The organism is Actinophytocola sp. (genome assembly GCF_036555685.1).
In the GTDB taxonomy this organism is placed as follows: domain Bacteria; phylum Actinomycetota; class Actinomycetes; order Mycobacteriales; family Pseudonocardiaceae; genus Actinophytocola.
On the sequence record NZ_DATBKY010000309.1, the window covers coordinates 1 to 48,554 of the forward strand.

General features: G+C 72.7%; 43 protein-coding genes, 1 pseudogene and 1 riboswitch. Of the genes and pseudogenes, 7 read left to right on the forward strand and 37 right to left on the reverse strand.

All coding sequences use genetic code 11. The annotated features are described in order from the left end of the window. Together VH969_RS32595 and VH969_RS32600 are read left to right on the forward strand one after the other, a co-directional pair. Positions 1 to 312: OsmC family peroxiredoxin (locus VH969_RS32595; RefSeq protein WP_331981491.1), on the forward strand; the 312-nt coding region annotated here is incomplete at its 5' end. A 41-nt stretch (positions 313 to 353) separates the two neighbouring features. After that, on the forward strand, positions 354 to 911 hold the full coding sequence (locus VH969_RS32600; RefSeq protein ID WP_331981493.1) for a GNAT family N-acetyltransferase: 558 nt from the start codon (positions 354 to 356) through the stop codon (positions 909 to 911). Here VH969_RS32600 and VH969_RS32605 read toward each other — a convergent pair. The 6 genes from VH969_RS32605 to VH969_RS32630 form a co-directional block, all read right to left on the reverse strand. After that, positions 861 to 1,487 (reverse strand): LysE family translocator, encoded by a 627-nt coding sequence (locus VH969_RS32605; protein ID WP_331981495.1) that lies wholly within the window; start codon positions 1,485 to 1,487, stop codon positions 861 to 863. The genes VH969_RS32600 and VH969_RS32605 overlap by 51 nt on opposite strands. Before the next feature lie 60 nt (positions 1,488 to 1,547). Then, positions 1,548 to 2,633, reverse strand: coding sequence for an ABC transporter ATP-binding protein (locus VH969_RS32610; RefSeq protein ID WP_331981498.1), 1,086 nt, complete (start codon positions 2,631 to 2,633; stop codon positions 1,548 to 1,550). Continuing rightward, positions 2,633 to 3,511: a carbohydrate ABC transporter permease gene (locus VH969_RS32615; RefSeq protein ID WP_331981501.1), complete on the reverse strand. Its 879-nt coding sequence runs from the start codon at positions 3,509 to 3,511 to the stop codon at positions 2,633 to 2,635. Before VH969_RS32615 ends, VH969_RS32610 begins: the two co-directional genes overlap by 1 nt. Then, a complete protein-coding gene (locus VH969_RS32620; RefSeq protein ID WP_331981504.1) occupies positions 3,508 to 4,434 on the reverse strand; it encodes a carbohydrate ABC transporter permease in 927 nt (308 codons plus the stop codon). Before VH969_RS32620 ends, VH969_RS32615 begins: the two co-directional genes overlap by 4 nt. After that, on the reverse strand, positions 4,427 to 5,824 hold the full coding sequence (locus tag VH969_RS32625) for an extracellular solute-binding protein (protein ID WP_331981507.1): 1,398 nt from the start codon (positions 5,822 to 5,824) through the stop codon (positions 4,427 to 4,429). Before VH969_RS32625 ends, VH969_RS32620 begins: the two co-directional genes overlap by 8 nt. Positions 5,825 to 5,927: 103 nt before the next feature. After that, entirely contained in the window at positions 5,928 to 7,163 is a 1,236-nt protein-coding gene (locus VH969_RS32630; RefSeq protein WP_331981510.1) for a CehA/McbA family metallohydrolase, read from the reverse strand. An 80-nt stretch (positions 7,164 to 7,243) separates the two neighbouring features. Between VH969_RS32630 and VH969_RS32635 the strand changes: the two genes are divergently transcribed. After that, positions 7,244 to 8,281, forward strand: a complete 1,038-nt coding sequence (locus tag VH969_RS32635; RefSeq protein ID WP_331981512.1) for an Lrp/AsnC family transcriptional regulator — start codon at positions 7,244 to 7,246, stop codon at positions 8,279 to 8,281. Here the strand turns inward: VH969_RS32635 and VH969_RS32640 are convergent. From VH969_RS32640 to VH969_RS32655, 4 genes are all read right to left on the reverse strand, one after another. Continuing rightward, entirely contained in the window at positions 8,278 to 8,556 is a 279-nt protein-coding gene (locus VH969_RS32640; protein ID WP_331981515.1) for a hypothetical protein, read from the reverse strand. The genes VH969_RS32635 and VH969_RS32640 overlap by 4 nt on opposite strands. A gap of 77 nt (positions 8,557 to 8,633) precedes the next feature. Further along, complete coding sequence (locus VH969_RS32645; RefSeq protein WP_331981518.1) at positions 8,634 to 9,557, reverse strand: RluA family pseudouridine synthase; 924 nt, start codon at positions 9,555 to 9,557, stop codon at positions 8,634 to 8,636. Next, complete coding sequence (gene lspA / locus VH969_RS32650; RefSeq protein ID WP_414638653.1) at positions 9,554 to 10,222, reverse strand: signal peptidase II; 669 nt, start codon at positions 10,220 to 10,222, stop codon at positions 9,554 to 9,556. The genes VH969_RS32645 and lspA overlap by 4 nt, the downstream gene beginning before the upstream one ends. A gap of 30 nt (positions 10,223 to 10,252) precedes the next feature. Continuing rightward, complete coding sequence (locus VH969_RS32655; protein ID WP_331981521.1) at positions 10,253 to 11,584, reverse strand: aminotransferase class V-fold PLP-dependent enzyme; 1,332 nt, start codon at positions 11,582 to 11,584, stop codon at positions 10,253 to 10,255. 32 nt (positions 11,585 to 11,616) lie between these two features. Then, a riboswitch (SAM riboswitch) is annotated at positions 11,617 to 11,732 on the reverse strand. Between the two features lie 69 nt (positions 11,733 to 11,801). Here VH969_RS32655 and sthA point away from each other — a divergent pair. Next, positions 11,802 to 13,202, forward strand: coding sequence for a Si-specific NAD(P)(+) transhydrogenase (gene sthA / locus VH969_RS32660; protein ID WP_331981524.1), 1,401 nt, complete (start codon positions 11,802 to 11,804; stop codon positions 13,200 to 13,202). A gap of 146 nt (positions 13,203 to 13,348) precedes the next feature. Here the strand turns inward: sthA and VH969_RS32665 are convergent, their stop codons facing one another. Beyond that, positions 13,349 to 13,993: a M23 family metallopeptidase gene (locus tag VH969_RS32665; RefSeq protein ID WP_331981527.1), complete on the reverse strand. Its 645-nt coding sequence runs from the start codon at positions 13,991 to 13,993 to the stop codon at positions 13,349 to 13,351. Between the two features lie 187 nt (positions 13,994 to 14,180). Then, positions 14,181 to 15,674: a potassium/proton antiporter gene (locus VH969_RS32670; protein WP_414638654.1), complete on the reverse strand. Its 1,494-nt coding sequence runs from the start codon at positions 15,672 to 15,674 to the stop codon at positions 14,181 to 14,183. A 98-nt stretch (positions 15,675 to 15,772) separates the two neighbouring features. Here VH969_RS32670 and VH969_RS32675 point away from each other — a divergent pair, with 98 nt between their 5' ends. After that, complete coding sequence (locus tag VH969_RS32675) at positions 15,773 to 16,741, forward strand: M28 family metallopeptidase (RefSeq protein WP_331981530.1); 969 nt, start codon at positions 15,773 to 15,775, stop codon at positions 16,739 to 16,741. 170 nt (positions 16,742 to 16,911) lie between these two features. On the opposite strand, the gene VH969_RS32680 is transcribed toward VH969_RS32675, so the two are convergent. The 25 genes from VH969_RS32680 to mraZ form a co-directional block, all read right to left on the reverse strand. Beyond that, positions 16,912 to 18,072, reverse strand: coding sequence for a pyridoxal phosphate-dependent aminotransferase (locus VH969_RS32680; RefSeq protein WP_331981533.1), 1,161 nt, complete (start codon positions 18,070 to 18,072; stop codon positions 16,912 to 16,914). A 1-nt stretch (position 18,073) separates the two neighbouring features. Continuing rightward, positions 18,074 to 21,199 carry an isoleucine--tRNA ligase gene (gene ileS / locus VH969_RS32685; RefSeq protein WP_331981535.1) on the reverse strand — a complete coding sequence of 1,042 codons (3,126 nt, stop codon included), beginning with the start codon at positions 21,197 to 21,199 and terminating at the stop codon, positions 18,074 to 18,076. A 228-nt stretch (positions 21,200 to 21,427) separates the two neighbouring features. Further along, complete coding sequence (locus tag VH969_RS32690) at positions 21,428 to 22,186, reverse strand: hypothetical protein (protein WP_331981538.1); 759 nt, start codon at positions 22,184 to 22,186, stop codon at positions 21,428 to 21,430. A gap of 34 nt (positions 22,187 to 22,220) precedes the next feature. Next, the gene (wag31, locus tag VH969_RS32695) at positions 22,221 to 23,054 is read right to left on the reverse strand and encodes a DivIVA-like cell division protein Wag31 (protein WP_331981541.1); all 834 of its coding nucleotides are present in this window, start codon (positions 23,052 to 23,054) and stop codon (positions 22,221 to 22,223) included. Positions 23,055 to 23,102: 48 nt separating this feature from the next. Next, positions 23,103 to 23,387: a YggT family protein gene (locus VH969_RS32700; RefSeq protein WP_331981544.1), complete on the reverse strand. Its 285-nt coding sequence runs from the start codon at positions 23,385 to 23,387 to the stop codon at positions 23,103 to 23,105. A 20-nt stretch (positions 23,388 to 23,407) separates the two neighbouring features. After that, the gene (locus VH969_RS32705; protein ID WP_331981547.1) at positions 23,408 to 24,136 is read right to left on the reverse strand and encodes a cell division protein SepF; all 729 of its coding nucleotides are present in this window, start codon (positions 24,134 to 24,136) and stop codon (positions 23,408 to 23,410) included. A 35-nt stretch (positions 24,137 to 24,171) separates the two neighbouring features. Then, the gene (locus tag VH969_RS32710; protein WP_331981550.1) at positions 24,172 to 24,912 is read right to left on the reverse strand and encodes a YggS family pyridoxal phosphate-dependent enzyme; all 741 of its coding nucleotides are present in this window, start codon (positions 24,910 to 24,912) and stop codon (positions 24,172 to 24,174) included. Continuing rightward, positions 24,909 to 25,622: a peptidoglycan editing factor PgeF gene (gene pgeF, locus VH969_RS32715; protein WP_331981553.1), complete on the reverse strand. Its 714-nt coding sequence runs from the start codon at positions 25,620 to 25,622 to the stop codon at positions 24,909 to 24,911. The genes VH969_RS32710 and pgeF overlap by 4 nt, the downstream gene beginning before the upstream one ends. 152 nt (positions 25,623 to 25,774) lie before the next feature. Continuing rightward, entirely contained in the window at positions 25,775 to 27,088 is a 1,314-nt protein-coding gene (ftsZ, locus tag VH969_RS32720; RefSeq protein WP_331981556.1) for a cell division protein FtsZ, read from the reverse strand. A gap of 189 nt (positions 27,089 to 27,277) precedes the next feature. Continuing rightward, on the reverse strand, positions 27,278 to 27,784 hold the full coding sequence (locus VH969_RS32725) for a DinB family protein (RefSeq protein WP_331981559.1): 507 nt from the start codon (positions 27,782 to 27,784) through the stop codon (positions 27,278 to 27,280). A 29-nt stretch (positions 27,785 to 27,813) separates the two neighbouring features. Further along, positions 27,814 to 28,581, reverse strand: a complete 768-nt coding sequence (locus tag VH969_RS32730; RefSeq protein WP_331981562.1) for a cell division protein FtsQ/DivIB — start codon at positions 28,579 to 28,581, stop codon at positions 27,814 to 27,816. Next, on the reverse strand, positions 28,578 to 30,002 hold the full coding sequence (murC, locus tag VH969_RS32735; RefSeq protein ID WP_331981565.1) for a UDP-N-acetylmuramate--L-alanine ligase: 1,425 nt from the start codon (positions 30,000 to 30,002) through the stop codon (positions 28,578 to 28,580). Before murC ends, VH969_RS32730 begins: the two co-directional genes overlap by 4 nt. Next, complete coding sequence (gene murG, locus VH969_RS32740; RefSeq protein ID WP_331981568.1) at positions 29,999 to 31,099, reverse strand: undecaprenyldiphospho-muramoylpentapeptide beta-N-acetylglucosaminyltransferase; 1,101 nt, start codon at positions 31,097 to 31,099, stop codon at positions 29,999 to 30,001. Before murG ends, murC begins: the two co-directional genes overlap by 4 nt. After that, on the reverse strand, positions 31,096 to 32,511 hold the full coding sequence (ftsW, locus tag VH969_RS32745; protein ID WP_331981571.1) for a putative lipid II flippase FtsW: 1,416 nt from the start codon (positions 32,509 to 32,511) through the stop codon (positions 31,096 to 31,098). Before ftsW ends, murG begins: the two co-directional genes overlap by 4 nt. Next, complete coding sequence (murD, locus tag VH969_RS32750) at positions 32,508 to 33,875, reverse strand: UDP-N-acetylmuramoyl-L-alanine--D-glutamate ligase (protein ID WP_331981575.1); 1,368 nt, start codon at positions 33,873 to 33,875, stop codon at positions 32,508 to 32,510. Before murD ends, ftsW begins: the two co-directional genes overlap by 4 nt. A gap of 164 nt (positions 33,876 to 34,039) precedes the next feature. Then, the gene (gene mraY, locus VH969_RS32755; protein WP_331981578.1) at positions 34,040 to 35,128 is read right to left on the reverse strand and encodes a phospho-N-acetylmuramoyl-pentapeptide-transferase; all 1,089 of its coding nucleotides are present in this window, start codon (positions 35,126 to 35,128) and stop codon (positions 34,040 to 34,042) included. Then, on the reverse strand, positions 35,125 to 36,582 hold the full coding sequence (locus VH969_RS32760; RefSeq protein WP_331981581.1) for a UDP-N-acetylmuramoyl-tripeptide--D-alanyl-D-alanine ligase: 1,458 nt from the start codon (positions 36,580 to 36,582) through the stop codon (positions 35,125 to 35,127). The genes mraY and VH969_RS32760 overlap by 4 nt, the downstream gene beginning before the upstream one ends. Continuing rightward, positions 36,579 to 38,138, reverse strand: coding sequence for a UDP-N-acetylmuramoyl-L-alanyl-D-glutamate--2,6-diaminopimelate ligase (locus VH969_RS32765; RefSeq protein ID WP_331981584.1), 1,560 nt, complete (start codon positions 38,136 to 38,138; stop codon positions 36,579 to 36,581). Before VH969_RS32765 ends, VH969_RS32760 begins: the two co-directional genes overlap by 4 nt. An 84-nt stretch (positions 38,139 to 38,222) precedes the next feature. Continuing rightward, positions 38,223 to 38,900, reverse strand: coding sequence for a rhomboid family intramembrane serine protease (locus VH969_RS32770; protein WP_331981587.1), 678 nt, complete (start codon positions 38,898 to 38,900; stop codon positions 38,223 to 38,225). A 174-nt stretch (positions 38,901 to 39,074) separates the two neighbouring features. Beyond that, entirely contained in the window at positions 39,075 to 40,688 is a 1,614-nt protein-coding gene (locus tag VH969_RS32775) for an SWIM zinc finger family protein (protein WP_331981590.1), read from the reverse strand. 46 nt (positions 40,689 to 40,734) lie between these two features. Continuing rightward, positions 40,735 to 41,631, reverse strand: coding sequence for a haloalkane dehalogenase (locus VH969_RS32780; protein WP_331981593.1), 897 nt, complete (start codon positions 41,629 to 41,631; stop codon positions 40,735 to 40,737). A gap of 39 nt (positions 41,632 to 41,670) precedes the next feature. After that, positions 41,671 to 44,130, reverse strand: coding sequence for a peptidoglycan D,D-transpeptidase FtsI family protein (locus tag VH969_RS32785; protein WP_331981596.1), 2,460 nt, complete (start codon positions 44,128 to 44,130; stop codon positions 41,671 to 41,673). After that, positions 44,130 to 44,903: a cell division protein FtsL gene (gene ftsL / locus VH969_RS32790; RefSeq protein ID WP_331981599.1), complete on the reverse strand. Its 774-nt coding sequence runs from the start codon at positions 44,901 to 44,903 to the stop codon at positions 44,130 to 44,132. The genes VH969_RS32785 and ftsL overlap by 1 nt, the downstream gene beginning before the upstream one ends. After that, positions 44,900 to 45,859: a 16S rRNA (cytosine(1402)-N(4))-methyltransferase RsmH gene (gene rsmH, locus VH969_RS32795; RefSeq protein WP_331981601.1), complete on the reverse strand. Its 960-nt coding sequence runs from the start codon at positions 45,857 to 45,859 to the stop codon at positions 44,900 to 44,902. The genes ftsL and rsmH overlap by 4 nt, the downstream gene beginning before the upstream one ends. A 189-nt stretch (positions 45,860 to 46,048) precedes the next feature. Then, positions 46,049 to 46,480, reverse strand: coding sequence for a division/cell wall cluster transcriptional repressor MraZ (gene mraZ, locus VH969_RS32800; protein WP_260192729.1), 432 nt, complete (start codon positions 46,478 to 46,480; stop codon positions 46,049 to 46,051). Between the two features lie 632 nt (positions 46,481 to 47,112). Between mraZ and VH969_RS32805 the strand changes: the two genes are divergently transcribed. Together VH969_RS32805 and VH969_RS32810 are read left to right on the forward strand one after the other, a co-directional pair. Further along, positions 47,113 to 48,057, forward strand: a complete 945-nt coding sequence (locus VH969_RS32805; RefSeq protein ID WP_331981612.1) for an AAA family ATPase — start codon at positions 47,113 to 47,115, stop codon at positions 48,055 to 48,057. Between the two features lie 6 nt (positions 48,058 to 48,063). After that, positions 48,064 to 48,554: pseudogene (locus VH969_RS32810) on the forward strand (DUF58 domain-containing protein); the annotation flags it as partial.

The following is a 48,554-nucleotide window of genomic DNA, read 5'->3' on the forward strand; positions in this document are numbered from 1 at the left end:
CGTGCCGAGGCCGCCAACGGCAAGACCAGCCCCGAGGAGCTCATCGCGGCCGCGCACTCGACGTGCTACTCGATGGCGCTCTCGCACGGCCTCGCCGGCGCGGGCACCCCGCCCACGACCGTCGACACCAAGGCCGACGTCACCTTCCAGCCCGGCGAGGGCATCACGGGCATCCACCTGACCGTGCGCGCCAGCATCCCCGGCATCAGCGCCGAGGACTTCGCCGCGGCCGCCGAGGACGCCAAGAAGAACTGCCCGGTGTCCCAGGCACTGGCCGGCACCACGATCACGCTGGACGCCGAGCTGGTGTAAATCCGCGCGCCTCGGTCGGCCGGCACGGTTACGGTGCCGGCATGACCGAGGGGATGCGGCTGCGGCCGGTGCTCGAGCCAGACCTGGAGCGCCTCGAGGAGATGTTCAACGATCCCGACGGGATCGGGATCTTCAACTGGGCCGGGTTCACCGACCGCTCGGCGTGGCGGCGCCGGTTCGCCGACAATCAGCTGCTCAGCGACGACAAGAGCGTGCTGATGATCGACCTCGACGGCACGGACCTCGGGTTCGTGTCGTGGACGAAGATCCGGACGGGGCAGATCTCGTACGTCGTCGAGTTCGGCATCACCATCTGGCCCGGCCACCGCGGCAAGGGCCACGGCACGACCGCGCAGCTGCTGCTGTCCAGGTACCTGTTCGCGCACGACCCGGTGAACCGCGTCCAGGCGCGGACCGAGCAGGACAACGTCGCCGAGCAGCGCGCACTCGAGAAGGCCGGCTTCACGCGCGAGGCGGTGCTGCGCGAGTACTACTTCCGCGACGGCGCGTGGCGGGACGAGGTGCTGTACCGGATGCTGCGGTCCGAGCTACCGGTCGACGACCAGCCGGACCGCAAGCCCGCCGAAGATCGTCGCTGACACGCGGTTGAGCCACCGCTGCACGCCCGGCCGCCGGCGAAGCAGGTCGGACAGCGTCCCGGCGGCGAGCCCCACCGTCGCGTCGACACTCAGCCCGACGACGATCAGTATCCCGCCCATGGCCAGGAACTGGAGCGGCGTAGGCCAGCCGCCGACGGTGACGAACTGCGGGAAGAACGCGACGTAGAAGAAGATCACCTTCGGGTTGGCGAGGTTGGTCAGCGTGGCCATCGCATAGGTGCGGCGCAGTGAGTGACCGCCGAACTTCGCGGTCGCGGTCTGGGTCACGTGCTTGGCGGACCGCAGCGCGCTGACGGCGAGGTAGCAGAGGAACACGGCCCCGACGATCCGCACGGCCTCGAGGATCACGGGTGCCGCCGCCAGCAGCGCCCCGAGCCCGAGCGCCGCGGCGATCGTGTGCACGGTCATCCCGGTGGACATCCCCACCGCGGCGACGACCCCCGCCGCCCGCCCGCGCGCGACCCCGTTGGCGATGATGAACATCATGTCGGGCCCCGGGACGAGGCTGATCACGGCACACGCGACGACGAAGGCGACGAGGGTCGAAGCGTCCATGTGCCCGATCGAAGCAGCACCCCCCGACAATTCACGCGCGAGTTCCACATGCTGGACAGCTCAGGACTCCGCCACCTTCGCCTCGCCCACCAGCTCGTCCGTCTCACCGTCGTACAAGAGCAACCGCCCCGGGTCGGGTGCCGCCGTGATCGTCGAACCCACCGAGGGCTCCTCCCCCTCCGGCACGGTCACCCCGACCAGCGCCTCCCCCGGACACTCGACGGTGACCAGCGATGTCACCCCGAGGTTCTCGACGATCGACACCGTCCCGGTGATCCCGTCCGCCGCGGCCGAGACGTGCAGGTACTCCGGCCGGATGCCGGCCGTCACCGCGGCGCCGTCGGCCAGCGAAACCCCCGGCGGCGGCTTCAGCCGCGCCCCGGCGACCTCCACCAGCCCGCCGGAGACCGTGCCGGACAGCAGGTTCATCGGTGTCGAGCCGATGAAGTTCGCCACGAACGTGTCGCCCGGCCGCTGGAAGACCTCCTTCGGGCTACCGAGCTGGCGGATCCGGCCCTGCGACATCACCGCGATCCGGTCCGCCAGCGCGAGCGCCTCGGCCTGGTCGTGGGTCACGAACACCGTCGTCAGGCCCAGGTCTCGTTGCAGGCGCTTGAGGAACGTGCGCGCCTCCAGCCGCAGCCTCGCGTCCAAGTTGGACAGCGGCTCGTCGAGCAACAGCACGTCCGCCTCCATCGCGATCGCCCGCGCGAGGGCAACCCGCTGCTGCTGGCCGCCCGAGAGCTGGGCCGGCCGGCGCTCCAGCAAGCCGGCCAGACCGAGGCCGGCGGACGTCCGGGCCGCCGCCTCCCGCTGGGCGGCACGAGAGGCGTGGCGGACGCGCAACGGGTAGGCGATGTTCTGCGCGACCGTCATGTGCGGGAACAGCGCGTAGTCCTGGAACACCATCGCGACCCGCCGCCGGCCCGGCTCGGCCCGGGTGACGTCGGCGTCGCCGATCGACACCGTGCCGGACGTCGCCTGCTCCAGGCCGGCGATCGTCCGCAGCAGGGTGGTCTTGCCGCAACCCGACGGGCCGAGCAGCGCGAAGAACTCGCCGTCGCGCACGGACAGGTCGAGCGAGTCCACCGCCCGCACGCCGTTCGGGTACACAGTGGACAGCTCGGTCAGCTCGATGCCAGCCATCAGGCCTTGATCCCTCCGTGGAAGCGGAACCCGTACCGCTTGCTGACGAACAGGTACAGCACCACCACCGGCACCGCGTACAGCAGCGAGAACACCGGGATCACCGTCAGGTTCGCGCTCCCGCCCTCGTCCTTCATCGTGTTCAGCAGCACTGCCGCCGGCTGCGCGTCGATGTCCCGCAGCAGCAGGAACGGCAGCAGGAAGTTCCCCCACGCCTGCACGAACGCCCACACCAGGATCGTCGCGATGCCGGGCCGGGCCACCGGCAGCACGACGTGCAGCAGCACCTGTGCCGGCGACGCGCCGAACACCCGGGCGGACTCCTCGTAGGACCTCGGCACCGAGTCGATGAAGTCCTTCAGGATGAAGATCGCCGCCGGCAGGATGCCGCCGGCGAGCACCAGGCCGGTCGCGTACTGGGAGTTGATCAGACCCAGCTGGAACATCATCACGAAGATCGGCACCATCGCCGCGGTCCCGGTGACCACACTGGACAGCAGCAGAAGCAGGTACAGCAGCGCGTCGCGGCCCGGGATGCGTACCCGCGACAGCGCGTACGCCGCGAGTGTGGCCAGCACGGTCGTCACCGCGGTCGCCACCACGCACAGCACGACCGAGTTCACGAGCGAACCCAGCGCGTAGGGGTGCTCGAAGGTGGCCGTCCAGTTGGACAGCGTCCAGTCCGGCCAGTGCAGCCCGAGCCCGGGGTCGGAGTCGAACGGCGCCGACGCGAGCCAGAGCATCGGCACGGCGAAGAACGCCAGCACCGCGGCCATGAACGCGACGTACCCGGTGCGCCGCAGTACCGCCTTCCCGGAATTGACCCTTGTGGACACCCTGGGCTGCGGTTGGCGATCACGCGGTTCGTGCGAAGTCATGCGCGCTTCCTCAGCAGCAGCAGGTACACCAGCGCCACGACGAGGTTCACGAGCAGCAGCAGGAACGAGATCGCCGCCGCATAGCCGAGCCGGCCCGACGAGATCGCCTGCCGGTAGATGAACACCGGCACCAGCTCCGACTCGTGGTTCGGCCCGCCCGCGGTCAGCAGGAACGGCGTGAAGTCGTTGGCCGTCCACAGCGAGATCAGCAGCGTGTTCGTCAGGACGTGTCCGCGGATGTGCGGGAACACCACGTCCCGCACGGTCTGCCAGCCGCTCGCGCCGACCGAGCGCGCGGTCTCCAGCTGCGACGGCGGCACAGCCGCGAGCGCCGAGCTGTAGAGCATCATCGAGAACGCCGTGCCGTGCCAGGTGTTGAACACGATCAGCGACGCCATCGGGTACTCGATCAGCCAGGCCGTCCCGGGGGAGCCGAGCAGCAGGTCGAGCGTGCCGCCGTCGCGGTCGAGCACCGCGATCCACAGGTACGCGATGACGACGGTCGGCAGGATCCACGACAGCAGCACGAACGTCTCGATCGTGCGGCGAAGCGCGGGCCGGGCACCGCGCAGGACCCACGCCAGCGCGAAGCCCACGATGTTCTGGCCGAGCACCGCCGAGCCGATCGTGTACACGAGCGTCAGCCACAGCGCGTTGCCGAACAGCGCGTCGTTCAGCGCCTCGGCGAAGTTGCCGAGCCCGACGAACGCCGGCGCGACCGACGTGGCACCGGTGAGCGTGTAGTTGGTCAGCCCGATGTAGATCGTCCACAGTGCCGGGAAGATCAGGAACAGCCCGATCAGCAGCAACCCCGGCGCCAGGAACCCGATGGCGGGGGCGACGCCGAGCCCGGCGGAGTCCCGGTTGCCCGGGGCCCGCCGGGACCTCGCCGCCTCGCCGGCCGCGGGCGGCGCGCTAACCACCGGCGACCGCGTCCTCGCCGACGGCCTTCACGAGCGCGTCCCGGTACCCGGCCGCCGCCTGCGCCGCGGTCTTGCCGGCGACGACGTCGGCGGTCGCCTGCTGCAGCGCGGTCGACACCTTCGGGTACTCCGCGATGCCCGGCCGGAAGCGGGTGATCGGCAGGACCTCCTCGGCGATGAAGCTCAGCATCGGGTCGCTCTTCAGGACCTCGGAGTTCACGTCCTCGCGCTGCGTGATCTGGGCCGTGCCGGCCAGGTATGCCTTGGTCGCCGCCGCGGAGTTCATGAACTGCAGGAGCTCCCACGCCTGCTGCGGGTACTCGGTCTTCGGGTTGATCACGCGCAGGCCGCCCCCGGACATGCTGACGAAGTCCTGACCGTCCACACCGGACCCAGGGGTCATCGCGGGGATCTTCGCCCAGCCGACCGCGGTGTCGCGGTCGGGCATCTTCGCCACGCCGTCCTCCGGGTCGAGCACCGAGCGCCAGAAGTAGTCGCTCTCCAGCAGGATGCCGATCTTGTTCTGCGCGAACTCCTCGAACGAGCGGTCCCGGCCCTTGGCCTCCTGGGCCAGCACCGGGTCGGCGAGCTTGCCCCGGTAGACCTGCTGGTAGAAGTCCAGCACCGACGTGAGGTCGTCGGTGTCGCCCTGCCACTTGCCGTCCGAGTAGATCTCCGAGCCGGTGCCGACTAGCAGTGGCAGCACGCCCTGCATGGTCGTCGCCTCGGTCATCGCGGTGCCGGCGTTGAGCTGGATCGGCGTGACACCGGGCAGCGACTTGAGCGAGACGGCCGCCGCGGTGATCTCGTCCCAGCTGGTCGGCTGCCAGTCCTCGGGCAGGCCGACCTTGGCGAACAGCTTCTTGTTGAAGAACAGCACCCGGCCGTCGGTGCCCTGCGGGATGCCGTACCGCTTGCCCTGGTACGTGCTCACCTGCTGCACGGCGTCGGGGATCTGCTCCCAGCCGTCCCAGGCGTCCACCTTGTCCTTGCCGACGATGTCCTCGAGCGGCTTGATCTGGCCGCCCTGCGCGAACTCGCCGAGCCAGATGCCGTCGAGCTCGACGATGTCGCCGCCGATGTCGGTGCCGAAGTCCAGCGCCACCTTGGCCTTGTACTCGTCGTCGTCGACACCGACGCCGTCGAGCTTGACCTTGACGTTGACGCCCTTCTCCTTCTGCTGCTTGGTGAACTCCGGGATCACCCAGTCCTCGATCCACTTGGCACCGGCGTCGTTCTTGCCGCCCTTGACCGAGTTGGACGTGATCGTCAGCGAGACGTCCTTCGCGTCGGCGTTGCGCCCGCTGTCGGACTCCTGTTGCTGGCCGAGGCAGCCGGACAGCACCAGCGTCGTCGACACCGCGGCGGCCAGCAGCACCTTGCGTCGCATGTTCGGCACCTCTCTGATCGAGCTGGTGAGAACTCACCAACTGAAGACCGAGTGTGTCGAAATCTTGTATCACCGGCCGCTTACTATCAAGGCCGGTGCGGTCTCAGCGCGGCACGCCTGCCAGGGAGAACACGCGGCCGTCGTGGCCGCACAGCACCTGACCACCGGTCCCGGCCGGGGACATCGTGTCCCGATCGGAATGAACGGCACGCCGCGGACCGTCCCCGACGACCAGCGCGCCCGGCGCGCCGATCGCGACCAGCTCACCGCCGACGGGCAGCAGGACGGGCGCGTCGCGGTGGGCGGAAACGGCGGTCCGGCCGGCACGCAGCCCGTCGAGCACCGCGCCCGCGAGGTCGGGTCCGTCGGCGTCGGCGGCCACGGCCACCCAGGTGACCGGCTCGCCGAGGCGGGTGCCGTCGTCGCGGTGCCAGTCGCTGCCGCCGATCGGGGTCGTGTCCACGCCCCACGCCCGCCACCACGCGACCGGGCCGCCCCAGTCCGGGGCGAGCCAGGACGTGTGCCAGACCTCGGCCAGCGGCGGGCGGACCGGCAGCGGGTGGCGCCACGAGCAGTCGCCGGCGAGCGGATGGTTGACCGACAGCAGCCCGCCGCGCTCGGCGACCGTGGACACCCAGTTCGCGGCCGGCTCGCGGAAGTCGACCCAGCCGATGTCGCCGAAGGCGTTGGCGTGCCCGTACTCGGTGGTGACCTCCTGGCCCGGCAGCAGCGCGATGCCGTACCGCCGGCCGACCGCGGCGAGCTCCGCGTGGTGGGCGACGGTGTTGTGGTCGGTGACCGCGAGCGCGTCCAGCCCCGCCTCGACCGCCAGTGCGGCGAGCTCCGGCACGGTCAGCACGCCGTCGGAGTGCAGCGTGTGCGCGTGGAAGTCGGCCGCGACCCACCGCAGTCCGGGCCCGGCCGGCAGCTCGCGGCGCGGCGGGCGGGCCGGCACGGGCGGCGCCGGGCGGTCCTGCTCGACGGCCGGCGAGCCGCCGGTGCGCACCGTGACCGTGCAGTCCACTCCGGACTCCGGCACCCGGTGCAGGCCGAGGACCACGTGCCAGGTGCCCGCTTCCGGTTCGCCGGGCAGGTAACCCGGCGTGGCGGCGTCCGGCGTGATCGCGTACCGGCGGCGCGCCCCGCCCGACCAGCCGCGCCAGCCCGCGGCGCCCTCGCAGCCCAGATCGATCACGGCGGCCGGGTCCGCGACGGCGAGCTCGACCTCGACCGCGCCACAGCCCGGCGGTACGTCGAAAGTCAGCCGCGGCCAGATCCCCTCGGCGCGATCCGCACGCGTCCAGCGACGGCGGTGCACGATCTCGTGAACGATCTCCACGCCGGCGATACTGCCAGTGATTGCGGAACATGGGCGCGGCCGTACCGCGATGATCGCGGCGACCGGGTAGCGTGCGAGCCGTGGTCGCGACGGATCCGGTGGACGCCCGCCTGCTCGGGGTGGTCGCCGAGATGGGCAGAGCAGCGGTGCACGAGGTCGCCGCCCGCGTGGGGATGGACCCGCGGGAGGTGGCGTCGCGCCTCGTCGCGCTGTCCGCGACGGGGCTGCCGCTGCTCGTCGGCGTCGAGTGCGACTCCAACCGGCTGCGGGCCGCCGCGGCGCAGGCCGCCCAGCAGGTCGCCCCGCAGCCCTACCCGTACCCGCCGCAGCAGTACCAGCCGCCGTCCGGCCCCGTGCCGATGCAGTTCCCCGGGCCGTCGGGCCCCGTGCCCGCACCACCAGTTCCATCCGGGCCGCCGGTGCCGCCGGGCCTGTCCGGCCCGCACACCGTCCCGCCCGGACCGTCCGGCCCGCATCCCGTGCCACCGCAGCAGGTTCCCGCCGGCTACCCGGTGCGAACCGGGCCGCCGAGCACGCCGGTGCCCGCGCAGCCCGGCCCGCCCAGCACGCCGTTCCCGGCACCGCAGCCGGACGCGCCGATGAGCATGTGGGGGCCGCCGCAGACCGCGTCGTGGGCGCGGGGCGACCAGCCGCCGCAGGACGTCACGCAGCCGACCGTGCGCACGGAGAGCGACAAGCGGCAGGGCAAGGTCGGCACCGTGCTGATGACCGAAGGGCTGGAGGGCGAGAAGCTCGCGATCCAGCTCGTGGAGGTCGTGGACCCGGCCGACTACCTGTTCACCGCGGCCGGCTACCGGCTGCAGGAGGGCGAGCGGTCGGTCGTCGTGCACACCGAGCTGACCAACCGCGGAGCGGTGGCCTTCCAGTCGCTGCCGGACCTGTACCTGGTCCTGGTGACGCCGGACGGGAAGACGATCTCGAAGGCGCCGGTGTCGCTGTCGTCGCGGCCGCCGCACCGGATCGGCGTGCCGCCGGGCGAGACCGCGGGCGGGCATACGGTGTACGTGGTGCCGGAGCAGACCGAGGTCACGTCGGTGCGCTGGAGCCCCCGCCCGGACGAGGAGTCGCGCACCCTCACCTGGACGATCGAGGACTAAGGCCTGCCGAACATGCGCCCCAGCCAGCCCTTGCGCTGTTCCTGCTGGCGGTAGTCGCTGTACGTGCGTGGCTGCCCGTTCGGATTCTGGGCCGGGATCGGCGTCGTCGGCGGCTCGGTCCGGGTGCCCGGCCGGAACTCCTCGCGCCGGGCCTGCGGCCGGAAGTCCTCGTAGTCGTCGGACGGCGGCTCGGGGCCGTCCTCGCCTCCGATCACCGACGGCGCCACACCGTCGACGAGGAAGCCCTCCCCCAAGTGGTCGTCTCGCTCAGTCATCGGCACCACCTCGTGTGTTGCCCGACAAGGTACGCGAAAATCCTCCACAACCCGCGGCAAACGCGCCCGACGCGCGCCTACTGCTCTGCCAGGCGGTCCAGCGCGGCGCGGAGATCCTCGGGGTAATCGCTGGTGAACTCGACCCGGCGCCCGTCGGCCGGGTGGTCGAACGCCAGCCGCCGCGCGTGCAGCCACTGCCGGGTCAGCCCGAGACGCTTGGCGAGCACCGGGTCGGCGCCGTAGGTCAGGTCGCCGGCGCACGGGTGGCGCAGCGCCGCGAAGTGCACCCGGATCTGGTGCGTGCGGCCGGTCTCCAGCCGGATGTCGACGAGCGTGGCCGCGCGGAACGCCTCGATCGTCTTGTAGTGCGTGACGCTCGGCCGCCCGGAGGCGACGACCGCGAACTTGTAGTCGTGCTTGGGGTGCCGGTCGATCGGCGCGTCGATCGTGCCGTCCGTCGGGTCCGGGTGGCCCTGGACGAGCGCGTGGTAGCCCTTCTCGACCGTGCGCTCCTTGAAGGCGCGCTTGAGCACCGAGTACGCGTGCTCGCTCTTGGCCACGACCATCACCCCGGTGGTGCCGACGTCCAGCCGGTGCACCACGCCCTGCCGCTCGGCGGCCCCCGAGGTCGACACCCGCACGCCGGCCGCGGCGAGCCCGCCGACCACGGTCGGGCCGGTCCAGCCGGGGCTCGGATGCGCGGCCACGCCCACGGGCTTGTCGACGACGATGATGTCGTCGTCCTCGTGGAGGATCCTCATGCCGGGCACGGGCTCGGCCGGGACCTCCACGGGCCGCTCCGGCTCGGGCAGCGTCACCTCGAGCCAGGAGCCCGCGACGAGCCGGTCGGACTTGCCCGCGGGGCGCCCGTCCAGCGTCACCTCGCCGGACTCGGCGAGCGCGGCGACCGCGGTGCGGGACAGGCCGAGCAGCTTCGCGAGGCCGGCGTCGACCCGCATGCCGTCCAGCCCGTCGGGAACCGGGAGCGTGCGAGCGCTCACCTCGTCTTGTCCCGCGTGGACCTGCCGTCGTAGTCGCGGCCCAGCAGGGCCATCAGCACGATCAGCGCACCACCGCAGACGATCGCGGAGTCGGCGACGTTGAAGACCGGGAACGCGTCGCCGTTGGGCGCAAAGGGCGACAGGAAGTCGACGACGTGGCCGCGCAGCGGGCCGGGCTCGCGCAGGAAGCGGTCGATGAGGTTGCCGAGCGCCCCGGCCAGCACGAGCGCGAGCCCGATGGCCCAGCCGATCGAGCGCAGCTTGGGCATGATCCAGATGATCGCGACGACGACCGCGATCGCGATGACCGTGAGCAGCCACGTCATGCCGGTGGCCATGCCGAACGCGGCGCCGGGGTTGCGGACGAGCTGCAGGTAGAACAGCCCGCCGAGTACCCGGACCGGCGGCTCGCCCTCGAGCGCGTTGACGGCGACGATCTTCGTGACGATGTCGGCGATCAGCACGACCGGTGCCACCAGCGCGAAGAGCCAGCCGCGGCGAGGCGGCAGCGGCGGCTCGGCGGGCGGCGGCTGGGCCGAGTCCGTGCCGCCGGGCTGGTCCGGCTCCGTGTCGACCTCCGTGTTGACCCCCGTGTCGACCTCGGTGTCGACCTCGGTGTCCGAGGCGATGTCGGAGCCGGTGTCGGTGCTGGTCTCGTCGCTCACCAGACCATTGTCCACGGTCGGGTGCGGCGCTCAGGCGGCGGACAGGAACGGCGGCAGCGGGCGCGGGTCCGGGGTCGGCGTCCAGCGGCCGTCGACTTCCGCGTAGTTCCACGCGGGACCCCGGGTGACCAGGGCGTGCAGGGCCGCGACGAGGCGGTCGACGTGCTCTTCGGTGCTGGCCAGGCCGAGGCTCGCGCGCAGCGCCCGGGTTCCGGACGCGCCCGCGGCGGTGAGCAGGCGGCGGGTCGCGATGTGGGCGCAGAACGCCCCGTCGCGCACGCCGATGCCGTGCTCGGCGGACAGCGCCGCCGCGAGCAGGCCCGGGTCGCCGCCGTCGACCGCGAAGCTCACCACGCCCACCCGGTCGCCCACCCGGTCACCGCCGGAGAGCGACAGCTCGCGCAGACCGGGCACCCCGGCGAGCCCGGTGCGCAGCCGGGCGAGCAGCGCCTGCTCGTGGACGGCGATCGCGTCCCAGTGCCGGCCCAACGTCTCGCACGCCACCGCGAGCGCGTGCGCGCCGACGACGTTCGGCGTGCCGGCCTCGTGCCGCTCCGGGCCTGCCGACCACGACACGGCGAGATGCGAGCCCCGGTCCGCCACGAGCGCCGTCGCGCCCCCACCGGCCAGGTACGGGTCGGCCGCGCGCAGCCAGTCCGCCCGGCCGACCAGCGCGCCGGCGCCGAACGGGGCGTAGAGCTTGTGACCGGATAGCACGACGTAGTCGACGTCCAGGGCGCGGATGTCGACCGGGCGGTGCGGGGCCAGCTGGGCGGCGTCGAGCACGATGCGGGCGCCGTGGTGGCGGGCGATCGCGGCCACGTCGGCCACCGGCCACACCTCGCCGGTCACGTTGGACGCGCCGGTCACGACCACGAGCCGCGGGCCGGTCGGGCACGAGCGCAGCGCGGCGTCCAGGGCGGCGACCGACGAGATGCGCCGGACGCGCGGGCCGCGCCACGGCAGCAGCGCCGCGTGGTGGTCGGTGTCGAAGTGGACGACCGAGGTCGACCGCGGCAGCGCGCGGGCCAGCAGGTTCAGCGCGTCGGTCGTGTTGCGGGTGAACACGACGGTGTCGGTCCGCCGGGCGCCGACGAACCGGCGCACGACGTCCCGCGCCCGCTCGTAGACCTTTGTGGACACCTGGGAGGCGAAGCCGGCGCCGCGGTGGACGCTCGCGTACCAGGGCAGCAGCTCGTCGACCGCGTCGCGGACGGCCTCGAGACACGGCGCGCTCGCCGCGTGGTCGAGGTTCGCGTACGGGACACGGCGGCCGTCCACGAGCGGCACGGTCAGTGCCGCGCCGGTGACGCGCGGCAGGACGTGCGAAACGGGTCGTGCGTGTGGGGTGGCGAGCGTCATCGTGCGCCTCCGAGTCGGGGACCCCGCCCCGGGGCCCGCGCTTGCCCGCCCGCGCCTCGCGGTGGGCCAGGTCCTCACCCGGGGCACCCCACCGCGGTAGGAGGGTTGCCGGCCAGCAAGCCGGGGCTTGACGCTGGCGCTCATGACCTTCGGCACCGACGGTAGCCGATCCGCCGTTCGACTGTCCAACTCGCTACGTGCTTGCAAGACTCTGCGCATGAGTGACTTCGATGTCCTTGTGCTCGGGTCGGGGCCCGGCGGCCAGAAGGCGGCGATCGCGGCCGCGAAGCTCGGCGCGCGTGCCGGGCTGGTCGAGCGGCGCAACATGATCGGCGGCGTCTGCATCAACACGGGCACCATCCCGTCCAAGACCCTGCGCGAGGCCGTGCTGTACCTGACCGGCATGACCCAGCGGGAGCTGTACGGGCAGAGCTACCGGGTCAAGGAGGACATCACGATCGGCGACCTGACCGCGCGTACGACCCACGTCGTCGGGCGCGAGGTCGACGTGATCCGCAGCCAGCTCTCCCGCAACGACGTGGCGATCCTGCCCGGGCTCGGCCGGTTCACCGACCCGCACACGGTCCAGGTCTCCGACGGCAGCGGGCAGGAACGCTCGGTGACCGCGGACAAGATCGTGATCGCCACGGGCACCACGCCGGCCCGTCCGTCCAGTGTGGACTTCGACGCGCAGACGATCATCGACTCCGACGGCATCCTCGGGCTGGAGCGGATCCCGCGGTCGATGATCGTGGTCGGCGCGGGCGTGATCGGCATCGAGTACGCGTCGATGTTCGCCGCGCTCGGCACCAAGGTCACGGTCATCGAGCAGCGCATGCGGATGCTGGAGTTCTGCGACACCGAGGTCGTCGAGGCGCTCAAGTACCACCTGCGCGACCTCGCGGTCACGTTCCGGTTCGGGGAGACCGTGTCCGGCGTGGAGCGGCACAAGAACGGCACCGTCACGCTCCTGGAGAGCGGCAAGAAGATCCCCGCCGACACGGTGATGTACTCGGCCGGCCGGCAGGGCATGACCGACCAACTGGACCTGCCCGCCGCGGGGCTGTCGGCCGACAAGCGCGGCCGGATCAAGGTGGACGGCTCGTTCCGCACCGAGGTCGACCACATCTACGCCGTCGGCGACGTGATCGGCTTCCCCGCGCTCGCCGCGACCTCCATGGAGCAGGGCCGCCTCGCCGCCCACCACGCCTGCGGCGAGTCGGTGCGCGAGATGCACGAGCTGCAGCCGATCGGCATCTACACGATCCCGGAGATCAGCTACATCGGCCGCACCGAGGACGAGCTGACCGAGCAGCGGGTGCCGTTCGAGGTCGGCGTGTCGCGCTATCGCGAGCTCGCCCGCGGCCAGATCATCGGCGACTCCTACGGCGTGCTGAAGCTGCTGGTGTCGCCGGAGGACCGGTCGCTGCTCGGCGTGCACGTGTTCGGCACCGGCGCCACCGAGCTCGTCCACATCGGACAGGCGGTGATGGGCTGCGGCGGCACCGTGGACTACCTCGTGGACACGGTGTTCAACTACCCCACGCTCGCCGAGTCCTACAAGGTGGCCGCGCTGGACGCGACGAACAAGATGCGCCAGATCAGCATGCTGGACTGATCGTGTCCCCGGAATTCAAGGTGTGGGTTGCGTTCCAGCGGATGGTGGCATTCGGCGGTTCATCGTGGCTGGGTGCCGTCACGGTCCCCTGAGGTTGCGTCGGCCGGCGCAAGACTTTGCACCGTGATTCACGGCGCTGGCCTGCGTCAGCCGTATATGAACGTGCCCGGGAACGGCACGGTCCAGCCGTCGCTCTGCCGGACCGTGTAGCCCGAGTACTGCGCGGCGCCCTCGAAGAACTGCCAGCCGCCGAAGACCTTGCCGTTGACCGGCTCGCCGACCACGGCGGCCACCTCGGACGAGAGCCTGGCGTAGGACACGCCGTCCCAGTCGCCCGCGACCGCCGGCTCGGCGGCGCGCTCGGCCGGCGACGCGGTCAGCAGCCACAAGGTGAAGTGCACGTGCGCGCCGCTGGTCGACCCGCCGCACGGCAGCGCGTTGCCGACCGTGCCCAGCACCGTGCCGGGCGCGACCTGCTGTCCCTCGCTGACCTGGATGTTCTCCATGTGGTAGTACCCGGTCCGCCAGCCTTCCTGGTGGTCGATCGTGACCCACGGGCCGCCCGCGCACTGCCAGATGTGGACGGTGCCCTCGAGCGGGGCACGCACGACGCCGTCGTTCGGCACCAGGTCGATCGCGTTCTTCGGGCCGGTGGCGCCGTCGTCGGAGTGGATGCCGGCGGAGAAGGCGGGCTGCCCCGGCGCGTAAGGCAGGCCGAACGCGGGGAAGAAGGGCGCGCTCTCCCGGGGCGCGGACGGTGACTGGGTGGCCAGCGCGCCTGGTGCGGACACAAGGAGTCCGGCTACCAACCCGACAGCGCCCACCGCCGCGATGAGCCGGCTCCTGCCCGACCGCCGTGTCCGCACCCTGACCGTCACCGTCCGCGCCCTCTCATTCGGCGTCTCGCACCGTACGAGCGAACTTATTCACGCGATCAGGACGCGGGCACCGTCGAAGGAGGGTGACGTTTGCCAGAATTTACTGCTCTTGGCCGGTTTCGCCCTTCCAACGGGCGTAGCGACCGGCGCGGTCGACCGCGCGGATCCGGTGCTCGGTCTCGCGCCGCGCGGCCTCCGTGGCCACCACGAGCAGCTGGTCGTGCTCCTGCAGCCGGGTACCGGGCGCGGGCGTGTGCCCGACGCCCTCGCGCACGAGCAGGCTGACCGTGGCGCCGATGGGCAGGCGCAGCTCCCGCAGGTAGACGCCGTGCATCCGGGAGCCCACGGGGACGCGGACGGTCAGCAGCACGGCGCCCAGCTCGTCGAGCGGCGCCGCGTCCACGTCCAGCTCCTGCGAGCGCGCCCCCTTGCCGAGCCCGAGCAGCGAGGCGAACAGCTGCAGGGTGCTCCCCTGCACCAGCGTCAGCACGATGACCAGCACGAACACGCCGTCGACGAGATGCCGCGCGGCGGGCAGGCCCTCGGTTATCGGGATCATCGCGAGCACGATCGGGACCGCGCCGCGCAGGCCGGCCCACGACATGAACGCCTGCTCGCGCCACGGGATGCGGAACGGCAGCAGCGCCAGGACCACGGACAGCGGTCTGGCCAGCACCGTGACGACGGCGCCGGCGACGAGCCCGGGCACCACCGCGTCGAGCAGCCGGCCAGGCGACATGAACAGCCCGAGCAGCACGAACAGCCCGATCTGCGACAGCAGGCCCAGGCCCTCGGCGAACGAGAGCGTGTCGTTGCGATGCGGCAGCTTGGAGTTGCCGAGCACGAGCGCGGCCACGTACGCGGCGAGGAGCCCGGAAGCGTGGATCGCGGAGACGGCGGAGAACGCGAGCACGGACACCGCGACCGTCGCAAGTGGATAGAGGCCGGTGGCGGGCAGCGCGGCCCGGCGTAACCCCGCGGCGCTCAGGAAGCCGAGGCCCAGGCCGATGACCGCGCCCACGATGAGCTCGTAGAGCACCGTGAACGGCAGCGACCAGCTCCACCCCCCGCCGGAGACCAGCAGCACCACCGCGATGTACGCGGCGGCGTCGTTCATGCCGGACTCGAGTTCGAGCGCGCCGGCGAGGCGGCGGCTCACCGCGATGTTGCGCAGCACGCTGAACACCGCCGCCGCGTCGGTCGAGGAGAGCACCGCGCCCCACAGCAGCGCGAGCCGCCAGTCGAAGCCGAGGATCAGGTGCAGCGCCACACCGGTCACGCCGATGCTGACCGCGACGGCCACTGTGGACAGCATGAGTCCCGGCCACAGCGCGGTTCTGACCTCCGACCAGCGGGTGGTCAGCCCACCCTCGGTGAGGATCAGGACCAGCGCGGCGAGCCCGAGGGACTCGGTGAGCGACGCGTTCTCGAACTGGACGCCGATGCCGGCCTCACCGAGCACGACGCCGATCGCGAGGTACAGCAACAGCGACGGGAAGCCGAGCCGGACGGAGACGCGCACCGCGAGCACCGCGACCAGGAGAACCGCCGCGACGGCCCCCAGCACGACGGACAGCTCGGGGCCCACTCCCACCTCCGCGACTCCGCAAACTCCCGACGAATGAACCTAGCGTGCGAAACGGACGGTTGACACGCTGGCCAAAGATCGGCGATCCCCTGGAGGGAAGATCCATGAGGCTGCGTCTCGCCCTGGTCACGCTCAGCACCGTCGCGCTCGCGGGTGCGGTCACGTACGGCACGGCGTCGGGTGCACAGGCACCGTCGCTTTCGCCCAAGCAGGCCCGGATCGCGGCCGCGCCGGACATCCCGGTCGCGGACGTGCAGGCGCACCTGGCCCAGTTACAGGGAATCGCGGACGCCAACGGCGGCAACCGCGCGCACGGCCGGCCCGGTTTCCGGGCGGGGCTGGACTACGTCAAAGGCGCCCTCGACGCGGCCGGCTTCACCACGCAGCTGCAGGAGTTCTCCGCCGGCGGGACGGGCTGGAACCTGATCGCGGACTGGCCGGGCGGGGACGAGAACCAGACGATGATGTTCGGCGGGCACGCGGACAGCGTGCCGGCCGGGCCGGGCATCAACGACAACGGCTCCGGCTCCGCCGGGCTGCTCGAGGTCGCGCTGACGGTCGCCGAGACGCACCTGCAGCCGGCCAAGCACCTGCGCTTCGCGTGGTGGGGTGCCGAGGAGCTGGGCCTGGTCGGGTCGTCGGAGTACGTGTCGAGCCTGCCGCAGACCGAGATCGACAAGATCGCCGGCTACGTGAACTTCGACATGATCGGCTCGCCGAACCCCGGCTACTTCGTCTACTCCTCCGCCGACCAGCCCGAGGGCTCGGCGGCGTTCGAGAAGATGCTGACCGACGACTACACCGCGCGCGGCATCCAGACCGAGCCGATCACGGTCGGCGGCCGCTCGGACCACGCGGCGTTCGCGGACGCCGGGATCCCCACCGGTGGCACGTTCAGCGGCGCCGAGGAGATCAAGACCGACGAGCAGGCCGCCAAGTGGGGCGGCACGGCGGGCCAGGCCTTCGACGAGTGCTACCACTCCGCCTGCGACACGGCGGACAACATCGACGTGCCCGCCCTGGACGCCAACAGCGACGTGCTCGCCGACGCCGTCTGGACACTCAGCGCCTAGCCACCACCACATCCCGCGAGTCCAACGCTCCGACCCTGCGAGTCCAACGCTCCGGACGGGTGAGTCCAACGCGGCCGCCGCGAGCCGAACGTCGGACTCGCGGGGGCTGAACGTTGGACTCGCGGGATCAGGGGACGAGCAGTTGACGCGGACGGCGAAGCGCAGCGCGGTCACGGCGCGGCGAGGATCTCGGTCAGCCGATCGAGCGCGCCCGCGATCCACGGCAGCGCCAGCGGGTCCCCGGCCTCGAGGGCCGCGCGGCGCTGGTCGTCGTCCGTGCCCGTGAGCTGGCCGGTCGCGACGCGGAAGCGCAGCGACTCCGCCGGCTCGCCGAACTCCGTGCCCGGCAGCAGGGCCAGGCCGTGCTGCTCGAGCAGGCGCCGGGCGACGTCCGCGGCCGGACCGGACACCAGCGGCGCGAGGTCGGGGTAGCTGTAGAACGCGGCCTGCGGCGTCTCGACCACCGCGCCGGCCGCCGCGAACCGGTCCGCCACCGCGAGGTTGACCGCCGCGTACAGCCGCCGCGATTCGTCTACATAGGACCGCAACGGCTCCGGCTCGGTGAACGCCAGCGCCGCGGCGGCCTGGACCGGCACCGCCGGGCACGACCACAGCTCGCTCGCCACCGCCAGCACCCGGTCGAGCAACGCCTCCGACGGGAACCGCGCGACGCCGATCCGCCAGCCACCCAGCGCGAGGCTCTTCGACAGGCCGGTCGTGACGATCGTGCGCTCCGGCGCGAGCTCGGCCGGGCTGACGAACCCGGGCTCGTATACCAGGTCCCGGTAGATCTCGTCCGACACGATCGTCAGGTCCCGCTCGCGCGCGGCCTCGCACGCGGCGCGAACCAGCTCCGGCGAGGCGAGCCGGCCGGTCGGGTTGTCCGGCAGCGTCATCACGAGCGCGCCGGCCGCCACCCGGTCCGGCACCGCCACCCCGCCCTCGCTCGCCGGCAGGAGCAGCGCGCGGCGGCCGAGCAGGGCCGCCTGCTGCGCGTAGGAGACCCAGCTCGGGCGCGGCAGTACGACGTCGCCGCCGACCGCGAGCAGGCTCGCGTACAGCAGGGCCTTGCTGCCCGGTCCCGCGATCACCTGCGCCGGGTCGGTGGGCAGCCCGCGCCGCGTCCAGTAGCCGGCGGCCGCCTCGCGCAGCGCCGGGTCGCCGGCCACCGGGCCGTACGCGTTGCGCGCGCCCGCGTCCGCGAGCGCCTCGAGGAGCAGCGGGTGCACCGGAACCCCGGCCTGCCCGAACGACATGGGCAGCACCGGCAGCCCGGCGCGCCGCCGCTCCTCGACGACCTGGTGCGCGGCGAGCGTCGCGGAAACCGGCACGTCAGGCCTTCACCACCCGCGCGGTCACCTCGACGCCGTCGCCCACGGTGCCGGAGAAGCCGGACGCGGGGCCGTAGGACACCGAGTCGGCCAGGGTCTCCCCCGCCACGAACTTCTCGTGTGCCCGCACCGCCGCCACGACGTCGTCGGGCGCCTGGACGGTCAGCACGATCCGGTCGGCCACGTCCAGGCCGGCGTCGCGGCGGGCCTGCTGGACCACGCGCACGAGGTCCCGCGCGAGGCCCTCCGCCTCGAGCTCCGGCGTGGTCGTCGTGTCGAGCACGACCAGGCCCGACGAGCCGGGCAGCTCCGCCGTGGCGCCGGTGTCGGTCGCCACGAGGCGGCGCTGGTACTCGCCGGGCAGCAGCTCGATGCCGGCCGCCACGACGGTCTCGCCGTCCGGGGTGGACGTCGTGGTCCACTCCCCCGCCTTGACCGCGCGGATGACCTTCTGCGTGTCCGCACCGAGCCGCGGCCCGCAGGCACGCGCGTTGACCACGAGCTCGAAGTGGCCGTGCGCGGCCACGTCCGTCGTGAGGTCCACGTTGCGCACGTTGACCTCGTCGGCGATCAGGTTCGTGAACGGGGCCAGCGTCTCCGCATCCGGCGCGGCGACCACGAGCGAGGCCAGCGGCAGCCGCACGCGCAGCCGGTTCGACTTGCGCAGCGCCAGCGCGGCCGAGCACACCTGCCGCACCCGGTCCATCGCCGTCACGAGCGCGTCGTCGGCCGGCAGCAGGTCGTCGGCCGGCCAGTCGGTCAGGTGCACCGAGCGCTCGCCGGTCAGCCCGCGCCACACGGCCTCCGCGGTGAGCGGCAGCAGCGGCGCGACCACCCGCGAGGTGACCTCGAGGACCGTGTGCAGGGTGTCGATCGCGTCCTTGTCGCCGGCCCAGAAGCGGTCCCGCGAGCGGCGCACGTACCAGTTGGTCAGCGCCTCCAGGAACTCGCGTACCCCGGCGCACGCGCCGGACAGGTCGTAGACGTCCAGTGCCTCGCGGGTGGACACGACGAGCGAGTGCGTCTTCGCGAGCACGTAGCGGTCCAGCACGTGCGGCGAGTCCGTCCGCCACGTGCCCTCGACCGACTCGGCGTTCGCGTACAGGGCGAGGAAGTACCACGTGTTCCACAGCGGCAGCACGGCCTGGCGCACCGCGTCGCGGATGCCGCGCTCGGTCACCACGAGGTCGCCGCCGCGCAGGATCGGCGAGGCCATGAGGAACCAGCGCATCGCGTCCGAGCCGTCGCGCGCGAACACCTCGTTGACGTCCGGGTAGTTCTTGCGCGACTTGGACATCTTCTGCCCGTCGTCGCCCAGCACGATGCCGTGCGCCACGCAGTTGCGGAACGCCGGCCGGTCGAACAGCGCGGTCGCCAGCACGTGCATGGTGTAGAACCAGCCGCGCGTCTGGCCGTTGTACTCGACGATGAAGTCGCCCGGGTAGTGGTGCTCGAACCAGTCCGAGTTCTCGAACGGGTAATGCACTTGCGCGTAGGGCATGGAGCCGGACTCGAACCAGCAGTCCAGCACCTCGGGCACCCGGCGCATCGTCGACCGCCCGGTCGGGTCGTCCGGGTTGGGCCGGGTCAGCTCGTCGACGAACGGGCGGTGCAGGTCGGTCGGCCGCACGCCGAAGTCGCGTTCGAGCTCGTCCAGCGAGCCGTACACGTCCACGCGCGGGTACTCCGGGTTGTCCGAGACCCATACCGGGATCGGCGAGCCCCAGAACCGGTTGCGCGAGATCGACCAGTCCCGCGCGTTCTCCAGCCACTTGCCGAACTGGCCGTCGCGCACATGGGCGGGCACCCAGTTGATCTGCTGGTTCAGCTCGACCATCCGGTCGCGGAACTTGGTGACCGCGACGAACCACGACGACACCGCACGCTGGATCAGCGGGTTCCCGCAGCGCCAGCAGTGCGGGTACGGGTGGTCGTAGGTCTCGTGGCGCAGCAGCTTCCCGGCCTTCTTGAGGTCGCGGATGATCTGGCCGTTGGCGTCGAAGACGTGCATGCCCGCGTACGGCGGTACCTGCGCGTCGAACTCGCCGTGCGGGTTCACCGGCGTCACCGGCGTGATGCCGGCCGCGTCGGTGACGACCTTGTCCTCCTCACCGTAGGCGGGCGCGATGTGCACGATGCCCGTGCCGTCCTCGGTGGTCACGTAGTCCGCGGCCAGGATCTGGTGCGCGTTCTCGGCGCCCGCGAAGAAGTCGAACGGCGGCGTGTAGCGGCGGCCGAGCAGGTCGGCTCCCTTGTACCGCGCGACGACAGTCGGGTGCTCGCCGAGCTCGCGGGCGTAGGCGGCGACACGCGCCTCGGCGAGGAGGTACTTCTCGCCGTCGTGCTCGACGGTCACGTAGTCGACGTCCGGGTGCACGGCCATCGCGAGGTTGGACGGCAGCGTCCACGGCGTCGTCGTCCAGACCAGGGCCAGCTCGCCGGTCTCCAGCCGCAGGCCGACCGTGACGGCCGGGTCCTGGCGGTCGAGGTAGACGTCGTCCATCTTGGTCTCGGTGTTGGACAGCGGCGTCTCGCAGCGCCAGCAGTACCACAGGACCCGGTAGCCCTCGTAGATCAAGCCCTTGTCCCACAAGGACTTGAAGGCCCACATGACGCTCTCCATGAAGTCGAGGTCGAGCGTCTTGTAGTCGTTGTCGAAGTCGACCCAGCGGGCCTGGCGGGTGACGTAGTCCTGCCACTGGTCGGTGTACTGCAGGACCGAGGCGCGGCAGGCCGCGTTGAACTCGGCGACGCCCATCTCCTCGATCTCGGCCTTGGTCTTGATGCCGAGCTGCGTCTCGGCCTCGAACTCGGCCGGCAGGCCGTGACAGTCCCAGCCGAACCGGCGCTCGACGTGGCGGCCACGCATGGTCTGGTAGCGCGGGACGACGTCCTTCACATAGCCGGTGAGCAGGTGGCCGTAGTGCGGCAGCCCGTTGGCGAACGGCGGGCCGTCGTAGAAGACGAACTCGTTGCCGCCGTGCTCGCCCGCGGGACGCGCGTCGACGGTGGCCTGGAACGTGCGGTCGGCCGCCCAGTAGTCGAGCACGGACAGCTCGAGTGTGGGGAAGGACGGCTGGGATGCGACGCCCTCGTCCGGTCCTAGCTGCGCCTTGGGGTATGCCATCGGGTCCTCGCGGTCTCGTCCGTCGTGTGCCTCGTGCTCACACGGGGACGACTGACGCCGCGGTACCACCCCGCTTGCCGGCGCACGTGCGTGCCGGCCACTCGTTCGTCGGCTGTGACGGGCCGTCCCGTCCGGGTCTAGTAGGGCTCGCGCCCGTTCTTCCGGAGGCTCCCCGGTGATGGCCGGATCGACGCCGCTGCACCCAGGATAGCCAGGGCCGGCAACCGGTTAGCGCGAGGCTCGGTGCCGGGCGGCCAGCGTGGCGTCCGGGCCGCAGCGCACGCACGGGGTGAACCCGAGCTGGCGGGCCTCGGCGACCGGCAGCGGGATGGTCGGCTTGTCGAACAGGTACCTGCAGCTCACGAGGTGGTAGCGGGGGTGCTCGTCGACGACGCGGACCTCGTAGCTCAGGTCGGCCACGACGAGCAGATCCGCGGCGTCGGTCTGCTCCTCGTCCGGCTCCCCGGTCTCTTCGGTCTCTTCGGTCTCGTCGGCGACCGGCTCCTGGACCGTCCGGTGGACCGCCCGCTCCGCGCGCCGCTCCACCGGACGTTCCTCGGGCAGCTGTTCGGTGAGCTCCTCGTCGTCCTCGAAGTCCTCTTCGTGGTCATCGTCGTAGCCGTCGTACGACTCGGCCGACGTGTCGGCCAGGATCGCGGCGGCCGGCTCGACCTGGGCCTCCGTCCGGGCCGGTTCGGCCGGCTGGTCGCGCGCGGGGGCGCCCGGGCCCGTTTCGGTGAGCGGCGGCCTCTGGTCGCCGAACGGCCGGTCCGTACGCGTGCGGAGGGGCTCGGCGGCCGCGTCCTCGGCGGCCTCCCGGTTCTCCCGGGCCTTGCGCCGCCCCCTGAACCAGTCGAGCACCAGCAAACCGGCCGCGATGACGCTGACGGTCACCGACAGCCACGCGAACAACGTGTTGGCCGTGGTCAGGGCAGCGATCAGCAGCCCGAAGGCCGCCAGGACCAGGCCGAGAACGAGGTACAGCACGTGAGCCGTCCGCCTACGCGGGCGTGGAGCGGCCTCAGCCGGCCTCGGCGGCCCGCGGGCCGAACGCGTAGCCCTGCTGTCCGGACCTGCCGCTGTCGGAGGATCCGGAGCCGGTGGTCGGTGCGGCCGAGCCGCGGTCCCCCAGCTCACGCAGGCTGGACTCGAGGAACGTCTTCAGCCTGGTCCGGTACTCGCGCTCGAAGGTCCGCAGCTCGTCGATCTTCTTCTCGAGCGCGGTGCGCTCCGCCTGCACCTGGCCGAGGACCTCGGAGTGCTGCCGCTGCGCGTCGCGTTCCAGGGTGGTCGCCTTGTCCCTGGCCTGCCGCTCGAGCGTCTCGGCCCTGGTCCGGGCGTCGTTGAGCATGGTCTCGGCACGCGTGCGCGCCTCGTTGACCATGGTGTCGGACTTGGCGCGGGCCTCGGACAGCAGCTGCTCGGACTTGGTCCGCGCCTCCGCGAGCATGCCGTCGGACTCGGCCTTCGCCTCGCCGGTGAGCCGGTCGGCCATCTCCTGGGCCAAGCCCAGGACCTTGGCGGCCTGCACGTGGTGATCGCCGCCCGCGCCGCCAGGGGAAGTCTGCTCCATCGCGCTCGGCGGCGGCACCGGCGTCAGCCGCCGCGGCTCGTCGACCCGCGGCGCCGCCGGGGCAACGGCGTGTGCGCTCTCGATGTCGGCACGGGCGGACTCGAGCTGCGCGTCGAGCTGCTCGACCTGCGCACGCAGGTCGTTGTTCTCCTCGATGAGCCGGGACAGCTCGACCTCGACCAGGTCGAGGAAAGCGTCCACCTCGTCCTCGTTGTAGCCCCGCTTGCCAATGGGAGGCTTGCTGAACGCGACGTTATGAACGTCAGCGGGGGTCAACGACATCTGATCACCTCACGCACTCATCGGCTGCATTCCACCCAGGGGTCCCCGTCATCCCGGATAGGCCAGTCGCATCAGTATGAACACGACCAACAGCAGCACCATAATCGATAGGTCCAGCCCTACGCCCCCTATCCGCACCATCGGGATCAGCCGACGGACCAAGCGGACCGGAGGATCGGTCACTGTGTAGATGGTCTCCAGCGTTACCGCAACCCCACCGGCCGGGCGCCACTCCCTGGCAAACGCTCGGACGAGTTCGACCACGACTCGGGCGGTCAGGAACAGCCAGAAGACGAACAGTATCCAGTACAAGACAAGCCGGAGGGGGTCCACGCTGTCAACTCTGCCATCAATCAGGTCCGGTTGAGCAACCCGCCCTCCGCTATCCGTCGTTTGTCCTCCGCGGTGGGGTCCTGGTTCGGCGGTGAGATCAAGAACACCTTGTTCGTGACCTTGTCCATCGAGCCCCGCATGGCGAAGGCCAGGCCCGCCGCGAAGTCGACCAGCCGGCGCGCGTCCGCGTCCTCCAGCTCGGTCAGGTTCATGATCACCGGCGTGCCGTCCCGGTAATGCTCGCCGATGGTCCTGGCCTCGGCGAAGCTGGTCGGGTGCAGGGTCACGATGCGACCCATCGGGTAGCCCGCCGGGGTCGCCGCGGCTTCCGCCGCCCGCACCCGCGGGGCCGGCTCGCGGCGCGGTTCCACGGCCAGCGCGCCCTGTACCGGAGCCGCCGCCGACCAGGCCTGCCCCTGGCTGGGGCGGGGCCGGGCGGCCGGGCGCTGCGGGAGGTCGGCGCGGGCGGACGCGAGCTCGGTCTCGCGCTCGTCGTACCGGTCGGCATACCGGTCGGCGTACCGGTCGGCGTAGTCACCGTCCGGCTCCTCCCGGTCGCCGCGGCGGCCACGCCTCGATGCCGGCTCCGGGTACGCGTCGTAGTCGTCCTCGTCGTCCAGGTACTCGGGCCGCCGGTAACCGGAGCGGTAGTCCATGGCAGGATCGTCCAGGTCATCGAGGTCGTAGCCGTCGTACTCGTCGGCAGGGACCATGCCGAAGTAGGCTTTCAGCTTCTGCAGCGTGCCCATACCTATCCTCGTTACCTGCGGCGCCCGGACATGTATCAGGCCGAGGCTAGCCCCCGGGCGCCGAGCAACGCGGTTCCGACACGCACGCAGGTAGAACCGTGCGTGATCGCGATCTCAAGGTCGTTGGTCATGCCGGCGGACAGCTCGGTGGCCGCCGGGTGGTCCCGGCGCAGCCGGTCGGCTGCCCGCGCGAGCGTGCCGAAAGCCTCCCCGGGGTCCATCGCGAGCGGTGCCACGGCCATCAGCCCGCGAAGGCGTAGCTCACCCGAGCCGGCTACCTCATCCGCGAGCTCGCCGAGCGCGCCGAGCGGGCAGCCGCCGCGCTCGGGGTCGCCGTCGATGCTCGCCTGGACGAGTACGTCGAGCGGTCCGGTGCGCTCGCCGGCCGCGCGGGCGTTGCCGGCGGCCTTGTCGAGCGCGCGGGCGAGGCGGACCGAGTCCACGGACTGGATCTCCGCGGCCCAGCGCGCCACCGAGCGGGCCTTGTTCCGCTGCAGCCGGCCGACCATGTGCCAGCGAACGGCGGCGTCCGGCCGCAGGTCGCGCAGCTCGGCGACCTTGGCGGCGGCCTCCTGCTCGCGGTTCTCGGCGAGGTCGAGCACGCCGAGGTCGGTCAGCAGCGCGGCGTCGGTGGCGGGGAACGTCTTGGTGACCGCGACCAGCCGGACCTCCTCGGGCGCGCGGCCGGCGCTCTCGCAGGCGTCGGCGATCCGCTCGCGCACGGCGGCCAGGGCCGTCGCGAGCTCTTCGCGGCGCGAGGCGTCGGGTGCGGTCATTCGGCGGGGTCCGGCTCGAACCAGGTGAGGGCGGCCAATCGCCCAGTGGTGCCTTCCCTGCGGTGACTGAACAGGGTCTTGTCCTCGATCGTGCACCTGGGGTCGACGCCGATCCTGGCGACCCCGGCGTCGGCGAGCTGCTGCCAGATCCCCGCGCGGATGTCGAGGCCCGGAGTGCCCTTGCGGGTCTTGCTCGCGCTGCCCGGCAGGTGCGCCTCGACGTCGGCCTGCATCGCGGCCGGCACCTCGTAGCACTCGCCGCACGCGGCCGGGCCGAGCAGCACCTCGATCCGGTCGATCGACGCGCCCGCCTTCTTCATCGCGTTGAGCGCGGCCGGCACCACGCCGACGCGGGCGCCGACCCGGCCGGCGTGCACGGCGCCGACCACCCCGGCCTCCGGGTCGGCCAGCAGCACGGGCACGCAGTCGGCGCACAACGCGACGAGCGCGAGGCCCGGCTCGGCCGTGACGAGCGCGTCGGTCGCCTCGACCGCCGCGGCGCGCGGTCCGTCGACGACCTCCGCGTTGCGGCCGTGGACCTGTTCCATCCAGACCAGCCGGTCGCGCCCCAGGCCGAGCTCGTCGGCCAGGCGGTTCCGGTTCGCGGTCACGGCGGCCGGGTCGTCGCCGACGCCGGCACCGAGGTTGAAGGACTCATAGGGCGGCCGGGACCGGCCACCGGCACGGGTCGTGACAACCCGCCTGATCAATGCCGCCTCCCTGGAAGTCAAGGTGTTCGTTGCGTTCCAGCGGGACGGTGCGGAGGTTCTGTGGTCGATGGCTGAGTGCCGTCACGGTCCCCTGAGGTTCCGGATGGTACCGGTGCGGAACGAGCCGCTCGGGGTTCTGGATGCCGCCGCCGTCAGCGGCGCATGAACGGGGGGACGTCGACCTCGTCGTCCGGGTCGTCGGTCACCGGGACGGCGCGGCCGGGCATGCTGCCGCTGCCCGCGCCCGGCCGGCGGGCCGAACCACCCGCCGGGGGCACGCGGCCCTCCATCGGGCTGCCGTAACCGCTCGCGGCCTGGCGCGGCGCGGGTGCGGCCGGCTGCTGCTGGCTGGCCGCCGGCGGCGGGGTGCTCGCGCGCGGCGGCTCGGCCGCCGGCGGCGGGGGCGCGGGCGGCTCGGCGGCCGGCGGGGCGGGGCGGGGTGTCACCTGGCCGGCCTGGCCCGCGGCCGTCGAGCCGCGGGAGCCGATCGCGGTCGCGTCGAGCTTCTTGTGGGTGGGGGTGCCGCCGTCGAAGCCGGCCGCGATCACGGTGACCCGGACCTCGTCGCCGAGCGAGTCGTCGATGACCGTACCGAAGATGATGTTGGCCTCGGGGTGCGCGGACTCCTGGACCAGCGAGGCGGACTCGTTGATCTCGAACAGGCCGAGGTCCGACCCGCCCGCGATGGCCAGCAGCACGCCGTGCGCGCCGTCCATGGAGGCCTCGAGCAGGGGCGAGTTGATCGCCTTCTGGGCGGCCTGGACGGCTCTCCCCTCGCCGCGCGCCGAGCCGATGCCCATGAGGGCGCTGCCCGCGCCGGACATCACGCTCTTCACGTCGGCGAAGTCGAGGTTGATCAGGCCGGGCGTGGTGATGAGGTCGGTGATGCCCTGGACACCGGAGAGCAGCACCTCGTCCGCCGACCGGAACGCGTCCATGAGGCTCACGCCGATGTCGCCGAGCTGCAGCAGCCGGTCGTTCGGGATGACGATGAGCGTGTCGCACTCGTTGCGCAGCTCGGTGATCCCGTCCTCGGCCTGCTTGGCCCGGCGCTTGCCCTCGAAGGCGAACGGGCGGGTGACGACGCCGATGGTCAGCGCGCCGAGCTTGCGGGCGATCGACGCGACGACCGGCGCGCCGCCGGTGCCGGTGCCGCCACCCTCGCCCGCGGTCACGAAGACCATGTCGGCGCCCTTGAGGACTTCCTCGATCTCCTCGCGGTGGTCCTCGGCGGCCTTGTGCCCGACCTCGGGGTTGGCGCCGGCGCCGAGGCCGCGGGTGAGCTCACGGCCGATGTCGAGCTTGACGTCGGCGTCGGACATCAGCAGCGCCTGCGCGTCGGTGTTGACCGCGATGAACTCGACGCCCTTCAGGCCGACCTCGATCATGCGGTTGACGGCGTTGACCCCACCGCCGCCGATGCCGACGACTTTGATCACCGCCAGATAGTTGTGCGGGGGCGTCATCGGACCGCCTTCCTGAACAAGCTCGTGCCTCCTACATCCCAGACGCGAGCCGAAAACCCTAAACCTCAACAAGAGACTCAGAGTTATGTCAAGCCCGAACGTCGAATACAGGACGGTAGGCATCGGCGGAGCCCGATTCCAGCCGCCACGCCGAGCGGTCGCGGTCTTGTGCGCACCTGTCGCCGAGTGCTACTCCCCCGTCTCGCCGTCGATGTTCTCGCGCAGCAGGTCCAGGTGACCGGCGTGGCGGGCGGTCTCCTCGACCATGTGCACCAGCACCCAGCGCAGGTTCACCGGCTCTCCGCGGTGCGATCCGGTGGCGTCCAGATCGTGCCGCGCGGCGATCTCCCGGTTCAGCGCGCACTCCGCCTCGTACTCCTCGATCAGCCGCGAAAGCGGGGCGTCCAGGCCGACGCGGAACTCGATGTCCGGATCGGACTCGAGCTCCACCGCCCACGTGTCCTCCCGGCCCTCGAACACCACGCTGAACCAGTACCGCTCCACGTAGCGCAGGTGGGACAGCAGCGGCGCGACCGCGGTCAGCCGCGAGGCCACCAGCGGGCGGCGCGCCTGCTCGTCGGAGAGGCCGGTGGCCTTCCACACCACGGTGGCGCGCTGGAAGTCGAGGAAACCGTTGAGCTGCTCGCGCTCGCCGCCGATGAGGGGCGACTCGGGCCGGGTGGGCGGGGGCGTCATGCGTGCAGTGTGGCCGAACCCACCGACGGTCAGGACACCGTCGGGAAGTCCGGCGTCGCCACGTCGTAGGTGCGGCCCGGGCGGGTCAGCAGCGGGGCCAGCACCGCGGACTTGCGGTCGTTGTCCTCGGCGTTGCCCCACTTCACGATCTTGCCGCCGGACAGCTTGAGCCGGACGTCACCCGGGGAGCGCGCGGAGAGCTCGACCACGCGCTTGCGCAGCTGGCCGGGGATCGCGCCGTACACCGTGACCGCGGCGTGGGTGGCCGGGTCGTCGGGAGCCACCTTGACGACCTTGAGCACCGGCAGGCCCTTCGGCCGGGCCGGCACGGTCGCGTAGTCGACGCCCGTCCGGTCCACCAGGTGCACGCCGTCGGCGGCCGGCACGACCGCCACCGGGGTCCGCTCGGTCACGTGGATCTCCACGGTCGTCGGGAACGAGCGGGACACGCTGACCGAGAACACGCGCGGCAGCGTCGCCACCCGCCGCGCCACCTCGTCGGTGTCCAGCCGCACCATCGGCGTGCCGAGCTCGATCGCCGCCACCCGCCGCACGGTGTCCTGCGTGATCTCGTGCGTGCCGACGACCTCGACCGTCCGCACGCCGATCAGCGAGGTGAACATGACGACGTAGGTCAGGCCGAGCATGGCGAGGACGATCAGCAGCGCCATCCAGCGCCGGGCGAGGTAGCGGCGCCTGCTGGGGCCGGGCCGCTCCTCGGGCTCCTCGGCGTGGCCCCGGCGTGCCCGCCGCTCGGCGGGCCGGCGCCGGGCGCGCGTCCTCGCCGTGCTCGTCATGCCGGCGCGACCCGCCGGTCCAGCTCCGCGATCAGCTCCGGGCCGAGCATCGTCACGTCGCCCGCGCCCATGGTCAGCACCAGGTCGCCGGGCCGCACGAGCGAGGCCACCAGCGGCGGCACCTCCTCGAACGACGGCTCGTAGTGCACGTGCCCCTCGGCCAGCGGGACCGCGCCGGCGATCAGCGCGCCGGTCACGCCCGGCTCGGGCTGCTCGCGCGCGCCGTACACGTCCAGCACGACCACCTCGTCCGCGAGCGCGAGCGCCGCCCCGAACTCGGCCGCGAAGAGCCGGGTCCGCGAGTACAGGTGCGGCTGGAAGACGACCACGAGCCGGCCACCCTGTGCCGCCGGCCGCGCCGCGCGCAGCTGCGCCGCGACCTCGGCCGGGTGGTGCGCGTAGTCGTCGTACACCCGCACGTCCGCGGACCGGCCCTTGAACTCGAACCGGCGCCGCACGCCGCCGAACCCGGCGATGCCGTCCAGCAGCCCGGGCAGCGGCGCGCCCAGCTCGAGACCGGCCAGCAGCGCGCCGATCGCGTTGCTCGCCATGTGCTCGCCCGGCACCGAGACCCGCAGCTCGATCTCCGAGCCGTCCAGCATGATCCGCGCGACCCCGCCGCCGTCGGCCGCCGGTGTGTGGTCGAGCAGCGTCACGTCGCGGTCCGAGCCGGTCGCGGTCCGCCCGTAGCGGCGCACCCGCACCCCGCGCGCCTCCGCGTGCCCGGCCAGCGCGGCCGAGCCCGGGTCGTCGGCGCACGCGATCAGCAGCCCACCCGGCTCGAGTTGGTCCACAAAGGACTCGAAGACCGCGGTGTACGCCTCGACCGTGCCGTGGTGGTCGAGATGGTCGGCCTCCACGTTGGTCACGACCGCGACCGACGGGACGAACGCGAGGAACGAGCCGTCGCTCTCGTCGGCCTCCGCGACGAAGACGCCGCCGTGCCCGTGGTGGGCGTTGGCGCCGGACTCGTTGAGGTCGCCGCCGATCGCGAACGACGGGTCGAGCCGGCAGTGCTGCAGCGCCACGGTCAGCATCGAGGTGGTCGACGTCTTGCCGTGGGTGCCGGCGACGCACGCGACCCGGTGCCCGGCCATCAGCGCGGCGAGCGCCTCGGAGCGGTGCATGACGGTCAGCCCGCGCGCCTTGGCGGCGACGAGCTCGGGGTTGTCCGGCTTGATCGCGGTGGACACGACGACCGCGGTCGGCCCCCGGTCGCCGAACAGGTCGAGGTTGGTCGCCGACTGCCCGATCGCCACCCGGGCGCCCTGCGCGCGCAGGGTCAGCAGGCCGGGCGACTCCTTCGCGTCCGAGCCGGACACCTCGAGCCCGCGGTCGAGCAGGATGCGGGCGATCCCGCTCATGCCGGCACCGCCGATGCCGACCAGATGTGTTCGCTCGAGGGGCCCGGCCGTGGTCACTTCTTGATCACCTCGAGGACCATGCGGGCCAGCACGTCGGCGGCCTCGCGGTGGCCGGTGCCGCGCGCGGCCGCGCCCATCGCGGCCAACCGGCGCGGGTCGGTCAGCATCGGGACGACCAGCTCGGCCACCTTGTCCGGGGACAGCTGCTCGTCCGGCACGAGCACGCCGCCACCTGCGTCCACCACCGGCTTCGCGTTCAGCGCCTGCTCGCCGTTGCCGTGCGGCAGCGGGACGAACACCGCGGGCAGGCCGACCGCGGCCACCTCGGCGACGGTCATCGCGCCACTGCGGCACAGCACCGCGTCGGCCGCGGCGTAGGCGAGATCCATCCGCTCCAGGTAGGGCACCGCGACGTACTTCGCCGCGCCCGGGACCTCCTGGAGGGCGAGCGAGTTCTTCGGTCCGTGCGCGTGCAGCACGCCGATGCCCGCGTCGGCGAACCGGCGGGCGCACGCGGACACCGCGTTGTTGATCGAGCGGGCGCCCTGCGAGCCGCCGAACACCAGCAGCGTCGGCGCGTCCGGGTCCAGCCCGAAGTGCGCGCGGGCCTGCGCCCGCAGCGCGGCCCGGTCCAGCCCGATGATCGACTCGCGCAGCGGGATGCCGACGACCTCGGCGCCGGGCAGGCCGGTGTCGGGCACGGCGACCGCGACCTTCTCGGCGAAGCGCGCGCCGACCTTGTTCGCGAGGCCCACCCGGGCGTTGGAGTCGTGCACGACGATCGGCGTCCGGCCGCGGGCGGCGAGGTACGCGGGCAGCGCGACGTAGCCGCCGAAGCCGACCACCACGTCGGCGCCCACCCGCTCCAGCACCGCGCGGGTCGTCTTCACCGCCGACCGCACCTTCAGCGGCAGCTTCAGCAGGTCCACGTTGGGCTTCCGGGGCATCGGCACCGGCGGGATCATCTCCAGCGGGTACCCGCGGCCCGGGATGATCGACTTCTCGAGCCCGCGCTCGGTGCCCAGGGCGACGACGCGCGCGTCCGGCCGCATCCGGCGGACGGCGTCGGCGAGCGCGAGCGCCGGCTCGATGTGTCCGGCGGTGCCGCCGCCGGCGATCACGACACAGGGCCCACGGTGGGTGGGGTCGGTCAAGACGTTCCTCCTCGGGAACTACTGCGCGGGTACCGCCGGCGGGCTCGCTCCGAACCGCCGGGGCCCCGCGACTGGGCGGGGGCACGGGCCGGTCTGCGCCTGGCCGGCGGCTGGTACGGCTCCGGTGCGGGCAGCCGCATCAGCCGGCCGAACCGGCCGGGCCCCTGAGAGCGTAGTGCGGCCACCGCTTCGGGCTCATGCCGCGCACAGTTCGCGAGGATGCCGAAGACCAGCAGCGTGATCACCACGGAGGTGCCACCCGAGGAGATGAGGGGCAACGTGATGCCGGTGACCGGCAGCAGGTTCACCACGTAGCCGATGTTGATGGCCGCCTGCGCGACCAGCCAGACCGTGAGCGTGGCCGCGACCAGCCGGATCCACGGGTCGATGTTGCGGGTCGCGACGCGCATGCCGACGACCGCGAGCATGCCGAACAGGCCGAGGACCGCCGCGCAGCCGACGAACCCTAGCTCCTCGCCGATCAGCGCGAAGATGAAGTCGTTGTGCACGTTGGGCAGGTACTGCCACTTCGACGGGCCCTGGCCGAGCCCCTTGCCGAACAACCCGCCGTCGGCGAGCGCGTACAGCGCCTGGTTGGCCTGGTACGCCGCGCCACTGGGGTCCTTCTCGGGGCTGAGGAACGACAGCACGCGGGAGAGGCGGTAGTCCGTGCCGATCGCGAGCACCACGACGCCGGCGAGCCCGCCCAGCGCGAGCGCGCCGAACAGCCGCAGCTGCGCCCCGGCGAACCACAGCAGCGCGATGAGCACGACCCCGAGCGTCACCGTGCCGCCGAGGTCGGGCTGCAGCATGACCAGCGCGAACATGACCAGCGCGGCCGGCACGACGGGCACCAGCAGGTGCCGGTACTGGTGCAGCAGCCCGCGCTTGACCACGAGGATGTGCGCGCCCCACAACGCGAGCGCGAGCTTCGCGACCTCGACCGGCTGGAAGCCGACGGGCCCGATCGTGAACCAGCTGCGCGTGCCGTTGATCTGCGAGCCGAGCCCGGGGATGAGCACGAGCACCAGCATCAGCACGCTGATCCACAACGCGACCGGGCTCGCCGCGCGGATCTTGTTGAGCGGCACCCGCAGGCCGATCCAGAACAGCACCAGCCCGGCCAGCACGAACATGACCTGCTTGCCGAACACCGTGTACGCGGACGCGTCCTGGATGAGCGAGATGACCGACGACGCGGACAGCACCATGATCAGGCCGAGCACGATCAGCAGCGCGCAGATCGCCAGCAGCAGGTGGAACGAGGCGAGCGGCCGGCCGAGCCAGGCGGTCAGCGCGGTGCGGGTGGCGGCGATGCGCCCGCGCTCGCGGTTCCTGGGGCGGGCCGTCTTCCTGCGGGACGTCTTCGCGGGCTCGTCGGGTTCGGTCTTGGCGGGCTCGGCTGCCGTCATCCGTCCTGCCCGGGCTCGGCACCGGGCGTGGTGACCGCGCCGAGTCGCGCGCGCACCGCCTCGGTGAACGCCGTGCCGCGGTGGGTGTAGCTCGCGAACTGGTCGTGGGACTTGGCCGCCGGCGCCAGCAGCACCACGTCGCCGTGCCCTGCCATCGCGCCCGCCGCACGCACCGCAGAGATCATGGGCTCATCGTCTCCCGAAGGGACGCGATGTACCGGCACATCCGGCGCGTGTCGCGCGAGCGCGGCCACGAACGGCTCCTGATCGGTGCCCAGCAGGACGACGCCACGCAGCCGCGGCGCGACCTCGGCGACCAGCGCGTCGACGGGTGCGCCGTGCAGCAGGCCGCCGGCGATCCACACGACGTGGTCGAACGCGCCGAGCGAGCCGAGCGCGGCGTGGGTGTTGGTGGCCTTGGAGTCGTTGACGTACCGCACTCCCCCGGCCTCGGCGACCAGCTCGACCCGGTGCGCCGGCGGCTCGTACGCGTTCAGCCCCGCCCGGACGGCCTCGGCCGGGACGCCGACCGCACGGGCGAGCGCGGCGGCGGCGAGTGCGTTGGCGACGTTGTGCGGGCCGGCCGGGCGGACCTCGGTGGCGGGGAGGAGCGGCTCACCGCCGTGGACGAGCCAGCCGTCCGCGACGCCGTACTGGCCGGGCGCGGGCGGGGCGACCGTGAAGCCGACCCGTTCGGGGACGGCCGCGGCGAGCCGCCCGGTCTCCGGGTCGTCGGCGTTGTAGACGGCCAGGCCGGCGCCGGTGTAGACGCGCGCCTTGGCGGCGACGTAGGCGGCCATCGAGCCGTGCCACTCGAGGTGATCCTCGGCGATGTTGAGCACGGCAGCCGCCCGGGCGCGCATCGAGGACTGCCAGTACAGCTGGTAGCTCGACAGCTCCACGGCGAGCACCCGGTGCGTGCGGACCGCGTCGATCACCGGGAGCCCGACGTTCCCGCAGGCCACCGCGTCGAGCCCGGCCGCGCGCAGTATCGCCTCGAGCATGCCGACCGTCGTGGTCTTGCCGTCGGTGCCGGTGACCGCGAGCCACACGGGCGGCTCCGGCCGCGCGGCGCCGACCTGCCAGGCCAGCTCGACCTCGCCGATCACCTCGATGCCGGCGTGCGCGGCGGCGACCAGCAGCGGGTTGGCCGGCGGGATGCCCGGGCTGGTGACGACGAGCTCGGTGCCGGCGGGCGGCTCGGTGAGGCCGGCGATCGTGGCGGCACCGTCGGGCAGGCCGGTCAGCCGGTCCGCGGCCGCGTCGGTGACGGTGACTCGCGCGCCCATCGCGAGCAGCGCACCGGCCACCGACCGGCCGGTCACCCCGGCGCCGGCGACGAGCACGTTGCGGCCGGCGAACACTAGGGCTCCAGGAGCCCGGTCCGTCGCGCGGATCCGGTGATCCACGCGGTTCCCGGCACGGCGGAGGGAAGCTCTCGTGCCGGGCAGTACCCGGGCTTTCGGGCAACGCAGCCGGGGGCTGCGTGGGCGCCGGCGGCGCGTGACATGACCGGGATCATGGGGCACTAGCTCCCGTAGGCCGTGAGCCACTCGCTGTAGAACAGGCCCAGGCCGAACATCGCGCAGACTCCGGCCAGCAGCCAGAATCTGATGATCACCGTGGTTTCCGCCCACCCGGCGAGCTCGAAATGATGATGGAACGGTGCCATGCGGAACAATCGTCGTCTGGTGGTGCGGAAGACCGCGATCTGCATGACCACCGACAGCATCTCGACCGCGAACAGGCCGCCGACGATCACCATCAGCAGCTCGGTGCGGGTAGTGATCGACAGGCCGGCCACGAGCCCGCCGAGCGCGAGCGAGCCGGTGTCGCCCATGAAGATCTTCGCGGGTGCCGCGTTCCACCACAGGAAGCCGATGCAGGCGCCCATCGCGGCGGCCGCGACCACCGCGAGGTCGAGAGGATCTCGCACGTCGTAGCAGCCGACCGTGGGGTCGTCGGCGCCGCAGTTGTAGCGGAACTGCCAGAAGGTGATGACCACGTACGTGCCGAACACCATGGCCGACGCGCCGCCGGCCAGGCCGTCGAGGCCGTCGGTGAAGTTCACCGCGTTCGACCAGCCGGACACCGCGATGTAGCAGAAGACGACGAACCCGATGGTGCCGAACGAGATGATCGCGAGGTCGCGCACGAACGACAGCTGGATCGACGCGGGCGTGAAGCCGTACTCGTCGGCGAAGTTCATCGCGAGGATGCCGAACGCGACGGCGACCACGAGCTGGCCGACCATCTTCGCGGTCTTGTTCAGCCCCAGGTTGCGCTGCTTGCGGATCTTGATGAAGTCGTCCAGGAAGCCGACGATGCCCAGGCCCGAGGTGAGGAACAGGACGAGCAGCCCGGACGCGGTCGGCGACTCGCCCTTCGGCTCGGACATCGCGTTGAACAGGTGCGCGACCAGGTAGCCGGCCCACATGGCGATGAGGATCGCCACGCCGCCCATGGTCGGGGTGCCCCGCTTGGACTTGTGCCCCTCGGGTCCCTCCTCGCGGATCTCCTGCCCGAAGCCCTGCCGGGAGAACACCCGGATCAGGTACGGCGTGAACAGGATGGAGACGATGAGCGCGATCGCGGCCGCGATCAGGATTCCGATCACGCGCCGGCCCCCAGGAGCGCGTCCGCGACGCGCCACAGCGCGGCGACCTTGGAGGCCTTCACCAGGACCACGTCACCCGGCCGCAGCTCCGCGTTCAGCAGCGCGATCGCGGCTTCGACATCCGGCACCAGCACCGGCTCCTCTCCGTTGAACCCCTCGAGGCGGGCGCCGTGCTGGATGCCGCCCGCCTGCTCGTCCACCGCGACCAGCCGGTCGATGTGCAGGCGCATCGCCAGCCGGCCGATCTGCTCGTGCGCCTCGTCGCCGCCCTCGCCCAGCTCGCCCATCACGCCGAGGACCGCCCAGGTGCGGCGCTTCCCGTCGTCGGACATGCGCGCGAGCGTGCGCAGCGCCGCGCCGACCGACTCGGGGTTGGCGTTGTAGGAGTCGTTCACGACGGTCACGTCGTCGGCCCGGGTGCTGACCTCCATGCGCCGCGCGGAGAGCCGTTGCGCCTGGCCCAGCCGCTCGGCGACCTCGTCGAGCGTGGCGCCGAGCGCGAGCCCCACGGCCGCGGCGGAGAGGGCGTTGCCGACGTGGTGGCCGCCGTAGAGGCCGAGCGTCACGCGCGTGCGGCCCTGCGGGGCGACCAGCGTGAACGTGGCGCGGGCGTGCTCGTCGAGCTCGATGTCCTCGGCGCGGATCTGCGCGTCCCGGCTCTCGCCGACGAGGACGACGCGGGCCTTCGTGCGGCTTGCCATCGCGCGGACGAGCGGGTCGTCGGCGTTGAGGACCGCGACGCCGTCCTCGGGCAGTGCCTCGGGCAGCTCGCCCTTGGTCTGCGCGATGCCCTCCTGGGAGCCGAACTCGCCGAGGTGCGCGGTGCCGACGTTGAGCACGACGCCGATGCGCGGCGGGGCGGTCTCGCAGAGGGACCTGATGTGGCCGGGCCCCCGGGCGGACAGCTCGAGCACGAGGTGGCGGGTCTGCTCGTCGGCGCGCAGCACCGTCCACGGGTGGCCGAGCTCGTTGTTGAACGAGCCGGGCGGGGCGACCGTCGGGCCCATCGGCTCGAGCACCTGGGCGATGAGGTCCTTCGTGGACGTCTTGCCGGACGAGCCGGTGATGCCGACGACCGTGAGCCCGCGCGGTGCGAGCCGGTCCACGACGTCGCGGGCGAGCCGGGCCAGGCCGGCGAGGACGGCCGCACCGGAGCCGTCGGTGTCGCCGGTCAGGGCGACGGAGCGGGTGTGCGCGTCGGTCACGGGCGGCACGACGACCGCGGGTGCCGGAACCGGGCGGGCGGCGAGCACGCCGACCGCGCCCTGGCCGACGGCCTTCTCGGCGAAGTCGTGCCCGTCGACGCGGTCGCCGGGCAGGGCCACGAACAGGCCGCCCGGGCCGACCTGCCGCGAGTCGAACTCGACGGTTCCGGTGACGAGCGTGGTCGGGTCGGCGTTGTGCAGCCGCCCGCCGGTCGCCTCCGCGATCTCGGCCAGGGTCAGGGGAATCATCCGGCCCCCTTCTCGAGCCGGGCCCAGATCGCGGCCCGCAGCTCGTCGCGGTCGGAGAACGGGTGCACGACGCCGCCGATCTCCTGGCCGGTCTCGTGACCCTTGCCGGCGATCACGACGACATCGCCCGGCTCGGCGCGTGCCACGGCGGTCTCGATGGCCTTGCGGCGGTCGCCGACCTCGAGGATCTCGCCGCGCTCGCCGGCCGGGACGGCGCGGGCGCCCTCGAGCATGGCCGCGCGGACGGCGGCCGGGTCCTCGGTGCGCGGGTTGTCGTCGGTGGCGATCAGCAGGTCGGCGCGCCGGGTGGCGGCCTCGCCCATCAGCGGGCGCTTGGCCTGGTCGCGGTCGCCACCGCAGCCGAGGACGACGATGAGCCGCCCGTCGGTACGCCCGCGCATGGCGTCGAGCGCGAGCGCGACCGCGGCCGGCTTGTGCGCGTAGTCGACGACGGCGGTGAAGTCCTGGCCGAGCGCCACGCGCTCCATCCGGCCCGGAACCTCGACGGCGGCCAGCCCGGCGGCGATGTCGGCGGGCTCGATGCCGGCGGCGCGCAGGCACGCGGTCGCGAGCAGCGCGTTGGCGACGTTGAAGCTGCCCGGGATCGGCAGCGTGACCGGGAGGGTCAGCCCGTCCGGCCCGTGCACGGTGAACGACTGCTCGCCGGCGCGCGACGTGGTGACGCCGGTGGCGGTCCAGTCGGCCTCGCCCTCGGTCGCGACGGTGATCGTCTGCGCGGCGACCAGCCGCTTGCCCCACTCGCCGTCGACGCACACGACCTCGGCGGTGGACCGGCCGTCGAACAGCAGCGCCTTGGCCTGGAAGTAGTCCTCCATGTCCGAATGGAAGTCGAGGTGGTCCTGCGAGAGGTTCGTGAACGCGCCGACCGCGAACCGGGTGCCGTTGACCCGGCCCAGCGCGAGCGCGTGGCTCGAGACCTCCATCGGCACGTGGGTGACGCCGCGCTCGACCATCACCGCGAACAGGGCTTGCAGGTCCGGCGCCTCGGGCGTGGTGAACGCGCTCGCCAGCCGCTCGCCGGCGATCCGGGTCTCGACCGTGCCGATCAGGCCGGTTCTGAGGCCGGCCGCGCGCAGGCCGGAGTCGATCATGTAGGTCGTGGTCGTCTTGCCGGAGGTGCCGGTGACGCCGAGGACGGCAAGGCGCAGCGACGGCTCGCCGTAGATCCACGCGGCGACCGCGCCGAGCACGCCGCGGGGGTCGTCGTGCACGAGGACCGGGATGCCGGAGTCGCGAAGCGCCGGGCGGGCGGCCCCGGGCTCGTCGGTGAGCACCGCGATCGCACCCGCGGAGATGGCCGCGTCGGCGAAGTCCGCCCCGTGGGCGCGCGCGCCGGGCAGCGCCGCGAAGAGGTCACCGGGAAGGACGTGCTGTGCACGCAGCGTAGCGCCGGTCGCCGCGAGATCGTTGACGTTCTCGGGTGGGGCGACCAGACGCGCGCCGGCCCGCGCCACCAACGTGGTGAGCGGTACGGGTTCGATCCTGGTGGGGCGAGGCGGTGCCGTGACGGCCTTGCCAACTAGCTTGGCGGGCACGTCGCGGAAGGTTACCTGCGCACGGAGGGCGATCAAGGACACCCTGGTGCACGTGGCCGCGTCGGGACGCGCTAGCGCGTACCGCTATTCGGTCGATGGCAGCGTCGGGAGCGTGTCCGTGGTCGGCTGCTTGGCCTTCGGCCGCGGCTGGCGGAGCAGGATCGCGGCGAGCATGCCGCCGACCAGGCCGGACAGGTGGCCCTGCCAGGAGATGTTGGTGACGCCGAAGCCGATCGAGTGCCACATCGGGTAGGCGTAGGCGAGCGCGATGCCGATCGAGACCACGACGTCCACCGGCCGCCGGTCCACGAAGCCGCGCAGGAGCAGGTAGCCGAAGTACCCGAACACCACGCCGCTGGCCCCGATCGAGACGGTGTTCGACGGTGAGAACAGCCAGACCCCGAGCCCGCCGACGACGATGACGATGACGGTCATCAGCAGGAACTTCTTGATGCTCGGGATCGCCGCGATGAACCCGAGGCTGAACAGGGCGACCGCGTTGCCGGCCAGGTGCTCGACGTTCCCGTGGAGGAACGGCGCGGTGGCGATGTCGACCAGGCTGGTCACGTCGCGCGGCCGGATGCCGCCCCACTGCGCGAGATGGCGCCCGGTGGCCGCGTTCACGAGCTCGACGATCCACAACAGGCCGAGAACGGCGACCATGAGGGCGGCCGCACGTCCCATGGGACTCGCGAGCGACCCGTCGTCGTCGCGCTGATGGGGAACGGGCGAGAAGGACCCGGACGGCTGGATGCTCACCATGGCAAGTATGCCTCCGCGAGGACGCTTCGGCCTGTGCTGGCGCGGCCCGGAGGTCACGTTTCCGCCGTTCGGAGTGAGTCCGGTTGATCTTGCCGGCCCTGCGACACGAACGACACCGCCCACCTGACACTCGGCCATCGGTCCGGGGTCCGCGGCCCCTTCGCCCGCCGCCGGCTACAGGTTTCGGCGGTCCAGTTCCGTCATGAGGGCCCGGCGGCGTTGGTAGCGGGTGCGAATGCCGGCCACCAGGTCCTTGAACGCCGCCTCCTCGCCGCAGCGGGTGGCCACGCCGCACAGTTCCTCCAGGAGTACGGCCACCTCCCGGTACGCGTCCCGGCCGGTGCGTTCCAGGCAGCGCCGGACCGCGTCGCAGTAGCCGGGGAGCACGTCCGCCGGGTGGGTCGCGCCGTGTGCGCGCGCCACCTCGAGCCACGCGAGCTCGCCGCAGCCGTACTTCTCCACCGCCTGCCAGGCCTCCAGCGCCTCCCCGTCGTCGAGCAGCGCGCCCGCCAGCTCGTCCGCCGCCGACTCCTCCGCCGCGGCGCGCAGGACGTCCAGCGCCACCTCCCGGACCGACGGCCAGCACTGCGCCGACACCGCCGTGGCCCGCAGGTTCGCGTACGTCAGCCGGGTCGGGGCCGCGCGCAGGGCCGACTGGCGCAGCGTCACGGCGGCCTCCGGTCTGCCGTCGTCCATGTAGGACTCGACGAGCAGGTCCGCGAGCCGCGGGTCGCCGGTCTCCTCGACGCCGCGCTCGGCCCAGCGGATCGCACCGGCCAGCCGGCCCGACGAGCGCAGCAGCGTCACGATGTCCAGGAACGCCTTCGGGTTCGGCACGTTCTCGGCCAGGATGTCGACCCGCGCGTCCAGGTCACCGTCCACAATGGCCAGCTGCTCGCGCATCGACCGCAGCAGCACCACCTGCTCCTCGGCCGGCGACGCGCACGCCGATCGCAGCAGCGACCGGTACACCGACAGCCCCGCCTCCCCCAGCGAGTCGGCGAAGTCGGCCAGCTCGACCACCGGCCAGCCCGGGCCCGCGAGCCGCTGGCGGAACAGCCACTCGGCGAGCCGCGCCGGGTTGGGCCGGGCCACCGCGCACGCCCGCGCGTACAGCCACAGCGCCCGCCGGTACAGGGCGGTCACCGCGCCCGCCGAGTCATCCACAGTGGACATCGCGGCGGTGATGCCCTCGACCGCCGAGCGGGCCAGCGGGCGCGCCTCGGCCGCGTGCCCGGACGTGATCAGCTCGTCGACCGTGTCCAGCACCTCGCGCGCCCGCCGCGCGTACTCGCGGGCGGCCCGGTCGTCGAGGTAGCCGCGCACCCGCAGCGCCTCGTCCAGCTGCCGGCGCAGCACCGCCACCTGCGGCGCCCCGGTCGAGCCGGCCCGCAGCGAGAGCCGCCGGTAGAGCGCCGGGTCGCGACCGGCCTGCGCCAGCACCAGCTCCACCAGCTCGCGGTTGTCCAGCGTGCGCAGGTACGCGGCGAGGTCGACCTCGGGCGCGGGCGCCGCCGGCCCCTCGGCGAGCAGCACCAGGCCCACCGCCACGCAGTGCTTGCAGAAGTTGCCGTCCGCGCCGAACGGGCAGCTGCACTCCCCCACCAACCGCTCGCCGTCCCGGCCGAGCCAAACCTCGTAGCTGTCCAGCCCGCGGACCGTCGCCCGCACGCCGAGCGCGGTCGGCGCCACGTCGGCGACCGTGCCGACGTAGTCGCGACCGCGCTGGAACGACTGCCCGCCCGCGGCCTCGTGCAGGTCGTCCTCGGTGAACCAGGCCCCCGTCACGATGCCCCCGGTTCGCTTCGTCCGGTCACCGGCACGCCTCTGTCCCTCATGGCAGGCTCCGCACGAACCCGGCGACGAGCTCGCCCAGCCGCTCCCCGGCGTCCTCCTGCAGGAAGTGGCCGGCGCCGGTCAACGTCACGTGGTCCCGATCCCGCGCGCCCGGGATCGACTCACGCAGGATCGGCGCCATCGGGCCGGTGATCGGGTCGCTGTCGCCGAACGCGCACAGGAACGGCTTGTCCCACCGCCGCAGCACGTCCCACGCCGCCCGGTTCTCCGCCGCCCCCGGCGAGTCGGGCTCGACCGGCACCAGGCCGGGCATCGCGCGGGGGCCGGCCTCGTAGGCGGCGTCCGGGAACGGCGCGGCGTATGCGGCCCGCACCTCGGGGGCCAGCGTCGTCCGGCACCCGGACTGCACGAACCGGGCGATGTCCAGCGCCGGGGCGCTCTCCATGGCCCGCCGGAAGTCCCACCACACCCGCGGCATCGGGTGCTCGCCCGTCGGCAGCCCGGTATTGGCCGCGACGATCGCCGCGAAGCGGTCGGGCCGTTCGGCCGCGATGCGCAACCCGATCAGCCCGCCCCAGTCCTGCCCGACGACCGTGACGTCCGTCAGGTCCAGCGCGTCCAGCACGAGCGCCCGCACCCACTCGACGTGCCGCGCGTAGCTGTGATCCGCCACCTCCGCCGGCTTGTCCGAGCGGCCGAAGCCGACCAGATCCGGCGCCACCGCGCGGATCCCGGCCGCGGCGAGCACGCGCAGCACCTGCCGGTACAGGAACGACCAGCTCGGCTCGCCGTGCAGCAGCAGCGCGACGGGCCCGTCGGCCGGACCGGCCTCGACATACGCCATCCGCACGCCGCCGACGTCGGCGAAGCGCGGCTCGTACGGGAAGTCGGGCAGGCCCGTGAACCGCTCCTCGGGAGTACGCAGCAGACGCATGGCGCACAGGGTAGGAGGACCCACCGACAGTTACGGGTCCTACTCGTCCAGGACCAGCGGCACGACCGGGCTCTGCTTCGCCGACAGCGGGATGCTGTAGCGCTGCGCCAGGTACGAGGCGATGTCGTGGAACAGCGGCGCGGCCGACCGGGACTCCTGCGGTCCGCCCGAGTAGTTCGGCCGATCCAGCATGATCCCGACGACGAACCGCGGGTGGTCGGCGGGGAGGATGCCGGCGAACGTGATCCAGTACTTGTCCTGCGAGTAGCCCCTGGTCACCGGGTCGATCTGCTGTGCGGTGCCGGTCTTGCCGGAGATCTGGTAGCCGGTCAGCGCGGCGGCCGGGCCGGTGCCGTTGTTCAGCCCCTCGCCGTCCTGCACGACGGCACGCAGCATGTCCCGCACCGTCCGCGCGGTCCGCTCGTCCACCACGCGCACCGGCTTCGGCCTCGGCTCGGGGATCCGCTTGCCGTCGGGGGTGATCCGGGCCTGGACGATCCGCGGCGGCACGCGCACGCCGTCGTTGGCGAGCGTCTGGTACATCGCGGCCATCTGCAGCACGGTCATCGACAGGCCCTGGCCGATCGGCAGGTTGCCGAACGTCGAGCCGGACCACTGCCCGCGCGGCGGCACGTGCCCGGGGCTCTCGCCCGGCAGGCCGACACCCGTGCGCTTGCCCAGGCCGAGGTCGCGCAGCAGCCGGGAGAACTTGTCCGGGCCGCACCGCTGGGCGAGCAGCAGCGTGCCGACGTTCGACGACTTCGCGAAGATGCCGGTGGTCGTGAACGCCATCGTCGGGTGGCTCCACGCGTCGTGCACCGTGCGGTCGGCGACGTTGATCCAGTCCGGCACCATGTGCGGGTCGTCCGGCTTCGAGACGTGGTTCTGGATCGTGCACAGGGCGGTGACGATCTTGTTGACCGAGCCGGGCTCGTACGGCGTCGACACCGCCGCGTTGCCCATGGTCCTGAGGTCCAGGCCCTTGGGGTCGGTCGGGTCGAACGTCTTGTCGTTGGCCATCGCGTACACCTCGCCGGTGTGCGCGTCGAGGACGACCGCGCTCGCGTTCTTCGCCTCGCTCTTGACGACGTACGACGCGAGCGACTGCTGCAGGTGGTACTGCAGGTCGGCGTCGATGGTCAGCTCGATGTCCGAGCCGTCGGTCGCCGGCACGAGGTCGCGCTCGGTGCCCGGGATGACGACGCTCTGGCTGCCTTCCTCGGTGTCCGCCACCTGGCGGCCGGGCTTGCCGGAGAGCTCGTTGTCCCGCAGGCTCTCCAGCCCGGACAGGCCGTGCAGGTTGTGCTTCTTGGGGTCGGGGTCGTCGGTGCGCCAGTTCGCGATGCCGACGAGGTTGGCCGCGAGCGAGCGGCCGGGGTACTCGCGCGCGGCGCGGTACTCGGTGATGACCTCCGGGAAGAGCGCCTGGATGTCCCGCGCGACGGCCGGCTCGACCTTGTCGACGAGGTAGACGAACGTCGCCTCGCGGCGCAGCTTCTCGAGGACGTCGGCCTCGGGCGCGCGGTCGCCGATTTTCTCGTGGATGGCGCGGGCGATCTCCGCGGTGCGGTCGTCGAAGCTGAGCTTGGCGTCGGGGTGATCGGAGTTGTAGGCGGCGATGTCCTCGCGCACGGCCTTGGGGCGGAACGCGAGCATGCGCGACTCCACGCTGAACGCGAGCTGCACGCCGTTGCGGTCCACGATGGACCCCCGGGTGGCCGGGATGTCGATCTCGGTGGTGCGCTGCTGCTCGGCCTTCGCGGCGAGGGCCTCCGCCTCGAAGCCCTGCACCTGGATGAGCTTCATGCCGGCGGCCACGAGCGCGGCGATGAGCAGGAAGCGCACGGACACGACCCGGATGTGATGGTTGCCGGTGGGCTTGCGGACCAGCTTGCGCGGACCGGCCGGCCGCCGCTTGGCCACCGGGGCGTGCTTGGGCGCCGGCGCGCTCCGGTGCGAGCTGGCCGCGCCACGGCGGTTGCCGGCGCCGCGGGGTATCGGCCGCTCGCTCGCGAGCCAGGGCGGCGGCTGCCGGTCGGCGGCCTTGCGGCGCAACGCCTCCCGCCACGGTGGCAGCGCGTCGCGGTGAGCCCGCGTGGCGTCCCGCTTGGGTTTGGCCGGCGGTGGCGGCTTGCGGCGTGGGTCCTCGCTGACGCCGAACCGGGAGCGGCCACCGCGCGGCACGCCGCCGGGGTCGCGTGGGGTGCCGCCCCGCGGTGCGCCGGCGGGGTCGCGGGACGAGGCGGCCCGCGGTTTCCGGGGCAGCTCGGCCGCGGGGTCGAAGACGCCGCCGGGGCCGAACAGCGGTGGCCTGCCACGGCCTCCCGCGCCGCCACGTCCGGCCGTGCCGTGCGGCGAGCCCTGGGCGCGGGCGGACGGACCCCCGGCTCGCGGGGAGCCGGGGGTCGCACGCCCGGGTAGTGCCGGCCAGCCCCGCGCCGAACCCGCGCGCTTGCGCGGGCCCGGCTCGTGGGGTGGCTCTCCGGAGGGTGGGGCCATCAGCCCGCGCCCTGGGCATCGGCCGGGGACCGCGGGCGTTGCTGGCCCTGCGGCGAGTCAGCCGCCTGGCCGTCGGCACTGTCGGCACTGTCGGCACTGTCGCCGGCACGGTCAGCGTTGTGGTCGGCGGCGTTCTCGGTGTTCGCGGTGTTCTCGGGTGGCTTCGGCGGTTTCGGCTTCTCGGCCTTGGTCGGCTCGCCCACGACGACCACCCGGCCGTCCGGCTTGACCACCAGCCGAGCCGGGTCGCCGGCCGGGACCATGCCCATCGCCTTCGCGCGCTCGGCCAGCGCGGACGCCGACTCGGCCTTCGTCACGTCCCGCTGCAGCTGGTCGGCCCGCTCGGCAAGCTGGTCGGCCTCCTGCTTCGCGTTGTCCAGCCGGTACGAGTCCGCGATCGCCTGGGTCGACAGCCACAGCGTCGCCACCACGCCGACCACCAGCAGCGTGATGATCAGGATGACGAACGACGCGCGCCCGGCGGCCCGGTCCTCGTCGGACCGCACCACCCGTGCGGGCCGCTCGACCGGACGGCCTTGGCGGCTCGCCCGGCGCGCGTAGGCACGCTGCGCCGCCGCAGACCGGCCGCGCGTCTCCCGGGCCGGCGCGCGGCGTGGCTCGGCCTTGTCCGGCGCGGGCGCCGGAGCGGCGGCCGCGAGCCGGGCGGCCCGCCGTCGCTCGAGCGCGGTGTCGGCACGTCGTCGGGTCTGCGTGGAGTCGGAGCGGCCGCGCGTGGCGGCACGGTTGGGCCTGGTCCGGGTCGGTGCGGTCATGCTGCCGCCTCCAGAATCCGTTCGGCCGCGCGCAGCCTCACCGAGGCCGCGCGCGGGTTGTGCTCCTTCTCCTGCTCGTCCGCCAGCTCCGCGCCCCGCGTCAGCAGGCGCAGCTGCGGACCATGCCCCGGCAGCTCGACCGGGACCCCGGGCGGCGTCCGCGACTTCGCGAGCTCCGCCAGCGCACGCTTGACCAGCCGGTCCTCCAGCGACTGGTAGGCCTCGACGACGATCCGGCCGCCCACCCGCAGCGCGTCGAGCGCCGCCGGCAGCGCGCGGCGCAACACCTCGAGCTCGCCGTTGACCTCGATGCGCAGCGCCTGGAACGTCCGCTTGGCCGGATGCCCGCCGGTCCGCCTGCTCGCGGCCGGGACCGCGTCGTACAGCAGCTCGACCAGCCGCCCGCTGGACGCGAACGGCTCCCGCGCGCGGGCCCGGACGATCGCGTCCGCGATCCGCCGGGCGAAGCGCTCCTCGCCGTAGTCCCGCAGGATCCGCGCGAGGTCGGCGGCGGGGTACGTGTTCAGCACCTCAGCGGCGGTGAGCTCCGCGGTCGGGTCCATCCGCATGTCCAGCGGCGCGTCCTGGGAGTACGCGAAGCCCCGCGCCGTCTCGTCGAGCTGCATGGACGAGACCCCGAGATCCATCAGCACGCCGTCGACCGAACCCGTCGTGCGGTAGCCGAGCCGGGTGAGCACCTCGGGCATCTCGTCGTAGACCGCGTGCACGAGGTGGACGCGGTCGCCGTGGCGGGCCAGCCGCTCGCCCGACCGCGCGAGCGCCTCGGGGTCGCGGTCGAGACCGACCAGGGTGAGCGCGGGGTGGGCGGACAGCAGGGCGTCGGCGTGCCCGCCGAGCCCGACGGTCGCGTCGACGAGCACCGCGGAGTCGCCGGACAACGCCGGCGAGAACAGCGCCAGCACCCGCTCCAGCAGCACCGGAACGTGGGCAGCCATGGTCCACCCCCTCTCCCGCGAGCAAGCTTTCGACGACACGACGACAAAGCGACAAGCCGACAAGTCGACCCGCGCGGATGCCGACAGGTCCCCGCCCGCTCGTCGGCCCTGGCACCGGGGAAGGTGCGCCAGGACCGAAAGCGAGCGGACCGAGGCCTCACGGCACCCGCGTCCCGCCCCGAGCCGGGGTCAGAAGACCCCGGGAAGGACTTCCTCCGCGGCCTGGGAGTAGCTGTCCTCGTGCTCGTCCAGGTAGGTCTGCCACGCTTGCGCGTCCCAGATCTCCAGGCGGGTGATCGCACCGATGACCACGCACTCCTTGGTGAGCCCGGCGTAGCGCCGGAGCTCCGGTGCGACCGCGATCCGCCCCTGCCCGTCGGGTCGCTGCTCGTCGGTTCCGGCGAACAGGTACCGCTGGTAGGCGCGAACCGCCTCGTTCGTCAGGGGCGCCGCGGCAACCTTGCGTGCCATCTCCTCGAACTCCGCGCGCGGGAACACGTACAGGCAGTGGTCCTGGCCCTTGGTGACCATCAGCCCACCCGCGAGCGCGTCTCGGAACTTGGCAGGCAGCGTGAGCCGCCCCTTGTCGTCCAACTTGGGGGTGTGCGTGCCGAGGAACATCGACGACCCACCTCCCCACCGGCCCGGGTGGGCCAGTTATGAGGCCCCCTTCTGCCCCACTTGCGGCCACCGTACCCCACTTTTCACCACAGTCAACGTCGAAACGGCGGAACTGCTCGCGACGCCGGACTCGTTTCCGCAGGTAAATGCCCGGGGTGTGGAGTGGGGGATCGTGGTGGCCCCCACGGCCGGGTGCGCCGGCCCGCGGCGCGGACGGCCGGTCAACCCCGTTCCGACCCCGCGCGTCCTTCGGTCGGGGCGCGCCGGTGGGCGCCCGGGGGGCGATGTGGGGGATCCGGTGGGGCGCCGTGGGGAGCCTGGGTGTGCGAGCCGTGTGCGCGCTCGCCATCGTTTCGGGAGATCCGGAACACGTTCCGGCCGGAAGGCGTAGACAATGGAAGGACACACAGACTTCTCAGCGGTTTGACACACTCCGGAGAAGGCTTGCGCCGAAGATTTGAGTTCCAGGAGGTCGCGTGACGTCCAGTACGCCGCCATCGGCGCTGCCCGGCAACCCCTACGCAGCGTCTGGCGGAGACCACCACTACTCGGGGCACACGACCGAGGCCGTCAACAACAACCACTACCGGTCCGCCCCGGCCCTTGACGAGCTCAACGCCGCCGCGCAGCGCATCGCGGCGAACGTCGAGCGGGTACTGGTGGGCAAGCCCGAAGTGGTGCGCATCGCGCTCGTCACGCTCCTCGCCGAGGGGCACCTCCTGGTCGAGGACGTGCCCGGCGTCGGCAAGACCTCGCTCGCCAAGGCGCTCGCCCGGTCCATCGACTGCACGGTCAGCCGCATCCAGTTCACCCCGGACCTGTTGCCCAGCGACGTGACCGGGGTGTCGATCTTCAACCGGCAGACCAACGAGTTCGAGTTCCGGCCCGGCCCGGTGTTCGCCAACATCGTCGTCGGCGACGAGATCAACCGCGCCTCCCCCAAGACGCAGTCGGCGCTGCTCGAGTGCATGGAGGAGGAGCAGGTCACCGTCGACACGAACACCTACCAGCTCGAAGCGCCGTTCATGGTCATCGCGACCCAGAACCCGATCGAGATGGAGGGCACCTACGCGCTGCCCGAGGCCCAGCGCGACCGGTTCACCGCACGCGTGTCGATCGGCTACCCCGACCCGGCCGCGGAGCTCGCGATGGTCGACGAGCACGCCGGGCACAACCCGCTCGCCGACCTGCAGCCGGTGTCCCACGCCGACCAGGTGCAGAAGCTGATCGAGACCGTGCGCGGCGTCAAGCTCTCCCCCGACGTGCGGCGCTACGCCGTCGAGCTCGTGTCCACCACGCGCCGGCTGCCGGAGATCCGCATCGGCGCCTCGCCGCGGTCGACGCTGCACCTGGTGCGTGCGGCCCGCGCGCAGGCGGCGCTGTCCGGCCGCGACTTCGTGGTGCCGGACGACATCCACGCGGTGGCCGTGCCGGTCCTCGCCCACCGCCTCGTGCTGACCCCGGAGGCGCAGGCCGGCCGCCGCTCGACCGCCGAGCTGATCCGTTCCCTCGTGCAGCGGGTGCCGGTGCCCCAGGCGGCGCCGGACCCCAACGCGCACTGGACCAGGAACCGGTAGGCGGCCGTGGCGCGGCCGGTACGCGGTGCGCTGTCCGGACTGACCACACGTGGCCGCTGCCTGCTCGCGGCCGGGCTCGCGGCGGCGCTGTGCTCGATCATCCTCAACGAGCGCGACCTGCTGCGGGTGTCCGCGTTCGTGGTCGCGCTGCCGCTGCTCGTCTGCTTCCTCACGGCGGTCGCGCGCGTCGGGCTGCACGCGCAGCGCCAGATCGTGCCGATCCGGGTGCCGGTCGGCGGCCGGGCCGAGGTGTCGCTGCACATCCGCAGCACAGGCCGGCTGCCCACGGGCGGCCTGCTCGTCGCCGACGGCGTGCCGTACTCGCTCGGCGGCAAGCCGCGGTTCCTGATCGAGCACCTGCCCCGGCACACGGGCACGCGGCTGCGGTACTCGGTGCAGCCGATGCTGCGGGGCATCCAGCAGCTCGGCCCGCTCAAGGCGACGATCACGGACCCGTTCGGGCTGGCGGAGTTCGAGCGGGAGCTCGCGCACACGTC

What these genes read in the sequence shown, in the direction of transcription:
- VH969_RS32600 (WP_331981493.1), top strand. Translation starts at nt 354, where the DNA reads ATGACCGAGGGGATGCGGCTGCGGCCGGTGCTCGAGCCAGACCTGGAG.
- VH969_RS32605 (WP_331981495.1), bottom strand. Translation starts at nt 1,487, where the DNA reads ATGGACGCTTCGACCCTCGTCGCCTTCGTCGTCGCGTGTGCCGTGATC.
- VH969_RS32610 (WP_331981498.1), bottom strand. Translation starts at nt 2,633, where the DNA reads ATGGCTGGCATCGAGCTGACCGAGCTGTCCACTGTGTACCCGAACGGC.
- VH969_RS32615 (WP_331981501.1), bottom strand. Translation starts at nt 3,511, where the DNA reads ATGACTTCGCACGAACCGCGTGATCGCCAACCGCAGCCCAGGGTGTCC.
- VH969_RS32625 (WP_331981507.1), bottom strand. Translation starts at nt 5,824, where the DNA reads ATGCGACGCAAGGTGCTGCTGGCCGCCGCGGTGTCGACGACGCTGGTG.
- VH969_RS32640 (WP_331981515.1), bottom strand. Translation starts at nt 8,556, where the DNA reads ATGACTGAGCGAGACGACCACTTGGGGGAGGGCTTCCTCGTCGACGGT.
- VH969_RS32655 (WP_331981521.1), bottom strand. Translation starts at nt 11,584, where the DNA reads ATGACGCTCGCCACCCCACACGCACGACCCGTTTCGCACGTCCTGCCG.
- sthA (WP_331981524.1), top strand. Translation starts at nt 11,802, where the DNA reads ATGAGTGACTTCGATGTCCTTGTGCTCGGGTCGGGGCCCGGCGGCCAG.
- VH969_RS32675 (WP_331981530.1), top strand. Translation starts at nt 15,773, where the DNA reads ATGAGGCTGCGTCTCGCCCTGGTCACGCTCAGCACCGTCGCGCTCGCG.
- ileS (WP_331981535.1), bottom strand. Translation starts at nt 21,199, where the DNA reads ATGGCATACCCCAAGGCGCAGCTAGGACCGGACGAGGGCGTCGCATCC.
- wag31 (WP_331981541.1), bottom strand. Translation starts at nt 23,054, where the DNA reads ATGTCGTTGACCCCCGCTGACGTTCATAACGTCGCGTTCAGCAAGCCT.
- VH969_RS32705 (WP_331981547.1), bottom strand. Translation starts at nt 24,136, where the DNA reads ATGGGCACGCTGCAGAAGCTGAAAGCCTACTTCGGCATGGTCCCTGCC.
- VH969_RS32710 (WP_331981550.1), bottom strand. Translation starts at nt 24,912, where the DNA reads ATGACCGCACCCGACGCCTCGCGCCGCGAAGAGCTCGCGACGGCCCTG.
- ftsZ (WP_331981556.1), bottom strand. Translation starts at nt 27,088, where the DNA reads ATGACGCCCCCGCACAACTATCTGGCGGTGATCAAAGTCGTCGGCATC.
- VH969_RS32725 (WP_331981559.1), bottom strand. Translation starts at nt 27,784, where the DNA reads ATGACGCCCCCGCCCACCCGGCCCGAGTCGCCCCTCATCGGCGGCGAG.
- VH969_RS32730 (WP_331981562.1), bottom strand. Translation starts at nt 28,581, where the DNA reads ATGACGAGCACGGCGAGGACGCGCGCCCGGCGCCGGCCCGCCGAGCGG.
- ftsW (WP_331981571.1), bottom strand. Translation starts at nt 32,511, where the DNA reads ATGACGGCAGCCGAGCCCGCCAAGACCGAACCCGACGAGCCCGCGAAG.
- VH969_RS32760 (WP_331981581.1), bottom strand. Translation starts at nt 36,582, where the DNA reads ATGATTCCCCTGACCCTGGCCGAGATCGCGGAGGCGACCGGCGGGCGG.
- VH969_RS32770 (WP_331981587.1), bottom strand. Translation starts at nt 38,900, where the DNA reads ATGGTGAGCATCCAGCCGTCCGGGTCCTTCTCGCCCGTTCCCCATCAG.
- VH969_RS32780 (WP_331981593.1), bottom strand. Translation starts at nt 41,631, where the DNA reads ATGCGTCTGCTGCGTACTCCCGAGGAGCGGTTCACGGGCCTGCCCGAC.
- VH969_RS32785 (WP_331981596.1), bottom strand. Translation starts at nt 44,130, where the DNA reads ATGGCCCCACCCTCCGGAGAGCCACCCCACGAGCCGGGCCCGCGCAAG.
- ftsL (WP_331981599.1), bottom strand. Translation starts at nt 44,903, where the DNA reads ATGACCGCACCGACCCGGACCAGGCCCAACCGTGCCGCCACGCGCGGC.
- rsmH (WP_331981601.1), bottom strand. Translation starts at nt 45,859, where the DNA reads ATGGCTGCCCACGTTCCGGTGCTGCTGGAGCGGGTGCTGGCGCTGTTC.
- mraZ (WP_260192729.1), bottom strand. Translation starts at nt 46,480, where the DNA reads ATGTTCCTCGGCACGCACACCCCCAAGTTGGACGACAAGGGGCGGCTC.